This window comes from Rhodococcus sp. T7 (assembly GCF_009872365.1).
GTDB lineage: Bacteria > Actinomycetota > Actinomycetes > Mycobacteriales > Mycobacteriaceae > Rhodococcus_F.
Genome location: NZ_WXYH01000347.1, coordinates 1 through 48,764, shown reverse-complemented (window position 1 = coordinate 48,764; position 48,764 = coordinate 1). Strand labels below are relative to the sequence as shown.

Here is a 48,764-nt window from a genome sequence, read left to right as displayed (position 1 = left end):
AGAACTCCAGCACGTGGGCAGCGATCGCCTCGCTGACCGCGTCCGGGGCCGTCAGCGGGCTGGCGCTGTCGGGCGCACTTGTCTCCACGACCGCGACCACCTTGCCCGGGTCCACCCGGTAGTGGGGCTGACCGATGCGGTCCTCGACGTCGGTGAGCTCGATCGGCCGGCGGTGCGGGGGCAGTGCGGTGCCGTAGTAGATGTCGTGGATACCGTCCATCGCGTCCGGGACCCACGAGTTGACTTCGAGAATGACTTTCTCCGCGACATCGAGCCAGGTCTTGTTGTTTCCGACCGACGCGGACGGAATCAGCTCGCCGGTCTCGGTGATGCCGGAAACCTCGACGACGGCGACGTTCACCACGCCGTAGTAGCCCTCCCACACCTGCTGGGCCACGTGTGAGAGGTGGATGTCGACGTAATCCATCCGTCCCTGGTTGATCTTCTGCCGGGCCGTGGATTCCGCCTGGTAGGGCATCCGCAGGGCGATTCCGTCGATCTCCGTGAGCATCCTCTCGGTCTCCGTCGACACGGACGCCCCGGTCAGCAGGTCGATGGTGAAATTCGCGCCGGCCGCGCGGGCGGCGTGAATCCGGTCAGCCAAGGCCGGGATGACCGCCTTGGGTGTCCCGGCGCTGGCGAAACCGCTGACAGCGACGGTGTAACCCGGACCGATGACCTTCACCGCTTCCTCCGGGTCTGCGGGTCGATGGCGGCGAGGTCGTCGCGGCCCTGCACAGCGACCAGCATCTGATCGGCGATCCGGTCGTAGGCGACGTTGCCGACGTCACCGCCCAGATCGACGGTCCCGCGGACCTGCGCGGTCGCGGCGTCGAGCACCGTTTCCGATCCGCCGGATTCGTTGGTGGTCCACACCGCATCGCGTGTCGGGTCGTAGGCGACCCCGTCCGGATAGTCGCCGGTCGGGCCGTGAGCGAGGAGCGTGCCGGTGTCCTCATCGAGGATCACCAGGCGGTTGTCACCGGTGGCGGTGGCGTAGACACGGCGCAGCTCCGGGACGACGAGAACACCGTGCACCTGGGCAATGTTCGGGATGGTCCGCACCACCTGCCTGGTGTGCAGGTCCACCTCGATGACCTCGCTGGCCCCGAGATGCGCAATGAACAGCAGCTCCCGTTCGGCGTCCAGGCTCTCGTAGTCGAACCGGGACCCGTTGCCGGGCAACGCGATCTCTCCTACCGGTTGCAGTGGCAGCGGTCCGGTGCCGGGCGGGGTGGGCTGCGCGCACCCGGCGGCCGGTGTGGCGACCAGAGCGACCGCGAGCAGCATTCGCCGCGCCGCCGGGTTCCGGGTGCGAGCCTGCGTCATCGTGTGGGCCTCCTGCCCGCCACCGCGGCGGCGTCTGCTCGGCGCGGGTACTCAGCTTCCCGGGGTGAGGTTCGTGCCGGTCGTGCCGGGCCGGCCATTCCACGGTAACCACGGTTTCAATTCGGCGTCCAGGGCGGGGCTCCTCCGGGGTGGACATTTTTGGTGAAACCGTGGTTACATCACCAACATGACGGCCGAGGCAACCCCCGACACCCCCCTCGACGAGTGGGTGATGCTGGCGTATCGGATCCCGCGCGAGCCCTCGACCCCGCGGATCGCGGTGTGGCGCAAGCTCCGCCGCTACGGCGTGTTCCAGCTCGCCGACGGGGTGGTAGTGCTGCCGGCCGCACCGCGGACCCGGGAGCAGTTCGACTGGCTCGCCGAGGAGGTCATCGAGGCGGGCGGACAGGCCGAGGTGTGGACCGCCGCCCCCACCACCCGCGCCCAGCAGCAGCGGATGCGCGAGAAGATGACCGCCGACCGCGCCGCCGAGTACGACGAGGTCACCGCCGCCGCCGAGACCCTCCACTCCCTTCCTGACACCGCCGCCCGGGACAAGAAACTCACCCAGCTGCGGCGGCGGGTACGGGAAATCGACAAGCGCACCTTCTTCCCCACCCCGGCGCGGGACGGAGCGGAGACGATCCTGCGGGAGTTAGCCACCGCCGTGCCCGCCACACAAGCACAGGTGCAGCGATGAGGTGGGCCACCCGCGCCGGCATCCACATCGACCGCGCCGCGTGCGCCTGGTTGATCCGCCGCAACATCGACCCGGACGCCCAGTTCCTGTGGGTCAGCGATCCGGCCGACGTCCCACCGGATGCCACCGCGTTCGACATGCGCGGGGTCGAACTCTCCCATCACCACGGGGACTGTAGTTTCGAGACGATCCTGCGCCGCTACGAGCTCACCGACCCGGTGCTGTGGGTGCTCGCCGAGATCGTGCACGAGGCCGACATCGACGACGGCCGCTACGACGCCCCCGAGGCCCCCGGCCTCGACACCGTGCTGCGCGGACTGTCGCTCACCGGAACCGACGACGAGACCCTCGCCGTGGCCACCCGCATCTTCGACGGGTTGTACGAGTTTCACCGCCAGCGGGTGCTGTCCGGCCGTGAACCCTCCTGACAACCCCCGTCCCGACACTCTTTCGGTCTTGGAGCTGATGTGAGCCCCCACGAATCTTCCACCGGTACAACGCGTACCCACGCTCGTCGCCGCGACCTGATCCCGCTGAGGGAGGCGACGTGGGCGTGGTTCCTGATCTCGCTGCAGACCTTCGGCGGGCCGGCCGGGCAGATTGCGGTCATGCAACGCACCCTGGTCGACGAGAAACGCTGGATCGGTCAGAAGCGGTTCCTGCACGCGTTGAACTACTGCATGCTGCTGCCCGGCCCGGAGGCCCAGCAGCTCGCTATCTACACCGGCTGGCTGCTCAACGGCACGATCGGCGGGCTGATCGCCGGCGTGCTGTTCGTGCTGCCCGGCATGCTCGCGATGCTGGGGCTGGCGGTGATCTACGTGGCGTTCGGCACCGCCACCATCGTGTTGGCGATCTTTGCCGGTATCGCCCCGGCGGTCCTCGCGGTGGTCACCCAGGCCGTCACCCGGGTCGCCAAGAGGGCGCTGACCCGGCCCGCGCACATCGCGATCGCCGTGGTCGCATTTCTGGCGCTGGCCCTGTTCGCGGTGCCGTTTCCGATCGTCATCGCGGTGGCCGGATTCGCGGGCTGGCTGATCGGCCGCCGCGGCGACACCCCCAGCAACGGCACAACCGACGACGCCGAGGAAACGCCGCCGCTGATCGCCGACGACGCCCTGCACGCCGACGCCCCCAGCCTGCGCCGCGCGGTGCTGGTTCTGACCGTAGGTGCGATCGCCTGGGCGATCCCGATGGTCGCCGTGATCGCGCTGACCGGGCGGGGCAGTGTGTTCACCGAGCAGGGCCTGTTCTTCTCCGGCACCGCGCTGGTCACCTTCGGCGGCGCCTACGCCGTCCTCGCCTACGTGGCGCAGAAGGCGGTGGAAACCTACGGCTGGCTCGCCCCCGGCGAGATGGTCCGCGGTCTCGGTCTGGCCGAGACCACACCCGGTCCGCTGATCATGGTGGTGCAGTTCGTGGCGTTCCTCGGCGCCTACCGCAACTCGGGCGATCTCGACCCCTGGGTCGCCGCCACCCTCGGTGCGCTACTGACGACGTGGGTGACGTTCGTGCCGTGCTTCGTGTTCATCTTCCTCGGCGCCCCCTACGTCGAACGGCTGCGCCACAACCACCACCTGACGGCGGCGCTGTCCGGCATCACCGCGGCCGTGGTCGGGGTGATCGCCAACCTGGCGTTCTACTTCGCCGTCCATACCCTCTTCGCCGAAACCTCCCTGTGGCACTGGGGTCCGATCCACCTGCTGGTCCCCGACCTCGGCACCTTCCGCCCGCTCGCCCTGGTCATCGGCGTGCTGGCCGGGGTGATGATCTACCGGCTGCACTGGTCGGTGCTCCGCACCCTCGGGGTGTGTGCGCTGCTCGGACTGGCCGCCGGCCTGGTCGGGTTGCCGGTCACTTGAGCCCAGCCAGCACACACTGCTCCCCTCCTGTTCCGCTCTCTTGGAAAGGTCGCAATCCGATGACATCATTTCTCGCCGACGCCATGGTGCCCGCCGTCGCCGTGATCCCGGAGGAGGGCCAGCTCCCGGTCTGGCTCACGCTGGCGATCATTGCCGGGGTTCTGATCGGCGGGCTCGCGGCTGCCCAACGCACCACCACCGACCCCGGGGCCGGACACCCAGACAACTATGACCGGTCCGACCTGTTCGACCAGCGACGACGATTCCGGCAATGACGATGTAGCGGCCGCCCCGGCGATACGGACGCGCCGCCGCGCGGTGGCCTGTGCGGCGACGCAAGACGGCGCACCGGATCCGAGAGCTCCGGCGGTCAACCGGTGTCCGTCGAACTCCCTTCGCCACCGCATGACCATGTCCGCCAGGGACTCCGTCGCGACACGCCGACGAAGAATTCACAACCAAGACCGGACCACCCGAACGGCTTCGTCGGCAACACTAGTCACCACGCATCCGCGCAGGTCAGCGATGCGGATGTGGGGTGAGCTGAAGATAAGCAGGGAGCCTCGGTGTCCACGATTGTGAGCATTGACGGCGACGAAGCTCTGATCGGATCGGTTCTCGGCGCCCCAGGGACTTTCCCGTTCCACTGCAAGCTCGAACGCGCGGTCCCGGTGGGGGCCTGGCCTGCGTGGGCCACCACTCCAGGACGGGTTGTGCCATGCTGGGGGCACAGTGTCGAAGTCGCGGGGGTGACATGACTGTTCATACGTTGGTGCGTTCCACGGGCAGGCGTGGATGGACGGTGCAGAGCGATTTGTGTGAGCACACCTTCGCCGCTGCCGTCGCCAGTCAAGCTCAGGCGGTGGCCTTCGCCGAGACGAACGGGTGGATCGTCGGTGAGCGCACGTGGTGCCCGATGTGCGCGGCGGCCCACACCTCCCGCCGCACAGCCTGACCCGCCCATCCGCAGCCCTCACCCGGGACCGCGGGGCGATTGCCGGGCTGTGAGGATGGATTCGAACATTGTCGTGTGCACCGAAGGGAACAGGGCCTGATGGGGGAGCTGGCCGCGGTGAGCAAGGCGGCTGTGAAGTGTCGTACTGGTGGAGCCGCGGCGACGTTGTTCAGGGTTTGAGCTGAATCTTCACCGCACCGTCCTGTTTCTTCTGGAAGATTTCGTACGCGTGGGGTGCCTGTTCGAGGGGGAGTTCGTGGGTGGCGAAGGTGTCGACGCCGAGTGGGTCGTCGTCGCCGAGGAGCGGCATGATGTCGTCGACCCACTTCTTGATGTTGGCTTGGCCCATGCGCAGCTGAATCTGCTTGTCGAACAGGGTGAGCATGGGAATCGGGTCGGCCATGCCGCCGTAGACGCCGATGATGGAAATGGTTCCCCCGCGGCGAACGATGTCGATCGCCGAATACAGGGCGCCGAGTCGGTCGACACCGGCCTTCTGCATGAGCGGCGCCGCCACCGCGTCGGGCAGGTACCCGACGATCTGCTGGGCGAGTTTGCCGATCGGTGAACCGTGCGCCTCCATGCCGACCGCGTCGATCACCGAGTCGGTGCCGCGACCGTCGGTCGCATCGCGGATGACGTCGGCGAGATCGCCGCCGTGCTCGTCCAGGTTCAGGGTTTCGATGCCCCGGGCCTTGGCGCGGGCAAGACGTTCGGGGACGTTGTCGACCGCGATGACCCGTGCACCCTTGTGGTGGGCGATGCGCGCCGCCATGTCTCCGATCGGGCCGAGGCCGAGCACGGTGACCGACCCGCCCTCGGGGATGGCGGCGTACTCGACCGACTGCCACGCCGTCGGCAGCACATCGGACAGGTAGACGAATCGGGAATCCGGCGGGCCCTCGGGGACTTTGATGTGGGTGAACTGGGCTTGGGGGACGCGCAGGTACTCGGCTTGTCCTCCCGGTACCTCGCCGTAGAGCTTGGAGAATCCGAACAACGCCGCTCCCATGCCCTGCTCGCGGACCTGCGTCGTCTCGCACTGCGTGTACAGCTGCAGGTTGCACATGAAGCAGTCGCCGCACGAGATCTGGAACGGGATCACGACGCGGTCGCCGACCTTCAGGTCGCCGGCCGCCGTGCCGACTTCTTCGACGATCCCCATCGGTTCGTGGCCGAGGATGTTCCCTTCTCCCATGAACGGGCCGAGAGTTTCGTACAGGTGCAGATCGGAACCGCAGATGTTCGTCGTCGTGACCTTGATGATGGCGTCGGTCGGGTGTTCGATCTTCGGATCGGGGACGGTGTCGACGCTGACCTTTCGTTTGCCTTGCCACGTGACTGCTCGCACTGGGAACCACACCTCTCGTCGGTCGATGTCCGTGCTCGGGTGCCCGACGGGTGATCAAGATAAACCGCGCTCGGCATGGTCTTCCTCCGCTATGCCGTGAGGGAGTGAGTCCGGAGGCCAGCATGAAGATCCCACCGATTCCCGCTCTTGTCGACGATGCCTCCGCGGACCAGGCGGACGTGTCTACCGGACGGACAGCGGGCGCCACAATCGACTCACACCCACTGCCTGGGAGTTTGGGGGCAGACCGGGCGGGTAAGCGAAGGTGGTGAAGGCGAACGAGCAACTCCAAGGGCAATCCGGTGCCGCGGGTGAGCGGGTCTCGGTGCTGTTGATCGCGGATCCGGGCGAACCGGCGGCACTCGCGCAATCCGTCGCGGAGCGCCTGCCGGAACGCCTGGGTAGCCCCGACGGGCTGGAGCGCCGGTGGACGACGTGCGTGCGCCGGAAGCCCTATCTCCCCGACGAGCAAGCGGATTTCGCCGATGTCATCGACACGGTTGATCCGTCAGCCGAAGAGGAAGACATCGTCGTGTACCTCACCGATCTGCCACGCCGCGAGGACACCCTGCCGGTGGTGGCCGAAGTCAGCGCAGACCACAAATTCGCGCTCATCTCCGTCGCCGGGGTGGGTGGCGTCCACATCGAGCGCCGCGTCCGCAGCGTCGCCGAACTCGCGATCGCCCGCATTCTCGGTGAACCGGAATTGACGCCCCCCGGCGCGGCGCGACGGTTCCCGTCTGCGCAGATTGGGGACGGTATCCGGTATTTCGCGCCCCCGGGACTGCGGCGACTGCGACTGCTGTCGGGGATGGTGCGTGCCAACCGGCCGTGGCGGCTGGTCAGTGGACTGTCGAAGGTTCTCGTCGGCGCCTTCGCCACCGGTGCGATCGCGCTGGCCACCAGCACGATCTGGTTGTTCGCCGACACGATGGGTCCGTGGCGGATGAGTGCGGCGACGGTCCTGTCGATCGTGGCGATGATTCTCTGGCTGATCCTCGACCACGAACTCTGGGAGCGGCCGAAGTCGCCGGAGGAACGCGACCGTTCGGTGCTGTACAACACCGCGACCGTGGTCACCCTGGTCATCGGCGTGGTCGTCCTCCATGTGGCCCTGTTCTGTCTGCTGCTGTTCACCGCGGCGCTCACCCTTCCCCCGGAATTGCTGTCCCGCATTCTCGGGCACGGGGTGAGCTTCACCGACTACCTGACGCTCACATGGCTGCTGGCGTCCATCGCGACCATCGGTGGGGCACTCGGGTCGGGTCTCGAGGACGATGCCGCGGTCAGGGAGGCGGCGTACGGGGTCCGGCAACGGCAGCGCATCGAGGAGACGCGTCAGTCGAACGAGACAGGATGATCGCCGCCTGCCAGGAGTGGGACCCACTCGGGAGCCTCGACGAGGTGCGATCCGAACCGGGTGCGCTGCCCGAACCATCCCGTCTCGGTGCGCGCGCCGCACAGCGGGCCGACGACGTCGTGCACACCGGAGGCTTATTGGGTGAACACCCTATGGAGCCGATGACGGGAATCGAACCCGCGTATTCAGCTTGGGAAGCTGATGTTCTGCCATTGAACTACATCGGCGCGCACGATATTGGGCGCCCGTAGGCAGGCCCAACACCTTGCGGCGGCAACATTATCAGATGGTGATCCGGACTACGCGCGCACACGCGTGGAGTGTCATACGAGGGGTTTGCCGGTCCGCATTCTGCGTCGGAGATCGCGCATGAGCAAGATGTAGGGGAGTTCGCGGATGGTGACGGGGACGCGCCGGCTGACGGCGCCGATGGTGCTCATGGTCCGGTCGAAGCGCCGCTGATCCTTGGCGGTCCAGGTGAGGCGCATCTGGTCGCGGAAGAGTGGCGGGAGGAAGCCGGTGGTGAAGAACAGGTTGAGTCGGCCGAAGAGTCGTGACACGACGGCGGGCATGAATTCGACCTTGGCGACGGACACCAGGTATTCGCGGATGGTGTCGTCGATCGACACGTTGGCGAGCGCTTTCTCCCAGTATTCGTCGAACGCGGCCCGGTTGTCGGGCCACATCTCCTTCGGCACCTGGAGGGTGGTGCCGAAGGTGGCGCCCTGCTGGTAGAAGTATTCGCTCTCGGTGGCGGTGAGTTCGCCGTGCATGGAGCGGTGGACGTCCTCGAATCCTCGGTAGATGCAGGCGGCAACCCACAGCTGCAGTTCGGGGTCGAACGCGTTGTACTGCACGGGGCTGTCGGGCCCCGACCGCACCTTGGCGTGGGCGCGGTTGACGCCCTTGCGGAACTGGGCCTTCTCTTCCTCGGTGCCGCGCGCGGCGACGACGAGGTAGGTGAGGGTGGTCCGGGTGCGTTTGATCGGGTGCCGGAAGATCTGTCCGCTTTCGACGCGGCTTTCCACGACGCCGTATCCGACGGCGGGGTGGGAGAGCTGCATGATCACGTTCGCTGCGCCGGCGAGTAGGCCGGCTCCGTCCATGACCAGTTCGAGTCGGTCCGGCACCTCGAGGGATGTCGACATGTGCACTCCTGTCGCAAGCGGTGAATTCCCTATCTGAATACGACCGTACTCACATATATGTGGCGAGTCCAGAGGCAAGTGCGAAGATGTTTCCATGGCAATCGCGTCGGACAGGGTGTACGGCGGCCAAGAGGGTGACCAGCGTCGATCGGAACGACGCGGCCAGCTCATCGAGGCCGGACTCGACCTGCTCGGCAGCGCGGACGGCGACCACGCCCTGACCGTGCGCGGAGTCTGCAAGCAGGCCGGACTCGCCACCCGCTACTTCTATGAGAGTTTCCCCGACCGCGAGGCGCTGACCGTCGCCGTCTACGACCACGTCGTGGAGCGCATCGCGACCAGCACCCTGGACGCCGTGACGAACGCCGGGCCGGGGGAGCGCGAGATCGTCCGCGCCGGGGTCCGCAACATCGTGCGGGAGGTCGCCGAGGATCCGCGGCACGGCCGGCTGATGTTCTCGGTGGCGCAGTCGAGCGCGGTGCTGGCGCAGCGCCGCCTCGACAGCTCGCGACTGTTCGCGGGCCTGGTCACGAAGCAGACGGTCGGGTACTACGAGGTGGCCGAGAGCCCGCGCCTCGACCTCGCCGCGCACTTCATGGTCGGTGGCCTCGCCCAGACCCTGACGGCGTGGCTGAACGGGACCGTGACGCTGCCTGAGGAGGAGCTGGTGGATACCTGCACCGAACTGCTGCTCTCGATGGCCATCCACACCCGTTAACCTCTACCTGTGCTCCTCTCCGATCGCGATCTCCGTGCCGCAATTTCCACTGGACGTCTGGGCATCGACCCGTTCGACGATTCGATGGTCCAGCCCTCGAGCGTGGATGTGCGCCTCGACAGCCTGTTCCGGGTGTTCAACAACACCCGCTACACGCACATCGACCCAGCTCAGCGGCAGGACGAGCTGACCACGCTGGTCGAGCCGGCGGAGGGGGAGCCGTTCGTTCTGCACCCCGGCGAGTTCGTCCTCGGGTCCACGCTGGAGGTGTGCTCGCTGCCCGACGACCTGGCGGGACGCCTCGAGGGCAAGTCCTCGCTCGGCCGCCTCGGACTGCTCACGCACTCCACAGCAGGGTTCATCGACCCCGGTTTCAACGGGCACATCACGCTGGAACTCTCCAACGTCGCGAACCTGCCCATCACCCTCTGGCCGGGGATGAAGATCGGCCAGCTGTGCCTGCTGCGGCTGTCGAGTGCGGCGGAGCACCCGTACGGCAGCTCGGCCGTCGGCTCCAAGTACCAGGGCCAGCGCGGCCCGACACCGTCGAAGGCCTACCTGAACTTCGCGCAGCGCTGAGCGTCGGCGGCCCGCCGAAATATTGCAAACCGAGTGGTCCGCTACTCGTGTGTATTGCGGCGAGTAAGAGAAGACTGGGATTCGAAGCCGCCCTCTTATGGGCGTTCGATCCCGGAGGCCGTGATGAAAGACGTCGTCGTGTTGTTGCCCGGCATCGGTGGATCGGTCCTCGCGCGTGACGGCAAGGACGTGTGGGCACCGACACCGGGAGTCGCGCTGGCGAGCGTGCTGTCGCTGGGCAGGAACATCAAACGCCTGACACTCGACGGCGACGACCCGGACGTCGACGACCTCGGCGACGGCGTCGTGGCCACCCGGCTGGTGCCGGACTTCCATTTCGTTCCCGGTCTGGACTGGAAGATCGACGGCTACACGAAGTTCCGCGACGACCTGGTCCGCCGATTCGGGGCCGTTCCCGGCGACAACTATTTCGAACTGCCCTACGACTGGCGGCGCGACAACCGGGTGGCGGCCCGCGCGCTGGCCCGGCGGTCCCACGACTGGCTGGCGCGGTGGCGCGAGAAGTCGGGCAACACCGATGCCAAGCTCGTGCTGGTGTGCCACTCCATGGGCGGAATCGTCGCCCGACTGTTCCTCGAACTGCTGGACGGCTGGCGCGATACCCGCACCCTCGTCACGTTCGGCACCCCGTACTCGGGTTCGGTCAATGCGCTCGACTTCCTCGTCAACGGATTCCGCAAGGGGTGGGGTCCGTTCACCGTCGACCTCGGTGCGCTGATCGGGTCATTCACGTCCGCCTACCAGTTGCTGCCGTCGTATCGGTGCATGGCGGGTGACGACGGGTCGTGGCGCGCACTCGACGACGACACGCTCGACTGGTCGGGGACGGGTCTCGACGCCGGCCGGATGGGGGCGGCGGTGCGCCTGCACCGGGACCTGCGCGACACCGTCGATGCGCGGCTGAAGGCGGGACCCGAGGGCTACGACATCCGTCCGGTGATCGGCGACTTCCAGCCCACCAAGTGGGCCGCCCGGCTCGCCGGGACGAAGGTCGAGACGCTGACCGTCCGCGGGCCCGGCGAGAGCGGCGGGGACGGCACCGTGCCGAAGCTGTCGGCCACCCCGCACGAGCTCATGACGGGATGGAAGAACGCGGCGTTCTTCAGCCAGCGGCACGGATCCCTGCAGAACGACGACCCGGTGCTCGACCACGTGGGCGGGATCCTGACCACCGCAGTTCTCGCGCCCCCGAACGTGTTTCCTGCGGTGAACGAATCGGTCGCGCTGGAGGTCGACGACGTTACCACCGCCGAGCCGCTGGTGATCCGCGCGCGCACCGATGCCGGGGGCGCTCGGCTGGTCGCGTCGGTCGAGCCCGTCGCGGGCGGACCGGGCAGGCAGCACCCGTTGTCGCCGGCCGTCGACGGCTGGCAGCAGGCCGTCCTCGACGGGCTGCCCGCCCAGGACTACCGGATCACCGTGCGCGCGCCCGGGGTGCACCCGGTCACCGACGTCGCGAGTGTGGTCGACCTCGACGAGATCGCCCGGTCCGTGGACGCCTAGGAGCGCGGAAACATGAAGCCCGCAAGCGGTTTCGAGGAACTGGAGATCAGCGTCCTCCGGGCGGGCGATCACGTCTGGCTGTCGGCGCAGTCCTGGATGGGCTCGGTGTTCGCGGTGCGGCGAGAGATCCCGGAATGGAAACTGCCGAACGACGTCACGGGAAAGACGATCGACGCGCCGTCCGGATGGCTGACCGACACTGTCCGGCATGCGCGCACCGATGCCGCGGTCCACGCGCTCGACGTCGGGAAAGTGCTGACGGACCTGGTGTTCGGGATCCCCGAGATCGAAACACTGCTGCAGCAGAGCCGGGGGATCGCCGGGCGGTCGGGAAGTCAGCTCCTCGTGCGGATCCTCGCCGCGCCGCAGGAAGTGTGCGCCTGGCCGTGGGAGTTGTTGCTGGATCCGCAACGCCCCGACCAGTTCCTCGCCATGGCCCACGACGTCCACGTGGTGCGGTCCGGGCGTTCGCGTACCTACCCGATCCGGCAGACGCCGATCGCGCCGCCGCTCAATCTCCTGCTGGTGATGTCGAGTCCGCTGCGGGAGGGGCCGGAGGATTCCGAGGCCCCGTTCGACCTGTATGCCGAGAAACGCAGCCTGCTGGCGGAACTGCGACCGCTCGTCGATCGTGGTCTGCTCCGGGTGGTGGTCGAGGACCGGCCGTCCGTCGAACGTCTCCGCAGTCGAATGGGTATGCAGAGACGAGGGTTTCACCTCTTCCACTATCTCGGTCACGCCAATCCGGACGGGCTGAAGGTGGAGCGGCGCAACGGGCGCGGGATGTTGCTGCCGAGCCAGGAGTTCGCGTTGCTGTTGCAGCAGCTGCCGAACCTCCGGCTGGCGGTGTTCGCGGGCTGCGAGACGGCCCGGGCGCCGGAGGGGGCCACCGACGACGACCCGTGGCCGGGGCCGCTGTCGTCGGCCGACATCTGCGTGCGTGATGCGTGCCCCATGGTGATCGGCATGCAGGCGGTGCTGCCGTTCCGGACGGAGCGACTGCTGACGCGCTTCTTCTACGAGGCACTGACCGCCGGACAGCCCGTCGCGGAGGCGTTGCGGCTGGCGCGGCTCGCCATCAACGGCGACGAGAACAGCGGCGACCCCCTGCTCGACTGGGCGGTGCCCTGCCTGTTCGTCGGGGGGAGCGAGCCCGGCGCGATCATCGACCCCGACGCGAAGGCGCGGCCGGAACCGTCGCCGCGGCGGATCTCGCGGCGAATCGGGATCCGGCAGGGCGAACTCCGCTTCATCTCCCGCCTCGCGGAACTGCGGGAGGGGGTGGACGTGCTGTCCGGGCGGACGTCCGCCCGGTTGCTGCACGTGGTCGGGATGCCCTCCACCGGAAAGACCGCCCTCCTGGACCGCGTGCTCGAAGAGCTCGAACCGCAGATCGCGAACCTGTTCGTCAGCACGAAACGGCTGCTCGCGAAACCCGACCCGCTCCACGAACTGTGCCGCCTCGTCGCCGAGCTGATGGACGACGCCGGGGTGCGCCCCGCGCGGCAGGGCAGGCTCAGCGCCGGTGACTGGTGGGAGCGGCTACTCGACGACCTCACCGAAGTCCCCACCGCGATCGTCGTCGACGACGGCGACCTGCTTGTCGGCGACACTCCCGGCGCCTCGGACCTCCTCGCCGCCCTGGTCCTGCTGACACAGCGGCGGGGCGACGCGCGGCTCGCCGTGGCGACCACCGGGGAACTCGCTGGACTCACCGAGCCGCTCCGCGCCGCCGAAGTGCGCACGATCCGCCTCGACGCCCTGTCCTGGCCCGAAGTGTGGCAATGGATCCGGCGCAACCTGCCCACGCTGACGCGCTACCCGGAGCAGGATCTCTCCCGGCTCTACACCGACGTGCGGCACCTGGAACTGTGGGAGCAGCTGGCCGATCTCGCCGCCCAGAACGGCACCTTCGAACCGCGGGACCTGCCGCAGCTCGTCCGGCAACTCGGCGTCGGCGCCGCGCAGCAGGCACCGCCGGTGTCGAATGGGTCCGACTTCTTCGGCGCCGACTCCGGGGCGCCAGACGCCGAGGCGGCCGCCGCGGCGCCGGTGCGGCGCGCACTGCGGTTGGCGGTGGCGGGACCGTTCACCGCCGGTCGCCGTGAGGAGATCGCGGTGGCGGTCACGCAGTGCGCCATCCGGCACGACGTTCCGGGCCGGGTGGTGGCCGGCGAGACGGGGCAGGGCGAATCGGCGTTGGCCGAACTCCTGCCTCAGGAGCTGGCGTTCGCGCACGGCGTCCCGTCCGAGCGCGACGTCTGCCGGTGGCTGGAGGACGCGGCCCTCGCCGACGCGGACATCCTGGTGTTCGACTACGGCAACGCGGTCCCGTCCGACGCGCAGAACGCGGTCATCGCGCGCCTGGTCGGGGACGGTCGACTCGTGATCGTGTCGGGTGACCACTCCGACGAGCCGGCGTATCCCGCGTGGAGTGCGGACGCGTTCGCCGTCGGTGCCGTCGAGGACGACGGCACCCTCACCCACGAAACCCCGTACTTCCCCGACGCGGGCAAACCCGACGTCTACGCGCCGCGGACGATCACCGGGACGACGTGCGAGCGGCTCGTCGACCGGCCGGAGATGGAGGGCACGACCTTCGCCGCGCTGTACGTGGCCGTCGCGGCGATGCTGGTGTGGGCGACCGACCGCGACCTGGCCGCGCGGGACGTCCGGACGCTGCTGGTCGAGACGGCGACACCGATAGCGACGGCGCAGGGTGACACCGCGAAGCAACTCGACGTCGAGGCCGCACTGGACAGCGCGCGGCGGAAGGTCATCGTCGGCGCCCTCGGATCGGACGCACTCGAACTCGGGCAGCTGCTCGCGGAAATCCCGATCCGCCCGGAACTGGCGGTTCCGCTGCTCGACGCCCTGGTGGCCGACGGCGCCCGCATCCGGCGGGTCGTCCGCAACGGCGTCGAACAGTACGAACGCGCCGGCGCCGCGGCCGGACCGAGAAACGAGTAGCCGGCTACGCATGACCGGTCCGCCCGCGGCGCGAAGGCTGGCAACCACAGCACCGAGCCGCCCGCCTACGTGAGGACCGAGCCATGACCACCATCGATACGCCCGCGGGAACATTCGAGGCGGAACGGCAGCGACAACACGATGCGGCAGAACTGCGTGCGCGGGAACGGGCACCCCAGCGCGGCGAGCACGTGGACGCACTCAACGGTCCCGGTGGGGTCGCCGTGGCGGATACGCCCGAACGGATCGCGAAGCGAGTGGACCGGCTGGGTCGCTACTACGGCGAGAGTGACTGGGAAGCGGACACCCTTCCGGACCGCGTGCTCGAGAAGATCCTGGGCACAGCCGATTTCGTCGGCGCCCGCTACCTCGATGCCGGCGTCGCCGCCGCCCGGTCCATCGGACGGGTGAACATCCGCGACGCACGGGGAACCCTGCAGGGCTACGGCACCGGTTTCCTCGTCTCACCTGCCCTGCTGCTCACCAACCACCACGTGCTGCCGGACGCCGACACCGCCCGCAGCAGCGTGGTCGAATTCGACTACCAGGACGGCGTCGACGGCAAACCGCGGCCCGTGCAGATGTTTCCGCTCGATCCGGGACGGTTCTACCTCGCCGACCGGGAACGCGACTTCGCGCTGGTCGCGGTCGGGGCCGAGCCCGGGTCGCTCGCACAGTTCGGTTTCAGCCCGCTGATCCAGGCGGAGGGCAAGGCCGTCATCGGTGAGTTCGTGACCATCGTGCAGCATCCCCGCGGCGAGAAGAAGCAGATCGCGCTGCGGGAGAACCGCATCGTCGACATTCCCGAACGGTTCCTGCACTACTCCGCCGACACCGAACCCGGATCCTCGGGTTCACCGGTGTTCAACGACCAGTGGGAGGTGGTCGCCCTGCACCACGCGAGTGTGCGGGCGCCGCAGCACACCGAGTTCGGTGGAGTCCTCAACGAGGGGGTGCGGATCAGCCGCATACTCGAATACGTGCGTGCGCAGAACCTGACCCCGCAGTCGCGGGACCTCGTCGACGAGGTCGTCGGCGCCGAGCGAACGGCACAGGTGGTGCGCCCGGTGCTCGACCACGAACGGGAAGTGACCGTCCGGGTTCCCCTCGAGATCACGGTGCGTCTCGGATCCGTCGACTCACCGGCGGCCGCGCCCGAAGCGATCTCGATCGATCCGAACTACGCCACCCGGGGTGGGTACAACGAGAACTTCCTGCGGGTGCCGCTACCGCTTCCGCGGCCCGAGGTGACGGCGGTGGCGTCACCGGAGTTGAAGTATCACCACTTCAGCGTCGTGATGCACCGCGAGCGGGCGCTGGCACTGTTCACCGCCGTGAACATCGACGGGCGACAGTCGCAGAGCCTCCGGCGCGACAGCGACAGATGGATTCTCGACCCCCGGCTTCCCGCCGATCAGCAGACGGGGGAGGACGTGTACCGCGACAATCCGCTCGACCGGGGGCACCTCGTGCGGCGTCTCGACCCGGCCTGGGGCCCGCTGGCGAAGGCGGCGAACGACGACACGTTCCACTTCACCAATTGCACTCCGCAACACCACAGTTTCAACGCGGGGCAGACGCTGTGGCTGGGACTCGAGGATTACGTCCTGAAGAACGCGGACAACGCCGATCTCGCCGTCACCGTCGTGACCGGACCCGTCCTCGCTCCGGACGACCCGAAGTATCGCGGTGTGGCGCTCCCGCGTCAGTTCTGGAAGACGGTCGCCATGGTGAAGCAGGACGGCAGCCTCTCGGTCACCGGATACCTGCTCAGCCAGGCCGCCCTGCTCGACGAGTTCGCCGAGGGGGAGGAGGCGTTCTCCTACGGCGCGTACCGCACGTTCCAGGTGCCCGTCCGGCGGATCGCTCAGTTGACCGGTCTGGGCCTGGACCCCTACATCGCGGCCGACCCGCTCGAACGGATCGAGGTCAGCAGCCTGCCCCGCGAACTGATCCGCCCCCAGGACCTGATCCTCTGAAACCGGAAGGGAACCCGACGTCATGAGCACCAACGAATCAGCGGTCGATCCGCCGACCCGCCGCACGTGCGGGGCGATGGACGTGCACCGCCGGCTGTTGACCGAGTCGGAGGCGTACCGCATCGCCCGATCGGAGATCGAGAACCAGAGCATCGAACTGGAGCCGTTGCAGTCGATCGCCGCCCGCGGGCCCGTACGGATTCCGGTGGTCGTGCACGTGGTGTCGAAGACCGCGGCGCAGAACATTTCCGACGCGCAGATCGAGAGCCAGATCACGGTGCTCAACAAGGACTTCCGGGCCACCAACGACGACATCGACACCGTTCCGCCCGTGTTCGAGCAGTTGATCGGCGACGCCGGAATCGAGTTCTTCCTCGCCGACACCGACCCGGACGGACGGCCGTCGAACGGAATAACCCGCACCACAACCGAAGTCGACTCGTTCGACCAGAACGACGGCGTGAAATCCGCGGAGACCGGCGGCGCCGACCCGTGGCCGACGCACAGATACCTCAACATCTGGGTCTGTGCGCTCGGCGGTGGTTTGCTCGGCTACGCGCAGTTCCCCGGCGGCCCCGTCGCCACCGACGGCGTCGTGATCACCCACACCGCGTTCGGCACGACGGGCACCGCGCGGGCCCCGTTCAACCTCGGGCGCACCGCGACCCACGAGATCGGGCACTACCTCAACCTCTTCCACATCTGGGGCGACGACGGCACCGGGTGCCGAGGCTCCGACGAGGTCGCCGACACCCCCAACCAAGGCGGGCAGAATGTCGGGATGCCGCGATTCCCGCACATCAGTTGCGGGAACGGCCCCCACGGCGACCTGTTCATGGATTACATGGACTACACGGACGACGCGGGGATGGTGATGTTCACCAAGGGGCAGGGCGCCCGGATGGGGGCGTGCCTGGACGGCGTCCGGAAGGCGCTGTGGACCGGTCGGACAGCGAGTCCGGCCGTCTCCGCGCTGGTCGTCCCGGGCGCCGCGGGACGCTGGCGGCATTCCTTCGAAGAGGACCACGACGGCGTCCGGGTGTACCGGCCCGCCGGATTCGACTTCCCGCGGGCGCGGGGGCGTGGCGGTATCGAATTCCGGCCGGACGGATCGTTCGTCGACTGGGCGATCGGCCGGGGCGACGCCGACGAACCACGGGAAGGAACGTGGGTGGCCGCGGACGACGACGGGCGGCTCGAGGTGACCACGACTGCAGGCGGCACGCGCACCGTTCGGGTGGTCCGGTTCGACGAGGACCGCCTCGAATTGGACGTCGGGGACGCCTCCTGACCCTGGGGCATGTCTCCCAATTCCTTTGTCGGCGCTCCTGGCGCCCAATCGCCGCCCTGCTGCGTTGTCGTCGGCGCCGATACAACAGCGGTATCGGCTTCTCCTCCGCCTTGCCGGACGACGATCGTTTCGCCAGGTGCATCCGAGAGGAATTGAGAGACACGCCCTAGCGGCCGGAGGTACCTGCGGAGATATAATTCTCGGACCTGGTATTCACACTCAGTGACGCGGTTCCGCCGTACTCGGGGAGACGGATTGGCGCGCCCCGAAAGGAATTCCGATGTCTACTCGAAAAGTGCTGGGTCGGCTGGGAGCGGTGATCGCCGTCGCGGGCGCACTGTCGTTCGCAGTGCCCGGCGCCGCATCCGCCGCGCCGTTCGTCCCCGGCTCGATGTCGACGTGCGCCCCCGGCGCGTGGCTCACGTTCAACGCGGAACGGGTCGGACCCGACCGGATCCGGTACACCACCGCCGCGCCGTTCGCGCAGTGGAACGGCGCCGTCGTGCAGTTCACGAACCTCACCACCGGGTTCCGGGGTGTCGCGTTCGTCAACGACCCGGTACCGGCCGCCGTCGGATTCGGACCGGTGCTGAGTGAGATCGCCGGGCTGCTGCCGTGCTTCGTCACCTCGGGCGTCACCATGTCGTAGCCCGCCTCAGCTGGGGTCGGAGCCCCGGACCGCCGCCAACCACACGGCGACGGCCGCGGCCACGCACGTTGCGCCGGCGAATGCGGGAAGCCTGCCGCCCGCGACGTACACCCACAGTGCCCCGGCGAACGGTGCCGCTACCGCGAACTGAGCGTCGAGGACGAGCCTGCGGGCGGGCCGGACCGCGACCCGGGCGCGCACCGGACCGTCCGGATCAGGACGCGACGGGTTGTCGGTCAACCGGCCGGGTGGCTCCGAACGACGCGCTCGCCCGGACGGGAGCAGGCGACGGCCCTCCCACACCACCACGATGCGCCGGCCGGCGTCGTGCACCGTCGCCGCGGTCGGGGTCGGCAGGGTGAGCAGGGCGGGATCGAAGAACACCGGAATCCACCGTGAACCCGGTTTTTCGCGGACCTCGATCCAGGACCTGCTGGTCAGCCGGTGCTGCTGGCGAACTCGGTGCACCGTGGCCTGCCGTCCCGGCCCCGATGCCGCGCGGGTGGCCGCGAACCAGGTGTAGCCGGTGACCCCGAGCACCGCCGCCGCCACGACGACGAGCGCGCTGAGTTGATCGGCGTCGGCGACCACGGCGAACCCGCCGCACACCAGCAGTGCGCCCACGGCGACGGTCACCGGGTAGCGCACGGCCGCGAACCCGCTAATTCAGGAAGCCGATCTTGGTGTAGTCGTAGGACGCGAGACCGGCGGCGCCGAAGTTCGCCAGGTTGTCGCGCACCGCGACATTGCCCGGCGCCTGCATCAGCGGCAGCGAGAACCCCTCCTCGAACACTTCGGTGTCGACCTCGTTGGCCAGTTCGATAGCCTTCTGCGGGTCGAGTTCCGAGATCGTCCGCTCGATCAGCGCATTCAGTTCGGGCGAACCGATCCGGCCGTAATTGCCCTGCAGGTCCTCGGGGTTGTACGCGTAGATCTGCGGGAGGCCGCTGAGCGGGAACGGATCACCCACCCAGGAGAATTGGGCGAGGTCGAAGTCGCCGGGCTGGATGACGTCGGTGAAGAACCCGGTGCCGCCGCGGGTGTCGATGTTAAGCTTGGCGCCGATCTGCGCGAGGTTCTGCTGAACGATCTGCGCGATCTGGACCCAGGTGGTCGACTGGTACATCACGTCGCGGATCTCGAGCCGGCGCCCGTCCTTCTCCCGGAACTCGCCGTTGAGTTTCCAGCCGAGTTCGTCGAGTCGCCGCGCCGCCTCCTCCGGGTCGTACGCGACGGCCGCGCTGTTGTCCTGGTAGCCCTGCTGACCGCTGAGGTAGACGTGGTTGTTCAGCGGCTTCGGGTCGTCGACCAGACCGTTCTGGATCGCGGTCGCGATGCCCTGCCGGTCGATGCCCTTGGACAGCGCCACCCGCAGTTCCGGATCGGCGAGGATCGATCCGTCCGCGCCGTTGAACGTGATGTGCGAGAACTGGGTTCCCGGCGCCCGGCGGATCGCGATGCCGTCCGAACCCTCCGCGGTCTTGACCTCGTCGATCGTGCCCAGTCCGGACGCGTCGATCTCGTTGTTCTGCAGGGCGGGAATGCGCGCCGAGTCGTCGAGCACGCTGTACGTGATGGTGTCCAGTTTCGGGGTGTTGCCCCACCAGGCGGGGTTGCGGCCCAACGTGATCCGGTTCTGCGCCTTGTCGATCGACGCGATCTTGAACGGTCCCGACGTCACCGTGATCCCGTCGCGCAGACTCGTGTTGAACGCCTCGGGGGTCGCGGTGGCCGACTTCGGGTACAGCATCGAATTGCCCGCGAACTGGCCCCGCCATTCGGCGTACGGTTCGGCGAACGTGATCACCGCCTGACGGTCGTCGACGCCGCGCTCGACCCGGTCCACCCGCTCGAACCCGGACGTGTTCGCGATCAGGAATTCCTTGTTCTTCCCGCTGAGCGCCGCGGCCTGGGACTGGATGTCCTCCCACGTGATCGGGGTGCCGTCGGACCACACCGCCTTCGGGTCGATCGTGTACGTGACCTGCTGGGGGTCGGTGCCGGTGAGCGCGACGTCGACGAAGTAGTCGTGGTTCACCGACAGCGCCCCCGAGGCGTCGGTGCCGAACGCGCGGGGCATCATCGGCTTCAGCATGCCGCCGATCTCGGAGTCGTTGCCGTCGTTGGACAGCGTGTTGAAGTTCGGGGGGAAACCCGACAGCGCCAACCGCAGGTTTCCGCCGTCGCGCAGTTCGCTGGGGTCGTGCGGGTTGATGTCGTTGGTGGTGCCGAGTGACCCGGATCCGGTCCCGGCGCCGGTGTCCGAACCCCCGCAGCCGGCGAGAACGAGGCCGACGGCCAGGAACGATGCCGCGAGGCGGGTGCGCGCCGAACGAATCCTCATGGATGTGCCCTTCCTCGAAGTTCGCTGACCCTAGTGTGCCAAATCGGTCGGATCCGGAACGGGGATTGCCGCGAGCAGCGCCCGGGTGTACTCGTGCTGCGGATCCTCGAAAATCGTCTGCGCGGCCCCCGACTCGACGATCCTGCCCCGGTACATCACCGCGACGTCGTGCGCGATGTTGCGGACCACCGACAGGTCGTGGGAAACGAACAGGTACGACATGCCCCGCTGCTCCTGCAGGTCGCGCAGCAGGTTGAGCACCCCGGCCTGGATGGAGACGTCGAGCGAAGACACCGGTTCGTCCAGGAACAGCAGTTCCGGATCGAGGGCGAGTGCCCGGGCGATGCTGATCCGCTGCTTCTGGCCGCCCGAGAAATCGGCCGGATACCGGTCGGCGTGCTCGCGTCGCAACCCGACCAGGTCGAGCAGTTCCGGTACCCGGCGGCCGATCTCCTCGCGCCCCCGGCCGTCCAGCCGCAGCGGCTCGGCGAGCACGTCGAACACCGGCAGCCGGGGGTCCAGGGACGCCGTCGGATCCTGGAAGACGACGGCCATCTTCCGCCGGAGAGCACGCCTGCGATGGGCGCTCAGCGCCGCGACGTCGGCGCCCAGCACCTCGATCGACCCGGATTCCGGCGCGGACAGGTCCAGGACCTGCGTCAACGTCGTCGACTTGCCCGAGCCGGATTCGCCCACCAACGCCAGCGTGCGACCGGCACGGATGTCGAACGTGATGCCGTCGACCGCCCGGATCTCGCCGCGCTTGCGGCGGAACACCAGACCGCTGGTGATCGGATACGTCTTCACCAGGTCGGTCACCTGCAGCACCACCCGGTGCTCGGGCGCCGTCCTCGCGGTGAGGGCGGGCGCCGGCTGATCCCGCCGGTACGCCGTGAACAGGTCGCGGGCGCCCGTCTCGTCGACGCGGATGCACGCCGCCCGATGGGCCGGCCCGGTCGCGACGAGTTCCGGTTCGGCGAGCAGGCAGGCGTCCACGGCGAGCGGGCAGCGCGGCGCGAACGTGCAACCCGGTGGCAGCGCATGCGGGGCCGGCGGGGCGCCGGCGATCGAGACCAGGCGGCTCCGGATCGGCGCGTCCATCCGCGGCACGGACACGAGTAGTCCTGCGGTGTAGGGCATCCGGGGTTCGGCGAACAGCTCCCGCACCGGCGCGGATTCCACCACCCGGCCCGCGTACATCACCACCACGCGGTCCGCGAGGGTCGCCGCAATGCCCATGTCGTGGGTGATCATCACGACGCCGGCGCCGGTGAGATCACGGGCCTTGCGCAGCAGGTTCAGGATCTGCGCCTGCACGGTCACGTCGAGGGCGGTGGTCGGTTCGTCGCAGATGATCAGCGCGGGATCGTTCGCGATAGCGATGGCGATCACGACCCGCTGGCGCATGCCGCCGGAGAACTCGTGGGGAAAGGCCTTGGCGCGCACCGCAGGATCGGGGATCCCGACCAGATCGAGCAGGTCGACGGCGCGCTGCTCGGCGTCCTTCCTGTTGCTCGCCCGGCCGTGGACGAGCAGCGCCTCGGCGATCTGGTCACCGACCCGGTATACCGGTGTCAACGCGGACAGCGGGTCCTGGAACACTATGCTGACCGTCTTCCCGCGCAGCGCCGACAGTTCCTTGTCACCCATGCCCAGCAACTCGCGGCCCTGCAAGCGGATGGAGCCGGTGACGCGCGCGTGCTCGGGCAGCAGGCCCATCACCGCGAGGGACGCCACCGACTTGCCCGAGCCCGACTCACCCACGATGGCCAGCACCTCGCCGTCGGAGACGGTGTAGCTGATGTCGCGGACCGCCTCGATCCGGCCCTCCTCACTGGGAAAGCTGACCCGCAGGTTCTCGATGTCGAGCAGCGGCTCCCCGGTCACTGCTTGGCCTTCTTCCTGCTCTTGCGTGACCGGGCGCGCTTGGAGGTGGGGTCGACGGCGTCGCGGAGACCGTCGCCCACCAGGTTCGCCGACAGCACGGTGATCACCAGCAGCCCGCCGGCGAACATGAACAGCCACGGGTAGGTGAGGGCGGATTCGGTGCCGTCGGCGATCAGCGACCCGAGGGAGATGTCCGGTTTCTGCACGCCGAACCCGAGGAAGCTGAGCCCGGTCTCGGCGAGGATCGCGGCGCCGACGTTCAGGGTGGCGTCGATGATCAGGATCGACGCGATGTTCGGGACGATGTGGCTGGTGATGATCTTGTGCGTCGGCGCCCCCATGTACCGGGCGGCCTGCACGAATTCCCGCTCGCGCAAGCTCAGCGTCATCCCGCGGACCATCCGGGCGGTGATCATCCAGCCGAACACCGCCAGCAGCAGGATCAGCAGGACGATCGAACTCGACGACTTCAGCCGGGGAGTGAACACGGCGATGATGATGAAACTGGGAACGACGAGCAGCAGATCGACCAGCCACATGATCACCCGATCCGGCCAGCCGCCCACATACCCGGCCAGCGCACCGACGAGCGCGGCGATGGCGGTGGAGAACAGCGCGACGCAGATGCCGATGATCAGCGACTTCTGCAGCCCCCGCAACGTCTGCGCGAGCACGTCCTGCCCGATCTGGTTGGTGCCGAACGGATGTTCGGCGCTGGGCGGCTGCAGCAGCGCGGTGTAGTCGAGTTGCTGATAGTCGTAGGGGAGCAGGTACGGTCCGACGAAACTGGCCACGAACAGCAACAGCAGGATGCACACCCCGGCGATGGCGGGCTTGTTCCGGAGAAACCGCCGGAACAGCAGGGTCCGGCGACCGACGGCCGACACCGCCGCATCGGTGGACGCGATCTGGATCTCGGTCACCCGACACGCACCCTCGGGTCCAGCGCCGCGTACACGACGTCCGAAAGCAGACCCGACAACAGCACGATCAGGCCGGTGAACGACGTGATCGCGACGACGATGTTGGTGTCCTGATTGTCGATGCCGATCACGATCCACTCGCCGATGCCGTGCCAGCCGAAGATCTTCTCGGTGAACGTGGCCCCGACGACCAGCGCCCCGAACCCGTACGCGAACAGGGTCGCCATCGGGATCAGCGCCGTCCGGAGTCCGTGCTTGAGCAGTGCCTCCCGCCGGGTCAGCCCCTTCGCCCGCGCGGTCCGGATGAAGTCGCTCCCCAGAACGTCGAGCATCGCGTTGCGCTGATACCGGCTGTAGCCGGCGATGCTGCCCAGCGCCAGCGCGATCGTCGGCAGCGCGAGGTGCTGCACCCGGTCGACGAACTGCGGCCAGAACCCGGTGATCGCGCTGGCCGAGGATTCCCCGGTGTACAGGAAGATCTGGCTGCCGGTGGCCGAGTTGATCTGGAGAGCACCGTATTTCAGCAGGGTCGCCACGAGGAACACGGGCGCACTGAGAATCAGCAGTGACACGACGGTGCTGAAGTAGTCGCTGAACTTGTACTGCCGGATCGCACCCGCCGCGCCGATCAGCACCCCCAGCACCGCGCCGATGACGGAACCGAGGATCAACAATCGCATGCTCACCAAGATCCGGCGGCCCAACTCGTCCGACACCGGCTGACCCGTGATGGTGGTGCCGAAGTCGCCGTGCACCACGCCGCCCAGCCAGTTCGCGTACCGCACCGGGATCGGGTCGTCCAGGTGCAGTTCGGCGGCCTTCGCGTCGATCACCGATTGCGGCGGCCGCGGATTGCGCTGCTCCAGGCTGTCGAGCGGGCGGAAGGTGAGCGAGGTGAGGCTGAACGTCAGGAACGACGCCAGCAGCAACAGCACCACGTAGTTGAGCGCACGTCGTAGCAGGAATCCAGTCATCGATCCCCCTCGCAACTAGGGCTCAACGCTACGAAGTATAGGAGCGCGTCGCCGGCGGTCAGCCCGACTCGGTGAAACCGGTGCCGGGTTCGGGATCGCCACCCGGCACGTCGCGTCGTCGCTTGTTAGCGTTGGAGGTGTGACAATTCGTGCCGGCGCCGTCGAACCGGTGACGCGGCGCACGGCCCACCACACCAGGTACGACGAGCACGCGGTGACGGTCCCGCGGTCCGGTGATCGTGCGCTGGTCGCGGTGCCGCGCGGGGTGACGCCGTCGGCGGTCGCGTACTACCTGCACGGGCGGACGGGGGACGAGCGGTCGGTCGACGACCGCGCCGGACTGCGGGACGGACTACTCGACGCCGGATACGTGGTCGCGAGCCCGTACCTGCACGGCGACCGGTGGGGGAACCGGTCGGCGCAGGACGCCGTGGACGCGCTGGACGCGTGGGTGTCCCAGCGGTGGCCGGTGGCGCGGCGGTTCCTGATCGGCGAGTCGATGGGTGGCAACGCCGCCGCGAACGCCGTGCGCCTGCGTGAGGTGCCGTGGGACGGTGCGGTGTTCATCGCCCCGTCGCTGTCGCTGCGCGCGGTGTGGGAACGAGGTGAGCACGGACGCGACACCGTGCGGGACGCATTCGGCCTGTCCGCGGACGGGCACGACCTCGAACCGAGGACCGAGCACTGGGACGCCGTCCGGCACCGGCCGGGAGATTATGTGGGAGTACCTATTCGGGTGTACGCGTCGCGGGAGGACGAGGTCGCGAACATCGCCGGGGTCACGGGGCCGTGGGTCGAGATGATCCGCCGCGGCTCGGACTCCGTCGAATTCGTCGAGGTGAGCGGCCCGCACGTGTCGGAAGACCACTTCCGGGCCGCGGAGATCGTGGAGTTCTTCGGGACGATCCGGTGAACGCGGGGAGGCCTTCGCGGCGAAGGCCTCCCCGGCCGTTCACGCCTGGGTGCGGTGCGTGGTGTCGAGACGGAAGATGTTGGTGAAGAAGTCCTTGACGGCCTGGATTTTCTCGTTGGTCAGGTCGAGGGCGTGACGACGCGATTCTTCGAGCGCGGTGGGCATGGCGGCTTCCTTTCGTCGAGGGGGCACAGCATGGCGATCGACAGTCTGCCCCACCATGCTGACGCCCGCATGACGAACAGGTGTCGCGCATGCAACTCGAACAGCAAGCGGGGGAGCGTGTTCGGTTAACCTGGCACGATGACGACGAGCAACGCAGACGGCCGGGTCGCGATCACCTACTGCACCCAGTGCCAATGGTTGTTGCGTGCAGCGTGGATGGCGCAGGAACTACTCGGCACGTTCGGGCAGGAACTCGGCGAGGTCGCACTCGTCCCCGGCACCGGCGGGATCTTCCGCATCACCGTCGACGACGACCTGATCTGGGACCGCAAAGAACAGGGCGGCTTCCCCGACATCACCGTCCTCAAGCAATTGGTCCGTGACCGGGTCGCGCCCGACCGCGATCTCGGGCACAGCGACCGGAAGACCCCCTGACGTCAGATCCCGACGGCACGCTCCAGTGCGCGCAGTTCGTGTCCGAGCCGGGCCGGGATCGACTTCAGGTCTGGCACGGCGCTGCGGCAGCCGGTGACACCGAACGAGATGATGTCGTCGTTGCTGGTGCACGTGATGTTCAGGCCCTGGCCGTCGACGGGCACCGACAGCGGGTAGATGGCGTCGAGTCGCGCACCGTTCCAATACAGCGGTGAGCTGGGGCCGGGAACGTTGGAGATGATCAGGTTGAACGGCGGGCGTACCCGCGAGTTGTGCCCGAACAGCATGCTCGCGCCGACCGGTGCCGCCCCGAGCGCGCTCATCGCGAGGATCTGCGTGGCGGTCATCGAGCCGTACGCTTCCTTGCCCTCGCGCATGGAGGTCCGGATGGTCTCGAGCCGATCCGCCGGTTCGCGGAGGTGGGTGCCGAGGTTGCACATGAGCACCCCGATGTTGTTGCCGGTCGCCGCCTCGCGCTGACTCTTCAGCGACACCGGCACCATCGCGATCAGCGGCTCGGCGGGCAGGGCGTTCTGATCCTCGAGGTAGCTGCGGAGCGCTCCCGAGGACATCGCGAGCACGACGTCGTTGATGGTGCTGTCGGACAGCTTGGCGACGAGGCGGAGACGTTCGAGCGGCCACGACTGCGCCGCGAACTGGCGGGCACCGGTGATCGGAACGTTGAACGGGGTTTTCGGTGCGGACAGGGCGAGCGGGCCGCCCTGGTCGCGGAAGGCGCGGGACACGGTGCCGGCGAGCGCGGGCACGAGGCCGGCGACCTCACCGACCGTCTCGCGGGCGGTGCGGATGGTGGAACCGGCGAGGCCCGACAGGCTGAAGCCCTTCGACGGCGTCCGCTGCGGGCGCGGGCCGCGCGGCTGCCACGGCGCGGGCACATCCCGATCGTCCGAGTTCTCGCTGAGCGCGTTGCGCAGCATCTTCATGGCGGTGACGCCGTCGGCGACCGCGTGGTGGATCTTGGTGTAGACGGCGAAGCGTCCGTCGCTCAGTCCCTCGATCAGGTGCATCTCCCACAGCGGGCGGCTGCGGTCGAGCAGCGATCCGTGCAGCCGGGAGCACAGGGCCATCAGCTCGGCCTCGCCGCCGGGGGCGGGCAGTGCGTCGTGCCGGATGTGGTGACCGAGGTCGATGTCGTCGACGGTCTCCCAGCTCCACTGGCCGAGCGAGGAGAAAGACCGGCGGGCCCGCTTGGCGAGCCGGGGCGTGACGATTCCGTCGCCCTCGGCGAGCGCGCGGTCGAGCATCGCGCGCATGTCGTAGGTGTCGGCGCCTTCCGGGAGCTGGAAGATCTCCACGCCGCCGACATGCATCGGGTGCTCTCGGGACTCGCCGAGAAGGAACATCGAGTCGAGGGGGGACATGGGGAGCGGCATCTATTGCCCTTTCCATCCCGTAGACGACTTCCCGGATCGCGGGAGGGCTCGTCTGTGGTCTGAGGTAACGAGAAATGGTGACGTTCCGTTTGTCGGGGACCACCACCGGGTAACTAATTGATATGGGACCGGTCACGAAAGCGTGACGTCGTATTTCTACAGGTTTCCCGTGAGCCATGCCACTAGACAAGCGTCCAGTTCGACTGTTGTCATTCGCCCGATGTACAACCAAAGTGAACTCCGTGTGAACTGCCCAATTTTGTGCACTCAGTGCGGAATTCGCGTTTCCGAAACTGCCTAGGGCCGAAAGTCCCTACTCGGTAAGAATTGTGGCATGAACAAGCCCTGGGCAGTTGTAAAGCACGTGTCGTTCGAAGGACCGGCTCTCGTCGGTACTGTGCTGGCGGAGCAGGGATTTCGCTATACCAAGTACCTTATCTGCCGAGCGTTTGAACGGTCGGCTGCTCACGGCATCGGTGGCCTGGTGGTGATGTGCGGTCCGATGGGCGCGCCCTGACGACGTTACCCACCCGCAACTTCCACGAGAGCGAAACTTCATCAAGAAATTGCGGACGCTGGTCGTCCGATGCTCGGGATCTGCCTCGGCGCGCAACTTCTCGCGGCCTCGTTCGGCAGTCCCATCCGCCGCGGCCGGACGGAACATGATCGGTTCGTTCCTCGACCTGGCCGAGAGCTGACAGAATCGGGCGCGCGGTCGCCGATGAGTTTCGCGCACCGCCGTGGTCTGTATCGATGACTTCCGCACTGGGCGGAACCCGAGAAGGAGAATCACATGTCCCGGATGCTCTTCGTGAACCTGCCGATCAAGAACCTCGACGCGACCAAGCAGTTCTTCGGCGGACTCGGCTTCGAGTTCAACGCCACGTTCAGCGACGATTCCTGCACCGCCATGGTGATCAACGAGTCCACGTCCGTGATGCTCCTCGTCGAGTCCCGGTTCAAGGACTTCATCGAAGGCGGCATCTGCGACACCTCGAAGGCCGTCGAGGCGCTGCTGTGTATCTCGGCCGACAGCCGCGAGGAGGTCGACAGCCTCGTCGACAAGGCCCTCGCCGCCGGCGGGACGGCGTGGGGCAAGCTCCAGGACGAAGGCTTCATGTACGGCCGCGCGTTCCGTGACCTCGACGGCCACGTCTGGGAGGTCATGTGGATGGATCCGGCCGCCGTGCCGGCGTAGCGATCAGGCGGGCGGGGTCTCCGGCAGTCCGAACTTCTCGAACAGATCGATGTCGAAGAAGCAGACGACATGGGAGACCCCGTCGGCCGTCACGTCCAGGACGTGCAGCTGAAACGGCCGATGGACCCCGTCCTCCCCGCGCATGTACAGGCCGAGCGCCGGCTGTCCGTTCGACACCGTCGGCACCAGTTTCATGTCGCCCCGCGCCTTGGCCGGGCACTTTTCGCTGACCAGGGTGCCGATCGCGGTCCCGCCGCGGTACCAGCCCTCGAACGGCGGCATCTCCCAGACGGCGTCCTTGGTGAACAGTTCGACGATCCCGTCGATGTCGTAGTTCTCGAACGCGGCCACGTAGCGGTCGAGCAGTTCGCGTTCCTCGGGGGACTCCGGTTCGACGAGCGTGTCCGCCGACGGAGTGGCCAGTTCGAGTTGCGTCCGGGCACGCTGCAGCAGGCTGTTGACCGCCGTCGTGGTGGTGCCGAGGGCCGCCGCGACCTCCGACGCCTTCCATTGCAACACGTCGCGGAGGACGAGAACAGCGCGCTGACGTGCAGGAAGATGCTGAAGGGCCGCGATGAACGCCAACCGCACCGACTCGCGCGACGCCACGACGGTGGCGGGATCACTCGCGTCGTCGTCGATGAGACGGTTGGGGAGCGGTCCGAGCCACGGCACCTCGTGCCGTTCGACGAGTTCGGCGGTCGGGTCGGAGTCGGGAGCGCCCAGACCGCTCGGCAGCGGACGCTTCGATTTGTTCTGCAACGCCGTCAGGCAGGTGTTGGTGGCGATCTTGTACAGCCACGTCCGCAGCGAGGCCTGTTGCTGGTAGTTGTCGTATCCGCGCCAGGCCCGGATGAACGTCTCCTGCATCTGGTCTTCGGCATCGTGAAGTGAGCCCATCATGCGATAACAATGGGCGAGCAACTCGCGCCGGTAGGGGTCGGCGAGTGCGAGGAATTCCTCGTCGAGCGACTGCGCAGCCGTCATGGTTGGAGCTTACTGCGGCCATCCGACAGATGTCGGGCCCTCGCGCCCGCCGACCCGGCGTTCAGCCCCAGTTCACCATCGGCTGACCCGTCTCGAGCAGTGTCTTCATCCCGCTCAGCACCTCGTTCCAGCCACCGCCGGCGCCCTCGGGCTCGTGCCTGCCCGCGACCATCTCGGCCAGACCCGGTGCGTTGGTGAGGTCGTGTGTGACAGTCAGTTTCGCGACTCCGGGCCTGCTCGACTGCACGATCTCGTAGGTCAGCGTGGTGAAACCCTCCACGTTGTCGGCGTCCATCAGCATCCGCCACGTCTGGACCAGTTTCTTCGGCGGATCGGATTCGATCACCTCGCCGTCGACGATCACGTCCGGAACGCCCGGATATTCCTTCATCGCGTCGTCCGCACGCGTGCGGAACGACCCGCCCGCGCGCAGGTCGTAGTCGACGAGGCCGCCGTACCCGTACTGCTGCGACCACTCGGGTTTCGTGAGGGCCTCCCAGATGGCCTCCGGGGTCGCCTTGATGTAGACGGCGTAGATCTGGATTGCGTCGGCGGTAGTCATTTCTCTTCCTCCAGTTGGGATTTCAGCTGAGCGAGCGCCGAGGTGTGACGCTCGGTGTACTTGTCGATCCACCGATTGTGGATCAGCTGTATCGGCACAGGATTGAGGTAGTGAAGTTTCTCCCGGCCGGAGCGGCGCGTGACGACGAGTCCCGCGTCTTCGAGCACACGCAGATGCTTCATGACCCCGAATCGCGTCATCTCGACCTGCGACTCGAGTTCGGTGAGCGTCTGACCATCCTGGGCGAACAATCGGTCGAGTATCAGGCGGCGGGTCGGATCGGCCAGCGCCTTGAAGACGTGATCGTCGTCCATGAACCCGACAATAGGTGACCATTTGGTCACGTGTCAACGTTCGTGCGGCTTCGCCGCCCGTGAGTACTTGTTAACCGCCGGCGGTTAACAAGTACTCACGGGTGAGAGTTCGCATCCGGTTCGTCACCTTGGAGGTTTCACACAGTGTCCACTGCACCACTCAACCGCCGCGGATTCCTCGGTCGCACCGCGCTCACCGGCCTCGGTGTGGCGCTCGCCGGAAGCGTCGACGCCCTCGTCCGCCCGGCGTTCGCGTCCGCGGCACCGGGACAGGCGATCGGCTACGGACCGCTCGTGCCGGACCCGAACCGCATTCTGTCACTGCCCGTGGGCTTTTCGTACACGGTCGTCTCACGCTCGGGTGAGACGCAGTTGGACGGTGGCGTACCGGTGCCGAGCGATCCCGACGCGATCGGGGTGTTCGCGCGGCCCGGCGGTTCCACGCTCGTCACCAACCACGAGATCGGCAGCGACGAACCGTTCGGTGTGCCCGTGCTCGACGGACTGACGTACGACACGGGCGCGCGCGGCGGTACCACCACGACTGCGGTCGGTGCCGGCGGCGCACGGCAGGGCCAGTACGTCAGCGTCGCGGGCACCGTGAACAACTGCGCCGGCGGCATCACGCCCTGGGGAACCTGGTTGACCTGCGAGGAGACGGAGGCCCGCGCGGGGGAGAACGGGTTCCTGCTCGACCACGGCTACGTCTTCGAGGTGGACCCGGCGAGCCAGGACGCGAACAGGGGCAAAAGTCCTGTGCCACTGAAGTTCCTGGGGCGGTACGCCCACGAGGCGGTGACGGTGGATCCGGCGTCGAGCACCATCTACCTCACGGAGGATGCGTCCGGGCCGAACGGACTGTACTACCGGTGGACGCCGCCGCAGGGCTTCCGGGGCGGACCGAACGTGTTGCGCGAACTCGCCCAGTCTCCGGGCGGCGACACCGCGGGCGCACTCCAGGCGATGGCCTGCTTCCAGGGCGGAACCCACGTCCCCGACCTGTCGCAGGCCACCGAGCCGGGCACCGTGTACTCCGTGCAGTGGGTCGGGGTGCCGGACCGTGACGCAACGAGCACGTCGGTGCGCAAGCAGTTCGGGAACGACGCCGTCACCCGGAGTCGCAAGCTGGAGGGGCAGTGGTGGGGCGAAGGTGGCGCCTACTTCGTCGCGAGCTACGCGCGGACCAGTGACGGCAGCGTCGCCGAGCACGACGGCCAGGTGTGGTTCTTCGACCCGGCGAAACAGACGATCACCTTGAAGACCCTGTTCGGTGTCAACCCCGATCCCGCCGTGGACACCGGCAACTACGACGGGCCCGACAACATCACCGTCTCGCCGTACGGCGGCGTGATTCTCGCGGAGGACGGCGAAGGTATCAGCCACCTCGTCGGCGTCACGGCGGAGGGTGAGCCGTTCGCGATGGCCCGGAACGAGTTGAACGACAGCGAATTCTGCGGTCCGGCATTCAGCGCCGACGGCAGGATCCTGTTCGCGAACATCCAGTCGCCGGGGCTGACACTGGCGATCACCGGTCCGTGGCACCGACCCACGACCTCGATCTTCGGGTCCTGACCCCCCAGCCGTGAGTACTTGTTAACCGCCCGTGGTTAACAAGTACTCACAGGCCGGAGGCAAAAACCCAGCCGCGGAGGGCGAGGAACCGCAGCCCGCCGACGACGGCGCTGACGGCGACGACGAGCGCGACCTGCACGAGGCCGTCGGCGCCGGGGAAGAGCGTGTGCAGGAGTGCGAGCGCGAGGGAACTGACACCCAGCCCGATCAGGGCGAGGGTTCCGCCTTCCCACTGCGCGACGAACCAGCGGACGCGGTCCGCGGCGCGGAAGGTGAGCCGCCGGTGGAGTTCGTTGGCCAACATCGAACTGGTCACCACGCCGACCAGGTTGGCGACGAACGACCCGTACACGTCGAGGGTGAAGAACGCGAGAGCGTAGAGCACATTGCTCGCCGTGCCCACCAGGGTGAATCGGGTCAGTTGTGCGAACACGCCGCCGGCCCGCCCACGTAGAGGGGGATACGTGGGCGAGCCGACGGCGTCGTGGAACTGAACGATCATCTCATTCAGCGGATGAGGGCACCGTTGCCGGTGTCCGTCACGTGGCCGCCACCGAGGACGCCGGCCACTTGCTCTTCACTCAGTCCCAGCTCGCGCAGGCGATCCCAGACCTCGTCGAATTCGACGAGCTTGGCGTTGAGATCGTTACGCAGGCGGTTGACCTCGTCGCGGATCTTCTCCGCTTCGTCGATCGCTTCCAGCGTGCGCTCGGGCTGGGGCAGGAGCATGGACAGGAGACGGTCCCGGGCGTCGGAGCTCAACCCGGCGAAGGGCTGGTGCTGATCGGCGGGTGCCTCGTGCCTGCCGCTGCGGACGTCGGACGACGGGATCGGCGCCGTGTCGGATTCGAGTGCGTAGTCCGGAACGGGCGCGTACTCGGGTTCCTGGACGGGCTCCTGCTCGCTCGACAGGTCGATGGTGCGACGCAGCGGGCGGTTGGGGATCAGGATGACGGCGATCAGGGTGATGACGGCGACGACGGCGGCGATCAGGAAGATCCGTCCCGTTGCGTCACCGTACGCGGCGCGGATGACTTCCCGGACGGGTGCGGGCATGGACTTCAGGTCCAGGCTTCCGCCGCCGCTGCTCGATCCGGTCGGGATGCCGAGCTTCGCGAAACCGTCGGCCGACAGGTCGGCGACGCGGGTGGCCAGCACCGAACCGAGAACCGAGACGCCGATCGCGCCACCGAAGGTCCGGAAGAAGGCGACCGAGCTGGATGCGGCGCCGATGTTCTGGACGCTGACGGTGTTCTGCACCGCGAGGACCAGGTTCTGCATCAGCATGCCCATGCCGAGACCGATGATCGCGATGTACGTGCCGACCAGGGTCAGGTTGGTTTCGTGATCGAGGGTGCCGAGCAGTCCGAAGCCGGTGATCATCAGGACGGCGCCGCCGACGACGAACGGCTTCCACTTGCCGAAGCGGGTGATGAGCTGTCCGGATCCGACCGTGCCGATGAGCATGCCGGCGACCATCGGGATGGTGAGCACTCCGGCCATGGTGGGGGTGTAGCCACGCGAGGTCTGGAAGTACTGGCCGAGGAACGTGGTGGAGCCGAACATTCCGACACCGACCGCGACGGACGCGATGATGGCGAGTCCGGTGGTCTTCTCCGTGACGATCTTCAGCGGGATGATCGGTGACTTGGCCCTGGCTTCGACGAGGATCGTCGCGACCAGCAGGAGCACACCGGCTCCGACGTACAGGGCCGTCTCACGGGAGAACCACTCGTAGTAGCCCGCCTTGCCGGCGAACGAGACCCAGATCAGCAGGATGGACACACCGGCGGTCAGCAGGAGGGCGCCGAGCCAGTCGATGGAGACGTCGTCCTTCTTCTCGGTCGCGAGGTGCAGCGTGCGCTGCAGCAGGAACAGCGCGATGACGGCGAGCGGGACGCACACGAAGAAGCACCAGCGCCAGCCGAGGGGGCTGTCGACGATGACGCCGCCGAGGATCGGACCACCCGACATCGACACGGCCATGACTGCACCCATGTAACCGGAGTAGCGGCCGCGTTCACGGGGCGAGACGATGGTGCCGATGATGGCGACGACGAGCGCTGTCAGGCCACCCATACCGATGCCCTGGATGACGCGGGCGGTCAGCAGGATCGGCACGTTGTGCGCGAATCCTGCGATCACCGAACCGATGACGAAGATGACGATCGCGCTCTGGACGAGGACCTTCTTGTTGAACAGGTCGGCGAGCTTGCCCCAGATGGGCGTCGAGGCGGCATTGGCGAGCAGTGCACTGGTGATGACCCAGGCGTACGCGGTCTGGGTGCCCTTCAGGTCGCCGATGATCGTCGGGAGTGCGGTGGATACGATCGTGCTGCTGAGCAGGGCGGTGAACAGCGCTGCGAGCAGACCCGTGAGGGCTTCGAGGATTTGGCGGTGCGTCATGGCCGTCGTTTCTTCAACGGGCGGCCGAGTCTGTGTCTCGGTCATACGCTTTGTGTTCCAATCGGGTTCGAGCTCGTGGCGATCCGGTGTTCTGGGTCGACGAGTGTTTCCTTCAGGTGCCTGATCGAGTCGAGGGCAGTTGCTGCCTCGGTCTCGTTCCACCCCGTCAGCAATTTCTGCATTCGTGCGGCGCGCTGGGTTCTGAATTGTTTGACGTACGTCATTCCGTCTTCAGAGACGCGTATTCGAAATGCGCGCCCGTCGGCGGGATCGGGATGGCGCGTGACGTAGCCGAACTCCACCAGATCGTTGATCTGGCGACTGAGTGACGACTGGCCGACGCACATCTCGGTGGCGAGTTCGTTCTGCCGGCATTCCCCGCGAGCTGCGAGGACGAGGAGGACCCCCGTCAGCGCGCGTGGCATGTGGCCGTCGGCTTCCGACATCAGGGCCTCCTTGAGCACTCGGCCGAAGAGGAAGACCTCGTCGATGAGCGCTTCGGTGGTGCCCAGCGATACGGAAGGCACTGACGTGATGGACATGGCAACCCCTGGAGGACGACTTACTTGATGCAAGCAACTATATACATCGTTAGTGCAAGCAAGTAAGCCATTTCGGTGTCTGGTGCATCACAACACGAACTGACCTATTATCTGCGTATGAATGCAGATAAGCGCGTTTGCCGGCGCAGGCTCGACGAAGACCAGGTAGGGCTGGTTGTCGAGGTCTTCCGCATGCTGGCCGATTCCACCCGGGTCCAGGTGCTGTGGCAGCTGGTGGGCGGCGAACTGTCGGTGAACGAGCTGGCCGAACGGGTCGGGAAGCCGGCGCCGTCCGTCTCGCAGCACCTCGCGAAGCTCCGGATGGCCCGTCTCGTGCACACCCGGCGGGAGGGCACGTCCATCTACTACAGCGTCGCCAACGAGCACGTGCAGCAGCTGGTCACCGACGCCGTGTTCAACGCCGAGCACGCAGGCCCCGGCATCCCCGGTCACCATCGCGCGACGGGGGACCTGCAGGTCCTCCACGAGGATGCGGATCTCGCCGCGGAGGAAGGTGCCTCGTGAACGACCACGGCCACGGCCACGGACACGGGCATGGCCACGGCCACGGCCATTCGGGCGGCGTCCGCGGGGCGATCCGCGAGATCTTCGCCCCGCACAGCCACGACTCCGCGGACAGCGTCGACGACGCGCTCGAGGCCAGCGAGATCGGCATCCGGGCGGTGAAGATCAGCCTGGTGGTGCTGGGTGTCACCGCGCTGGCCCAGGTGATCGTGGTGGTGGTGTCCGGTTCGGTCGCGCTCGCCGCCGACACTATCCACAACTTCTCGGACGCGCTGACGGCGGTCCCGCTGTGGATCGCGTTCGCCCTCGGACGGCGGGCCGCCACCCGGCGGTTCACCTATGGATACGGCCGGGCCGAAGACCTCGCCGGGTTGTTCGTCGTGGTGATGATCGCGTTGTCCGCGGTCGTCGCGGGTGTGGAGGCGGTCCGGCGCCTGCTCGATCCCGTGCCCATCCAGCATCTCGGGTGGGTGGCGCTCGCGGGGATCATCGGCTTCGCCGGCAACGAGTGGGTGGCGCTGTACCGCATCCGGATCGGCCGGCGGATCGGCTCCGCGGCACTCGTGGCGGACGGACTGCACGCGCGGACCGACGGATTCACCTCTCTCGCCGTGGTGTTGGGCGCGGTCGGCGTCGCAGTCGGTATTCCCCTCGCCGATCCCGTGGTGGGCCTGGCGATCACGGCCGCGATCCTGCTCGTGTTGCGGACCGCGGCCCGCGACGTGTTCCGGCGACTGATGGACGGTGTCGACCCCGGACTGGTCGACGCCGCCGAACAGGCCCTCGCCGCCGAACCGGGAGTGGTCGGGGTGCGGAGCGTGAAGATGCGCTGGATCGGGCACCGCCTGCACGCGGACGCCGAACTCGACGTCGACCCGTCGACCAGCCTCAGCGACGCACACCGCGTCGCGCACACCGCCGAACACACGCTCACCCACGCGGTCCCGAAGCTGAGCACCGCCCTCATCCACGCCTACCCGGCCCACGACGTGGAGGCGGCAGGCCGGGCGGGGTGACCCGCCGCTACCGCGGGTCGGGGCCGGTGGCGACCGGACGTGCGGGATCGGACGACCACTGCGACCAGGACCCCGGGTACAGGGCGGCGTCGATGCCGGCGAGGGCGAGCGCCGCAACCTGATGGGCCGCCGTCACACCCGATCCGCAGTAGACGCCGACCGGACGTCCGGGCTCGGCGCCGACCGCGGCGAACCGTGCGCGCAGCGCCCCGACCGCAGCGAACCGCCCGTCGGGTCCGAGGTTCTCGGACGTCGGGGCGCTGTGGGCGCCGGGAATGTGCCCGGCGCGGGGGTCGACGGGCTCGGTCGCTCCCGAATATCGTTCGGCGGCACGGGCATCGAGAAGGTGACCGCGGTCGGCGAATTCGGCGGCCTCGTCCGCGGTCAGCGTCGGAAGGTGGCCCGCGGTGAGCACGACGTCGCCGGGGACCCGCGCCTGCTCGTCGCCGGATCGGACGGGGCGGCCCGCCGACGTCCACGCGCCGAGGCCGCCGTCGAGCATGCTGACGTCGGTAACACCGGCCCAGCGCAGCAGCCACCATGCCCGCGCGGCGGCGAGGTTCCCCGTCGCGTCGTAGACCACGACGGTGCTGCCCGCCCGGATTCCCCACCGGCGCGCGGCGTCCTGGAGGTCGGCCACGTCCGGTAGCGGGTGCCTGCCGAGTTCCGGGCGTCCCGGGGCGGCGAGTTCGGTGTCGAGGTCGACGAACACGGCTCCGGGAATGTGCGCGTCGAGGTAATGCTGCCTGCCCTCGGTGTCGCCGAGGGCCCACCGCACGTCCAGCAGGACCGGGGGAGCGTCGCTGCGCAACAGCGCCGCCAACTCGTCGATCGTCACCACAGGGCTCATCGCACACGTGTCCTTCCCGCGCCGGATTCGGAACCCGACCACTCTCGCACACGGGGGATTCGGTGTGCCGCGGAGACGAGAACCTGGCACCCTGGCACGCATGACGGGACGTCGCACGACGGCGCTGCTGCTTGCGGCCGCGCTGTTCGGGGGAGCTGGGTGGCGAACGTCGGCGCGGTCGGGAACATCGTGATCGTCGCGTACATCGCGATGCTGCCGAGTGCCACCGAACAGGCGAAACCGACGGCGGCGCGGCGGTTGCTCGGGCTGATGGCGATGGCGGTGGCGCCGGATGCGAGGATCGCGGTATCGGCCAGCTGCCGGCGGTACCGGGAAGGCACGCGAGCGGACTCACCATCACGGCGCGGACACCGTCCCCGGTCGCCCTTCGGCTCTGCGGCGATGCCTGGGATCAGCTCGAGACGGCGAATCTCGTGCGGCGTGTCCCGATCCGAGCGATCGCCGAGACGCACCGATCGAAATCACCGACACGGGAAGGGAACTCGCCCTCGGTCCACCGAGTGCCTCAACGCCCAGGTGTTCTCGCAGCCCGGCGTGTCCGGCGACAAGCTTGAGCTCGTCACGATCCTCGCCGAGCTACGCCGCGATCAGGCGATTTCGACACCGGAGATGCACCCACGAAGTGGTGAGTGTTTAGTGTCGTGAGGGTCACTACCGAACCGGCGTGAATCCGGCGCCGTAACTACCCTTGGCATCGATGTCCGCCAAGATCGGGGTGATCTTCCCGAAGAGGAAGGGTGACTCGGGGGAGGCATCCATTCCGATGCTGATCCCGACGAGCTTGTCACCAACGACGAGCGGTCCACCGGAATCACCGGGACGCATAAGTGCCCAGTTCTGCAGGTGAATCCCGTCGAGCCTGCCGATGACTCCGCAGGTCTTTCCGCTGGCAGGGCCGAGCTTGCAGGCGACGTCCCACTGGGCGGCGTCGCCGACGGCATTGACCACGATATCGCTGTCCGAACCGTACTTACTCGCGTCGACGACCGTGGGGTCCAACAGGATCACAGCGTAGTCCAAGGCATCGAAGGTGCCCTCGGGGTTGGCCGACCAGATGTCGGTCTCCCACCCGATCGGGCCCTTGTCGGCCTCTCCGACCTTGTAGATCGGCGTTCCTGCTTTCTGATGGCAGTGGCCGACGGTTAGTGCGACGAGTCGCCCGGCGGCATCGTTGCCCACTGCCGCGAGGGTGCAGAAGCCGTCGACCTCCGGGTAGGTAGTGTACGCGGTGCCAGGTCCCACGGAAATTCCCGAGGCTGCGTGTGCAGGAGGTGCCAGGACAGTCGACACGACTATGCCCGCGAGGAGAAGGAACAGCTTCTTCATGCTCTGACCTATCCGATCGCTCGACGACTTGCCCCTTGATTAGGTGAGGCAACCAACGTGTGCAGTCTAGGGGCTTTCGGCGGTATCCGCTTGCTCTCGGTGTGCGCTCGAAACCGCTGGCGTGGGCGGGCCGGTGGACTTCACCGCGCTGCTCCCGCGATCAGCGGTGCTTGAACACGGGCGAGCACTTCTCGACGAACGCCGCCACTTCTTTTCGGATCTTCAGTGCAGAACGTCGAATGGAACACTCGACGTTCGAACCGGAGGCCGTCGGTGAGCGTGGTCTCGAACGAGCGCCACGCTGCTTTCTTCGCCACCATCGCGACCGGGAGCGAGGTTTCGGCGGTCGTGGTTGCCGTCTTCAGAGCCTCGTCCAGCAGGTCGGCGGCGGGCATCGCTCCGTGGCACCAGCCCGGCGCTTCGGCCTCCTCGGCTTCCGTGTTCTGCGGCCGGTCAGGACAGTCCCATGGCCTTGGCGCCATGTCCACCGCGCGCGTCAGCCGCTGCGATCCACCGATGCCGGGGATGACACCGAGCTTGATCTCGGGCTGTCCGAACTTCGCGGTGTCGGCGGCGATCAGGATGTCGCAGAGCATCGCGAGCTCGCATCCGCCGCCGAGTGCGTAACCGGCGACCGCAGCCACATCCGCCAACTCGAAGACTTGGCTACACCGTCAAACGTCATCCCTGGTTCGGCAAGGACAACCGTGGCGACGAGCTGCCCAAGGCACTGCAGGGCCGCGAGACCAGGCTCGCGGCGATCCGTGCGGCGAGGGCCGAACTCGCCAATCTGCATCACCGGAAAGTATCAGAGAATAACAGATAGTATTAGATATATAGCAACAGCTGGAAGCCTCTCAATCACCGGCAAGCCCACACGATCAGCGTGGTCAAATGGGTGGCCGGGCTGCGGCGTTCGCGAACGATCCGGCGCGTACTGGCGAGCGAAACCAGCTCGTCCGCGATTGCGGATCGATCGTCCGGGCATCGCCCCTACAGTGTGTACGTACGGATTCGATCACCGGTCAGTCCGCCCCATGGGACGCATGGCTCAGGATTTCGCCGCAGTGTTCGATCTCGGCTATTCGGATCGGCGTATCCACTCAGTCGATATGAACGGTGCGCATGGCGAGCATTCAGACTCTTAACAGCCGCGTGGCCGAACTGGGGAAGGATGCAAGAAAGTGAACGCCTGGTGAGGGACCGTGGGGCACCCACCTGGCAATCACATACCCCCGCGACGCACGGGTGCCCGGCCGTACGGTTGCCGTACGGCCGTTGTGTTCGGCGGATCCGGGATCGGGCGCGTCACCGGGAACGAGTTGAGAGTGAACCGGTTGCCGTGATGGGCGAGCTGAACCGGTTCGCCGGACAGCAGGCGGTAGGTGGCGGTGGTGGCGCGAATGTCCACGTGGATCTGGCTGCCCCGCACCGTCATCCGGAACGAGAGATTAACGAGTTGTGGAGGTATTCGGGGTGCGAAGGAGACGTCGCCGCCGTGGTCGCGCATCCCGCCGAATCCCGCGACACACGCCATCCACGTCCCGGCGAGTGAGGCGATGTGCAGTCCGTTCTCCACGTTGGCGTGGAGGTCGTGCAGATCGGTCAGAGCGGCCTCGGCGAGGTAGTCGTAGGCGAGTTGGAGTTGACCGACCTCTGCGGCCATCACGGACTGCACACACGCCGACAGGGACGAGTCCCGAACCGTCAGGGCCTCGTAATAGGCGAAATTCGCGATCTTCTGTTCGTCGGTGAAGGCGTCGCCGCGAAGATACATCGCGAGCACCAGGTCGGCCTGCTGCACTACCTGCTTGCGGTAGAGGTCGAAGTACGGGTAGTGGAGCAGCAGCGGATAGTGCTCGGGTGGGGTGCCTTCGAAGTCCCATTCGGCGTGGTGGGTGAAGGCGTCGGATTGCTGGTGCACGCCGAGAGCGTCATCGAACGGAATTCGCATGTGCTCGGCGGCATCTCGCCAGAGAGCTGCCTCCTCGTCGTCCACACCGAGTTCACGCGCCAGCCCGGGGCGTCTCTCGCAGGCGGCCGCCGCGTCGTGCAGGTTCTTCTGCGCCATCAGATTGGTGAACACGTTGTTGTCGGCGACGGCGGTGTACTCGTCCGGTCCGGTGACGCCGTCGATTCGGAACTCGCCCTGCGCATCGTGGTGGCCGAGAGAAGTCCACAGCCGGGCGGTCTCCACGAGCAGTTCGACGCCGCATTCGGCTTCGAAGTCCTCGTCCCCGGTGGCGGCCAGGTACCGGGACGTGGCGGCGGCGACGTCGGCTCCCACATGGAAGGCCGCGGTTCCCGCAGGCCAGTAGCCGGAGCATTCTTCGCCGTTGATCGAGCGCCACGGGAACACGGCGCCGGCCTGCCCCAGCTGTACCGAGCGGTTCTTCGCCTTGTCCAGCGTGGAATGCCGCCAGCGCAATGCGTCGCGGGCCGAATCCGGCACCGTGTACGTGAGCAGGGGGAGCACGAACGTCTCGGTGTCCCAGAACGCATGTCCGTCGTAACCGGGCCCGGTCAGGCCCTTCGCGGGGATCGCCCGTGACTCACCGCGAGCACCCGCCTGCAGCACGTGGAACAGCGCGAACCGCACCGCCTGCTGAAGTTCTGCGTCGCCGTCGATCTCGACGTCCGCCGTCTCCCAGAAGACGTCGAGGTACTCGCGCTGCCGTTTCAGCAGAGTTTCCCAGCCGGTTTCGAGTGCTCCGGCTAGTGCCCCCTCGACCTGGCCGCGCAGGGCCGGAGTCGATCGTTGCGCCGACCACCCATAGGCCAGGTACTTCGTCACCGTCAGGCGTTCACCTTGCGGAACGTCGACGGCCACGGTGAGCCGGGCCAGATCCTCCTCGGTCTCGATTCTGCACCGCCCGTTGGCGGGGTACTCGACCTCGTGGTCCATACCTGCGGCCATCCGTAGTCCCGACGCCCTCGTGTGGTGGGCGAGCACCGCGCGGAAGTCATGGGCGGCAGCGAAATCGGGCACGAGCGGACGGTCCAGGGCGGCCGCCACTCTCGGATCGTCCGTGCGGGTCGGGATCTGTTCGTTGGCCAGCAGATCCGATTGCAGGACGAGTTCGATGTCGCCGTCGAGTGGCTCGACCTCGTAGTGGATGGCGGCGACCGCGCGAGAGGTGAAGGACACGAGCCGCTCCGAATGAATACGGACCCGGCGTCCGGTCGGTGAGGTCCATTCTGTGGTGCGGCGCAGGGTGCCCGAGCGGAAGTCGAGGACCCGCTCGTGCGCAGGTGCGCTGCCGTACCGCATGTCCATGGGCTCGTCTTCCACGAGCAGGCGGATGATGCTGCCGTCGGTCACGTTGACGACGGTCTGCCCGTCCTCGGGGTAGCCGTAGCCGGCCTCCGCATACGGCAGGGGCCGTTGCTCGTAGAACCCGTTGAGGTAGGTGCCGGGGAGGCCGCGCGGTTCACCCTCCTCGAAGGTGCCACGAATCCCGATGTGCCCGTTGGACAGTGCGAAGGTGGATTCGGTGGCGTGCAGTGCCTCCAGATCCAGTCCGCGCCATTTCAGCTGCCACGGCGAGATCTCGTAGCCCTTGTCGTCCATGCTCACCTCTCCAGGAGTTCGGCCAGGTCGTTCACCACCACGTCGGCGCCGTGCTCACGAAGCGCGTCGGTCTGATCGTTTCGATTCACTCCGACGACGTAACCGAATTCACCTGCGCGCCCCGATTCCACCCCGGACAGGGCGTCCTCGAACACGGCCGCCTGGTCGGGGTGCACATTGAGTGCGCGGGCGGCCGCGAGATACGAATCCGGTGCCGGTTTTCCGCGGAGACCCTGTTCCCGGATCACCACTCCGTCGATGCGGACGTGGACGTAGCGGCTGAGGTCGGCGGCGTCGAGTACGGCCTTCCCGTTTGCGGAGGACGTGACCACGGCGATCTTCATACCGGCGTCGTAGGCCGCGCTGATGTAGCGGACCGAGCCGGGGTAGGGGCTGGGACCCTCCTCGTCGATGACCTTCAGCAGCAGCCGGTTCTTGGTGTTCCCGACGCCGTTCACGGTCTCGGCGCCGGGCGGATCGTCCGGCGAACCCTCCGGCAACGTGATGTTGCGGGAGGTGAGGAAGGTCCGGACCCCGTCGGCGCGGGGGCGTCCGTCGACGTAGTCGTAGTAGTCCTGGTCGGTGAAGGACTGGAAGTTCGCGCCCTCCCGGTGCTTCAGGAACTCGTCGAATGTGCGTTTCCACGCCTTCCGGTGCAGTACCGCCGTTGCCGTGAGCACACCGTCGAGATCGAACAAGCAGGCCGAGATCGCATCAGGCAGTCCCATCACCTCCCCGACGGTACCGCCGCCGACCGCCGTTGTGCTGAGGCGCGCGCAAATCTGCACCCGATCGACCGGCACGGGATCGTTGACTTCGAGGCGACGGCGGTCGAATACTGAGAGTTCCAACCGATTGTTGCGGAGTGCACCGTGAACATGGAGGAGCCGGTCCCGTCGGACCAAGTCAAATCCCTCGATGTTCGGTCGATCGAGATCATGGCGAACGGAAGCCGCGCCGATCTCGACGCCGTCGTCCACCCGGACGCATTCAACCGGGAGAGCGCGACCGAACCCCCGCGGACGCGAGGGCGCGGACCCGACGCCTTCTACCACCGCCGAATGGCTGCGCACCGCCTTCTCCGAACTGCGGTTCGAATCGAGGACGTCGTGGTCGAGGGCAACCTCGCCGTCGTCTACACGATCATGAAGGGCAGGCACTCCGGCCCCTTCGTCGTCTACGATGAGCGCGGATCGATCGACCAGGTGTTCGCGCCGACGGGGCGAGTGCTCGCGGTCAAGCAGTCGCACTGGTTGCGCGTCGCAGACGGCCGCGTCGTCGAGCACTGGGCGACCCGGGACGACCTCGGCCAGGCAGTCCAGCTGGGCTGGGTGCCGCCGACCCCGCTGTCGCTGGTGCGCAACGCGTGGGCCAAGCGGGCAGCGCGCAGGGCCGCGGGCATGTGAGTGCCGATGCGTGTCCGAGCACACTTTCCCACTCACATGGGGTGTCCTCCGATCGGGGGACACGAGATTCATCCGGTGCGCGGTCTGATAGGGGGACAGACGTGGGCGGCGGGTCGGGAGAGAGTTGTTCCATACCGGGATCAGCCGCCCACGTGGACAGGAACTTTCGTCATGTCACCCATCTCCAGCATCGAGGTCGCCCGAGCCCGCCGGTCTCGCCGCGTGTTGTTCGTCGGCAATCCGACCCGCTACAACGACGTGTCACAGTGGGCGATGGTCCGGCAATGGGTGGCGCTCCACGGCCTGGAACCGATCCGCGAACTCGACGGTGACGTGCTCTGCGTCATCGTCACCGAGGACATTCTCGACGGGCGCTGTTCCGCGAAGGAATCGGCTGTCGTCCAACACGCCCGCACACTGGGTGTGCCGTGCATCAGCGTCCATGACACCACCCGGATCTGGCAGGTCACGGCCCGTGTGCGGTCGCGGATTCGTGAGTCGGCGGCAGGGGCGCCTGCGGGAGTTCATCGGGGCGGGGCGTAGGGCTCCAGCGGGGCCGCGGACGAGGTGCCTCAGTACCGCCTGTTGAGGAGTCGCCGGCGACGCTTCGGGCTCGGCTTCCACGCGCCGACTTCGCGGAAGCCCCAGATCGCGACTCCGAGCGCCGCAACGGACAGCAGATCGGACACCGTCAGGCCGTGGGTGGCGTCGAATTCCCAGAGCACCTGGCCCTCGAGGGGACCGTTGCCGAATATCCACAGCACCGCGGCGACGACTGTGACGCCGGCGGTCAGGCGGGAGGGGCGTGCAAGGCACAGGGTGGTCGCCGCGAACAGGAAGTTCATGAACACGAGAGGATAGAAGGGCAGCGCCATCCCGCTATTCTTCCAAGCTGCGCCGGGTGTGTGCACGGCGCGGTCACGCAACCGTGCGGTCGGGCGGGTCGTGTTTGCTCGTCGCGTTCTCGGTGGCGGGCAGTTCATGCAGGTCTTTCTGCCGAATCGCTCGGCCGATGAGAATAGCGAAGGGCACCGACAGTGCTATCCACGCGAGCGCGATCCCGACAATCCACCACACACTTCGAGTATGCCCGTCCCTGGACGCCTGCCCAAGGTCGGCTGATCGTCGCAGTTCGTGGGGACTGGTCGGTAGTTGGGAATTCGGAAAAATTACCTGGTCATCGCTGGTTTGCCGAACGAAGTTCGGGGCACCCCCACGATAGGGAATGGTTCTCTTTTCTAGGAGGTGGGTGATGACGACACCAGGCATGTCGATCGAGAGACACCCTGATATCGCCGAGTTGCGGGCTCGCTACGACCGAGTCTCGGAACAGCCGATGACGCAGGTCACCGAGGGCCTGATGTTCATGGCGGGCCTCTACATGGCGGCATCGCCATGGATTGTCGGGTTCGCAAGCCAGTCTGGCCTGGCGACCTGCAACCTGCTGTCGGGTCTTGCGGTGGCACTGCTCGCGGTCGGTTTCACGTCGGCCTACTCACGCACGCACGGCATGGCGTTCGTCGCGCCGCTGCTCGGACTGTGGATGATCGTCAGCCCGTGGCTGGTCGTCGGAGTTACCACCACGGCGGGAATGATCTGGTCGAACGTGGTCTGCGGCATCATCGTGTGTCTGCTGGGTCTCGGTCTCACCGCCATGGGTATGGCGGACGGCGGCATGAGGATGAGGAGGAGGTAGGCACGCACGTGCCCGCATGGGGATGGGGCACGAGCCGAAGAAGCGCCCGCCGGACCGGTGGGCGCTTCGACTGCGTACAGCTGGTTCTGCGTTCGGCTAGTTCTGTTTGAGGAACGCGTCGTGCTCTCCGTGGGCGCGTTTGATGAGGTCCAGGAGTGCGGTTTCCTCGCGGACCATCTTCTTGAATTTCGGGTCGAGCTTCTTGAGTTGTTCTTCCTCGTTGATCAACCTGTTGTACATGCGTTCGCGTTCGGCAAGGTCGGCGGTGTAGTCGAGGTCGAGGTAGTTGATGGCGTGCCGCCGGGCGCCGGCGATGGTGGACTGCGCCCTGCCCTTCTTGCTGGCGAGGGACGCGATCACGGTGATCACGAGGATGCCGATGATGACACCCAGTGACACGAACGTGCTGATCTCGATGACGTCGACCGGTTCGCCGCTGTTGACGAACGGCAGGTTGTTCTCGTGCAGTGCGTGCAGGATCAGCTTGACCCCGATGAACGCGAGGATCGCGGCGAGCCCGTACGACAGGTAGATGAGGCGGTCGAGGAGACCGTCGAGCAGGAAGTACAGCTGCCGCAGGCCCATCAGTGAGAACACGGTGGCGGTGAAGACGACGAAGACGTTCTGGGTGAGGCCGAAGATCGCGGGGATGGAGTCGAGGGCGAACAGGAGGTCGGTGCCGCCGATGGCCACCATCACCAGCAGCATCGGCGTCATCATCCGCTTGCCGTTCTCGACGGTGAACAGCTTGTCGCCGTCGTACTGCTCGGTGGTGTGAATGAATTTCTTCGCGATGCGGATGATGAAGTTGTCGGCCGAGTGTGACTCCTCGGTTTCGGGCCGCAGCAGGTTACCTGCGGTGATCAGCAGGATGAGGCCGAAGAAGTAGAACACCCACGCGAACGAGTTGATGAGCGCGGCGCCCAGGAAGATGAACCCCGTCCGGGCGAAGATCGAGAACACGATGCCGAACAGCAGGACTTTCTGCTGGTCTTCGCGCGGCACCCGGAAGCTGGACATGATGATGAGGAAGACGAAGAGGTTGTCGACGGACAGTGCCTTCTCCGTGACGTAACCGGCGAAGTACTCCGTGCCCATGTCGACGCCGCCGAAGATCAGGACGGCAACACCGAAGAGCAGCGCGAGTCCGACGTAGATCGACGACCAGATCGCCGCTTCCTTCAGCGTCGGGATGTGCGCGTGGCGGACGTGGAAGAAGTAGTCGAACGCCAGCAGAGCGACGATCACCACGATCGTCAGAATCCAGGCGAAGGGAGTTACATGCACCATGTCTGCCTCTCCGTCGAAGCGGAACGCTCTGCTCGTCAGCGTAACCCCGCGCACGGCGCGACTTGGCAGAACCGGCGCGGTCGCCGGGACGGCCGCAGTTGCTGCCGCCCCGGCGATCGGGCTCAGTGTCGGTCGCCGAACACCGTCCGGTGCCAGTCCTTCCTGGCGGTTCCGGTGATGTCGGACATGACGTGCTTGACGTTGGTGTACTCGTCGAGCGAGTACGTCGACATGTCCTTGCCGTAACCGGACGCCTTGTACCCGCCGTGGGGCATTTCGCTGATGATGGGGATGTGGTCGTTGATCCACACGCAGCCCGCCGCGATGTCGCGGGAGGCGGTTTGCGCCCGGTACAGGTCCCGTGTCCACGCCGACGCCGCCAGCCCGAAGTCGGTGTCGTTGGCCAGCGCGATGCCGTCTGCGTCGTTTTCGAACGGCAGGACGACGAGCACGGGACCGAAGATCTCGCGCTGCACGATCTCACTCGACTGGTCGGCGCTCACGACGAGCGTCGGCTCGTAGTAGAAGCCGGACGCGAGGTCGCCGCCGGGGACGCCGCCGCCGCGGACGATCTTCGCCCCCGTGTCGCGGGCGCGGTCGACGAACCCGGCGACGTGCTGCTGCTGCCGCCGCGACACCAGCGGACCCATGTCGGTGCCGGGATCGGACGGGTCGCCGAGGCGGACGGTGTCCATGAGCGCGGCGACGCCGGCGACGAAGTCGTCGAACAGCGGACGCTGCACGTAGGCGCGGGTGGCCGCGGTGCAGTCCTGGCCCGAGTTGATGAGTGCGCCGGCGACGGCCCCGTTGATCGCCGCCTCCAGGTCGGCGTCGTCGAACACGACGAAGGGCGCCTTCCCGCCCAGTTCCAGGTGCAGTCGCTTGCCGGCAGCGGTGGCCGCGATCTGCCGGCCCACGGGAGTCGATCCGGTGAAGCTGACCATGCTCACGTCCCGGTGCGACACCAGCGCAGCACCGGTGGTCGCGCCGCGTCCGGTGATCACGTTGACGACGCCGTCCGGCAATCCGGCGCGGGTCGCCGCCTCGGCGAACAGCAGCGACGTCAAGGGAGTGATCTCCGCCGGCTTGAGCACGATGGTGTTGCCGGCCGCGACCGCGGGCAGGATCTTCCACGCCGCCATCTGCAGCGGATAGTTCCACGGCGAGATCGACCCGATCACCCCGACGGGTTCCCGGCGGATGCTGGACGTGTGGTCGGGCGAGTACTCACCCGACGCCTTTCCCTCCAGATTGCGGGCCGCGCCGGCGAAGAACGACACGTTGTCGATCGAGCCGGGGACGTCGAACTCGGTCGACAACTTGATCGGCTTGCCGGTCTGCCGGGTTTCGGTGGACGCGAGATCGTCGGACATCTCGGTGAGTTCGGCGGCCCACCGGGTGAGGACGGCGGAACGCTCGCCCGGACTCGTCGTCGACCATTGCGCGTAGGCGGCTTTCGCGACGGCGACCGCGTCGTCGACGTCGCCGACCGAGGCCTCGGTGCGCGACGAGACCACCTCACCGGTGGCCGGATCGAGCACCTCGTACCGTTCGGCCGCTGCGCCGTCCCGGTAGCGGCCGCCGACGTACAGCCCGGGAAGGTCCTGGTGGTTCACAGGAGGGTCCAGGCTTCGGTGAGGACGCTGCGGAGGATGGTTTCGATCTCGTCGAATTCGGTTTGCCCGCAGATCAGTGGGGGTGCGAGTTGGATGACCGGGTCGCCGCGGTCGTCGGCCCGGCAGTACAGGCCGGCGTCGAACAGGGCGGTGGAGAGGAATCCGTGCAGGATCCGCTCGGCCTCCTCATCGCTGAACGACTCCTTCGTGGTCTTGTCCTTGACCAGTTCGATGCCGTAGAAGTAGCCCTCCCCGCGCACGTCCCCGACCATCGGCAGATCCGTGAGTTTGTCGAGGGTGGCCCTAAACGCCGGCGCCTGCTCGGCGACGTGCGCGCCCAGGCCTTCGCGTTCGAAGATGTCCAGGTTCGCCAGCGCCACCGCCGCGGAGACGGGGTGCCCGCCGAAGGTGTAGCC

General features: G+C 67.4%; 47 protein-coding genes, 1 tRNA gene and 4 pseudogenes. 24 read left to right on the top strand and 28 right to left on the bottom strand.

Annotated elements, in window-relative coordinates:
* Window positions 1–685: pseudogene (locus MLGJGCBP_RS33880) on the bottom strand (propionyl-CoA--succinate CoA transferase); the annotation flags it as partial.
* An 11-nt stretch (window positions 686–696) separates the two neighbouring features.
* Window positions 697–1,290 (bottom strand): annotated as a pseudogene (locus MLGJGCBP_RS33875) (YncE family protein); the annotation flags it as partial.
* 226 nt (window positions 1,291–1,516) lie between these two features.
* Between MLGJGCBP_RS33875 and MLGJGCBP_RS33870 the strand changes: the two are divergent.
* The 5 genes from MLGJGCBP_RS33870 (at window position 1,517) to MLGJGCBP_RS33850 (ending at window position 4,846) form a co-directional block, all read left to right on the top strand.
* Window positions 1,517–2,029, top strand: a complete 513-nt coding sequence (locus tag MLGJGCBP_RS33870) for a Chromate resistance protein ChrB (RefSeq protein WP_160101208.1) — start codon at window positions 1,517–1,519, stop codon at window positions 2,027–2,029.
* A complete protein-coding gene (locus MLGJGCBP_RS33865) occupies window positions 2,026–2,457 on the top strand; it encodes a chromate resistance protein ChrB domain-containing protein (protein ID WP_160101206.1) in 432 nt (143 codons plus the stop codon). The genes MLGJGCBP_RS33870 and MLGJGCBP_RS33865 overlap by 4 nt, the downstream gene beginning before the upstream one ends.
* A 39-nt stretch (window positions 2,458–2,496) precedes the next feature.
* Complete coding sequence (gene chrA / locus MLGJGCBP_RS33860; RefSeq protein ID WP_160101204.1) at window positions 2,497–3,891, top strand: chromate efflux transporter; 1,395 nt, start codon at window positions 2,497–2,499, stop codon at window positions 3,889–3,891.
* A gap of 59 nt (window positions 3,892–3,950) precedes the next feature.
* Complete coding sequence (locus MLGJGCBP_RS33855; RefSeq protein WP_160101202.1) at window positions 3,951–4,166, top strand: hypothetical protein; 216 nt, start codon at window positions 3,951–3,953, stop codon at window positions 4,164–4,166.
* Between the two features lie 479 nt (window positions 4,167–4,645).
* On the top strand, window positions 4,646–4,846 hold the full coding sequence (locus MLGJGCBP_RS33850) for a hypothetical protein (RefSeq protein ID WP_160101200.1): 201 nt from the start codon (window positions 4,646–4,648) through the stop codon (window positions 4,844–4,846).
* Between the two features lie 169 nt (window positions 4,847–5,015).
* Here MLGJGCBP_RS33850 and MLGJGCBP_RS33845 read toward each other — a convergent pair whose 3' ends face one another.
* Complete coding sequence (locus MLGJGCBP_RS33845; RefSeq protein WP_160101198.1) at window positions 5,016–6,197, bottom strand: zinc-dependent alcohol dehydrogenase; 1,182 nt, start codon at window positions 6,195–6,197, stop codon at window positions 5,016–5,018.
* A 268-nt stretch (window positions 6,198–6,465) separates the two neighbouring features.
* On the opposite strand from MLGJGCBP_RS33845, the gene MLGJGCBP_RS33840 reads away from it, so the two are divergent.
* Entirely contained in the window at window positions 6,466–7,557 is a 1,092-nt protein-coding gene (locus MLGJGCBP_RS33840; protein WP_160101196.1) for a hypothetical protein, read from the top strand.
* A gap of 153 nt (window positions 7,558–7,710) precedes the next feature.
* Here the strand turns inward: MLGJGCBP_RS33840 and MLGJGCBP_RS33835 are convergent.
* Both MLGJGCBP_RS33835 and MLGJGCBP_RS33830 read right to left on the bottom strand, forming a co-directional pair.
* Window positions 7,711–7,784, bottom strand: a tRNA-Gly gene (locus tag MLGJGCBP_RS33835).
* 96 nt (window positions 7,785–7,880) lie between these two features.
* Window positions 7,881–8,705 carry an oxygenase MpaB family protein gene (locus MLGJGCBP_RS33830; protein WP_160101194.1) on the bottom strand — a complete coding sequence of 275 codons (825 nt, stop codon included), beginning with the start codon at window positions 8,703–8,705 and terminating at the stop codon, window positions 7,881–7,883.
* Between the two features lie 94 nt (window positions 8,706–8,799).
* On the opposite strand from MLGJGCBP_RS33830, the gene MLGJGCBP_RS33825 reads away from it, so the two are divergent.
* The 7 genes from MLGJGCBP_RS33825 to MLGJGCBP_RS33795 all read left to right on the top strand — a co-directional run bounded on the left by MLGJGCBP_RS33825 (window position 8,800) and on the right by MLGJGCBP_RS33795 (window position 18,415).
* The gene (locus MLGJGCBP_RS33825; RefSeq protein ID WP_160101192.1) at window positions 8,800–9,423 is read left to right on the top strand and encodes a TetR/AcrR family transcriptional regulator; all 624 of its coding nucleotides are present in this window, start codon (window positions 8,800–8,802) and stop codon (window positions 9,421–9,423) included.
* Between the two features lie 9 nt (window positions 9,424–9,432).
* Window positions 9,433–10,002, top strand: a complete 570-nt coding sequence (gene dcd / locus MLGJGCBP_RS33820; protein WP_087555169.1) for a dCTP deaminase — start codon at window positions 9,433–9,435, stop codon at window positions 10,000–10,002.
* Between the two features lie 123 nt (window positions 10,003–10,125).
* The gene (locus tag MLGJGCBP_RS33815; protein ID WP_160101190.1) at window positions 10,126–11,526 is read left to right on the top strand and encodes a lipase/acyltransferase domain-containing protein; all 1,401 of its coding nucleotides are present in this window, start codon (window positions 10,126–10,128) and stop codon (window positions 11,524–11,526) included.
* Window positions 11,527–11,538: 12 nt separating this feature from the next.
* A complete protein-coding gene (locus MLGJGCBP_RS33810; protein WP_160101188.1) occupies window positions 11,539–14,496 on the top strand; it encodes a CHAT domain-containing protein in 2,958 nt (985 codons plus the stop codon).
* Window positions 14,497–14,579: 83 nt separating this feature from the next.
* On the top strand, window positions 14,580–16,475 hold the full coding sequence (locus tag MLGJGCBP_RS33805; RefSeq protein ID WP_160101186.1) for a DNA/RNA non-specific endonuclease: 1,896 nt from the start codon (window positions 14,580–14,582) through the stop codon (window positions 16,473–16,475).
* A gap of 22 nt (window positions 16,476–16,497) precedes the next feature.
* Window positions 16,498–17,766 carry a zinc metalloprotease gene (locus MLGJGCBP_RS33800; RefSeq protein WP_160101184.1) on the top strand — a complete coding sequence of 423 codons (1,269 nt, stop codon included), beginning with the start codon at window positions 16,498–16,500 and terminating at the stop codon, window positions 17,764–17,766.
* A 280-nt stretch (window positions 17,767–18,046) separates the two neighbouring features.
* Complete coding sequence (locus MLGJGCBP_RS33795; protein WP_087559680.1) at window positions 18,047–18,415, top strand: hypothetical protein; 369 nt, start codon at window positions 18,047–18,049, stop codon at window positions 18,413–18,415.
* A 6-nt stretch (window positions 18,416–18,421) separates the two neighbouring features.
* On the opposite strand, the gene MLGJGCBP_RS33790 is transcribed toward MLGJGCBP_RS33795, so the two are convergent.
* From MLGJGCBP_RS33790 to MLGJGCBP_RS33770, 5 genes are read right to left on the bottom strand one after another with little or no spacing between them, the layout of a single operon-like run.
* The gene (locus MLGJGCBP_RS33790; protein ID WP_160101220.1) at window positions 18,422–19,027 is read right to left on the bottom strand and encodes a hypothetical protein; all 606 of its coding nucleotides are present in this window, start codon (window positions 19,025–19,027) and stop codon (window positions 18,422–18,424) included.
* A gap of 49 nt (window positions 19,028–19,076) precedes the next feature.
* Window positions 19,077–20,759, bottom strand: a complete 1,683-nt coding sequence (locus MLGJGCBP_RS33785) for an ABC transporter family substrate-binding protein (RefSeq protein ID WP_087559681.1) — start codon at window positions 20,757–20,759, stop codon at window positions 19,077–19,079.
* Between the two features lie 30 nt (window positions 20,760–20,789).
* Complete coding sequence (locus MLGJGCBP_RS33780; protein WP_160101182.1) at window positions 20,790–22,646, bottom strand: dipeptide ABC transporter ATP-binding protein; 1,857 nt, start codon at window positions 22,644–22,646, stop codon at window positions 20,790–20,792.
* Window positions 22,643–23,569 (bottom strand): ABC transporter permease, encoded by a 927-nt coding sequence (locus MLGJGCBP_RS33775; RefSeq protein WP_160101180.1) that lies wholly within the window; start codon window positions 23,567–23,569, stop codon window positions 22,643–22,645. The genes MLGJGCBP_RS33780 and MLGJGCBP_RS33775 overlap by 4 nt, the downstream gene beginning before the upstream one ends.
* Window positions 23,566–24,543 carry an ABC transporter permease gene (locus tag MLGJGCBP_RS33770; protein WP_087559684.1) on the bottom strand — a complete coding sequence of 326 codons (978 nt, stop codon included), beginning with the start codon at window positions 24,541–24,543 and terminating at the stop codon, window positions 23,566–23,568. The genes MLGJGCBP_RS33775 and MLGJGCBP_RS33770 overlap by 4 nt, the downstream gene beginning before the upstream one ends.
* Before the next feature lie 139 nt (window positions 24,544–24,682).
* On the opposite strand from MLGJGCBP_RS33770, the gene MLGJGCBP_RS33765 reads away from it, so the two are divergent.
* A complete protein-coding gene (locus tag MLGJGCBP_RS33765) occupies window positions 24,683–25,456 on the top strand; it encodes a serine aminopeptidase domain-containing protein (protein ID WP_160101178.1) in 774 nt (257 codons plus the stop codon).
* Window positions 25,457–25,495: 39 nt separating this feature from the next.
* On the opposite strand, the gene MLGJGCBP_RS53315 is transcribed toward MLGJGCBP_RS33765, so the two are convergent.
* The gene (locus MLGJGCBP_RS53315) at window positions 25,496–25,621 is read right to left on the bottom strand and encodes a hypothetical protein (RefSeq protein WP_268960794.1); all 126 of its coding nucleotides are present in this window, start codon (window positions 25,619–25,621) and stop codon (window positions 25,496–25,498) included.
* Window positions 25,622–25,759: 138 nt separating this feature from the next.
* Here MLGJGCBP_RS53315 and MLGJGCBP_RS33760 point away from each other — a divergent pair, with 138 nt between their 5' ends.
* Complete coding sequence (locus MLGJGCBP_RS33760) at window positions 25,760–26,056, top strand: SelT/SelW/SelH family protein (RefSeq protein ID WP_160101176.1); 297 nt, start codon at window positions 25,760–25,762, stop codon at window positions 26,054–26,056.
* A 2-nt stretch (window positions 26,057–26,058) separates the two neighbouring features.
* Here the strand turns inward: MLGJGCBP_RS33760 and MLGJGCBP_RS33755 are convergent, their stop codons facing one another.
* Window positions 26,059–27,450 (bottom strand): WS/DGAT/MGAT family O-acyltransferase, encoded by a 1,392-nt coding sequence (locus MLGJGCBP_RS33755; RefSeq protein ID WP_160101174.1) that lies wholly within the window; start codon window positions 27,448–27,450, stop codon window positions 26,059–26,061.
* Between the two features lie 334 nt (window positions 27,451–27,784).
* Between MLGJGCBP_RS33755 and MLGJGCBP_RS52225 the strand changes: the two genes are divergently transcribed.
* The 3 genes and pseudogenes from MLGJGCBP_RS52225 (at window position 27,785) to MLGJGCBP_RS33745 (ending at window position 28,648) form a co-directional block, all read left to right on the top strand.
* The gene (locus MLGJGCBP_RS52225; RefSeq protein ID WP_236581525.1) at window positions 27,785–27,967 is read left to right on the top strand and encodes a hypothetical protein; all 183 of its coding nucleotides are present in this window, start codon (window positions 27,785–27,787) and stop codon (window positions 27,965–27,967) included.
* A 36-nt stretch (window positions 27,968–28,003) separates the two neighbouring features.
* Window positions 28,004–28,207 (top strand): annotated as a pseudogene (locus MLGJGCBP_RS54420) (glutamine amidotransferase-related protein); the annotation flags it as partial.
* Window positions 28,208–28,243: 36 nt separating this feature from the next.
* The gene (locus MLGJGCBP_RS33745) at window positions 28,244–28,648 is read left to right on the top strand and encodes a VOC family protein (RefSeq protein WP_160101172.1); all 405 of its coding nucleotides are present in this window, start codon (window positions 28,244–28,246) and stop codon (window positions 28,646–28,648) included.
* 3 nt (window positions 28,649–28,651) lie between these two features.
* Here MLGJGCBP_RS33745 and MLGJGCBP_RS33740 read toward each other — a convergent pair whose 3' ends face one another.
* From MLGJGCBP_RS33740 to MLGJGCBP_RS33730, 3 genes are all read right to left on the bottom strand, one after another.
* Entirely contained in the window at window positions 28,652–29,635 is a 984-nt protein-coding gene (locus tag MLGJGCBP_RS33740; RefSeq protein ID WP_160101170.1) for a sigma-70 family RNA polymerase sigma factor, read from the bottom strand.
* 61 nt (window positions 29,636–29,696) lie between these two features.
* Window positions 29,697–30,197, bottom strand: coding sequence for an SRPBCC family protein (locus MLGJGCBP_RS33735; RefSeq protein WP_160101168.1), 501 nt, complete (start codon window positions 30,195–30,197; stop codon window positions 29,697–29,699).
* Window positions 30,194–30,541, bottom strand: a complete 348-nt coding sequence (locus MLGJGCBP_RS33730; protein ID WP_236581522.1) for an ArsR/SmtB family transcription factor — start codon at window positions 30,539–30,541, stop codon at window positions 30,194–30,196. Before MLGJGCBP_RS33730 ends, MLGJGCBP_RS33735 begins: the two co-directional genes overlap by 4 nt.
* Before the next feature lie 114 nt (window positions 30,542–30,655).
* Here MLGJGCBP_RS33730 and MLGJGCBP_RS33725 point away from each other — a divergent pair, with 114 nt between their 5' ends.
* Entirely contained in the window at window positions 30,656–32,083 is a 1,428-nt protein-coding gene (locus MLGJGCBP_RS33725; RefSeq protein WP_160101166.1) for an alkaline phosphatase PhoX, read from the top strand.
* A 46-nt stretch (window positions 32,084–32,129) separates the two neighbouring features.
* On the opposite strand, the gene MLGJGCBP_RS33720 is transcribed toward MLGJGCBP_RS33725, so the two are convergent.
* From MLGJGCBP_RS33720 to MLGJGCBP_RS33710, 3 genes are read right to left on the bottom strand one after another with little or no spacing between them, the layout of a single operon-like run.
* Window positions 32,130–32,585: a GtrA family protein gene (locus MLGJGCBP_RS33720; RefSeq protein ID WP_087559691.1), complete on the bottom strand. Its 456-nt coding sequence runs from the start codon at window positions 32,583–32,585 to the stop codon at window positions 32,130–32,132.
* 5 nt (window positions 32,586–32,590) lie between these two features.
* On the bottom strand, window positions 32,591–34,534 hold the full coding sequence (locus tag MLGJGCBP_RS33715) for an MFS transporter (protein ID WP_160101164.1): 1,944 nt from the start codon (window positions 34,532–34,534) through the stop codon (window positions 32,591–32,593).
* On the bottom strand, window positions 34,531–35,031 hold the full coding sequence (locus tag MLGJGCBP_RS33710; protein ID WP_160101216.1) for a MarR family winged helix-turn-helix transcriptional regulator: 501 nt from the start codon (window positions 35,029–35,031) through the stop codon (window positions 34,531–34,533). The genes MLGJGCBP_RS33715 and MLGJGCBP_RS33710 overlap by 4 nt, the downstream gene beginning before the upstream one ends.
* A gap of 117 nt (window positions 35,032–35,148) precedes the next feature.
* Here MLGJGCBP_RS33710 and MLGJGCBP_RS33705 point away from each other — a divergent pair, with 117 nt between their 5' ends.
* Both MLGJGCBP_RS33705 and MLGJGCBP_RS33700 read left to right on the top strand, forming a co-directional pair.
* Window positions 35,149–35,556 carry an ArsR/SmtB family transcription factor gene (locus tag MLGJGCBP_RS33705; RefSeq protein WP_087559694.1) on the top strand — a complete coding sequence of 136 codons (408 nt, stop codon included), beginning with the start codon at window positions 35,149–35,151 and terminating at the stop codon, window positions 35,554–35,556.
* Entirely contained in the window at window positions 35,553–36,572 is a 1,020-nt protein-coding gene (locus tag MLGJGCBP_RS33700) for a cation diffusion facilitator family transporter (RefSeq protein ID WP_160101162.1), read from the top strand. Before MLGJGCBP_RS33705 ends, MLGJGCBP_RS33700 begins: the two co-directional genes overlap by 4 nt.
* A gap of 7 nt (window positions 36,573–36,579) precedes the next feature.
* Here MLGJGCBP_RS33700 and MLGJGCBP_RS33695 read toward each other — a convergent pair whose 3' ends face one another.
* The 6 genes and pseudogenes from MLGJGCBP_RS33695 to MLGJGCBP_RS33665 form a co-directional block, all read right to left on the bottom strand.
* The gene (locus tag MLGJGCBP_RS33695) at window positions 36,580–37,413 is read right to left on the bottom strand and encodes a sulfurtransferase (protein ID WP_160101214.1); all 834 of its coding nucleotides are present in this window, start codon (window positions 37,411–37,413) and stop codon (window positions 36,580–36,582) included.
* Between the two features lie 5 nt (window positions 37,414–37,418).
* Window positions 37,419–37,763 carry a hypothetical protein gene (locus MLGJGCBP_RS33690; protein ID WP_160101160.1) on the bottom strand — a complete coding sequence of 115 codons (345 nt, stop codon included), beginning with the start codon at window positions 37,761–37,763 and terminating at the stop codon, window positions 37,419–37,421.
* Between the two features lie 331 nt (window positions 37,764–38,094).
* Window positions 38,095–38,769, bottom strand: coding sequence for a serine protease (locus MLGJGCBP_RS33680; protein ID WP_160101158.1), 675 nt, complete (start codon window positions 38,767–38,769; stop codon window positions 38,095–38,097).
* Window positions 38,770–38,929: 160 nt separating this feature from the next.
* Window positions 38,930–39,413 (bottom strand): annotated as a pseudogene (locus MLGJGCBP_RS33675) (enoyl-CoA hydratase-related protein); the annotation flags it as partial.
* A 581-nt stretch (window positions 39,414–39,994) separates the two neighbouring features.
* Window positions 39,995–42,340 carry a glycoside hydrolase family 65 protein gene (locus MLGJGCBP_RS33670; protein ID WP_160101156.1) on the bottom strand — a complete coding sequence of 782 codons (2,346 nt, stop codon included), beginning with the start codon at window positions 42,338–42,340 and terminating at the stop codon, window positions 39,995–39,997.
* A gap of 2 nt (window positions 42,341–42,342) precedes the next feature.
* On the bottom strand, window positions 42,343–43,068 hold the full coding sequence (locus MLGJGCBP_RS33665) for an HAD family hydrolase (protein ID WP_160101154.1): 726 nt from the start codon (window positions 43,066–43,068) through the stop codon (window positions 42,343–42,345).
* Window positions 43,069–43,218: 150 nt separating this feature from the next.
* On the opposite strand from MLGJGCBP_RS33665, the gene MLGJGCBP_RS33660 reads away from it, so the two are divergent.
* Both MLGJGCBP_RS33660 and MLGJGCBP_RS33655 read left to right on the top strand, forming a co-directional pair.
* Window positions 43,219–43,746, top strand: a complete 528-nt coding sequence (locus MLGJGCBP_RS33660) for an ester cyclase (RefSeq protein WP_160101212.1) — start codon at window positions 43,219–43,221, stop codon at window positions 43,744–43,746.
* Between the two features lie 171 nt (window positions 43,747–43,917).
* On the top strand, window positions 43,918–44,289 hold the full coding sequence (locus MLGJGCBP_RS33655; RefSeq protein ID WP_160101152.1) for a hypothetical protein: 372 nt from the start codon (window positions 43,918–43,920) through the stop codon (window positions 44,287–44,289).
* Between the two features lie 29 nt (window positions 44,290–44,318).
* Here the strand turns inward: MLGJGCBP_RS33655 and MLGJGCBP_RS33650 are convergent, their stop codons facing one another.
* On the bottom strand, window positions 44,319–44,621 hold the full coding sequence (locus MLGJGCBP_RS33650; protein WP_160101150.1) for a hypothetical protein: 303 nt from the start codon (window positions 44,619–44,621) through the stop codon (window positions 44,319–44,321).
* Window positions 44,622–44,998: 377 nt separating this feature from the next.
* Here MLGJGCBP_RS33650 and MLGJGCBP_RS33645 point away from each other — a divergent pair, with 377 nt between their 5' ends.
* Window positions 44,999–45,442 (top strand): SPW repeat protein, encoded by a 444-nt coding sequence (locus MLGJGCBP_RS33645; RefSeq protein ID WP_087559713.1) that lies wholly within the window; start codon window positions 44,999–45,001, stop codon window positions 45,440–45,442.
* A gap of 96 nt (window positions 45,443–45,538) precedes the next feature.
* Here MLGJGCBP_RS33645 and MLGJGCBP_RS33640 read toward each other — a convergent pair whose 3' ends face one another.
* The 3 genes from MLGJGCBP_RS33640 to MLGJGCBP_RS33630 form a co-directional block, all read right to left on the bottom strand.
* Window positions 45,539–46,729 (bottom strand): TerC family protein, encoded by a 1,191-nt coding sequence (locus tag MLGJGCBP_RS33640; RefSeq protein WP_160101210.1) that lies wholly within the window; start codon window positions 46,727–46,729, stop codon window positions 45,539–45,541.
* A gap of 125 nt (window positions 46,730–46,854) precedes the next feature.
* Window positions 46,855–48,348 (bottom strand): gamma-aminobutyraldehyde dehydrogenase, encoded by a 1,494-nt coding sequence (locus MLGJGCBP_RS33635; protein ID WP_160101148.1) that lies wholly within the window; start codon window positions 48,346–48,348, stop codon window positions 46,855–46,857.
* Window positions 48,345–48,764, bottom strand: a 420-nt coding sequence (locus tag MLGJGCBP_RS33630) for an aminotransferase class III-fold pyridoxal phosphate-dependent enzyme (protein WP_160101146.1), incomplete at its 5' end; no start/stop codon positions are given. The genes MLGJGCBP_RS33630 and MLGJGCBP_RS33635, both read right to left, overlap by 4 nt.

What these genes read in the sequence shown, in the direction of transcription:
- MLGJGCBP_RS33870 (WP_160101208.1), top strand. Translation starts at nt 1,517, where the DNA reads ATGACGGCCGAGGCAACCCCCGACACCCCCCTCGACGAGTGGGTGATG.
- MLGJGCBP_RS33865 (WP_160101206.1), top strand. Translation starts at nt 2,026, where the DNA reads ATGAGGTGGGCCACCCGCGCCGGCATCCACATCGACCGCGCCGCGTGC.
- MLGJGCBP_RS33855 (WP_160101202.1), top strand. Translation starts at nt 3,951, where the DNA reads ATGACATCATTTCTCGCCGACGCCATGGTGCCCGCCGTCGCCGTGATC.
- MLGJGCBP_RS33850 (WP_160101200.1), top strand. Translation starts at nt 4,646, where the DNA reads ATGACTGTTCATACGTTGGTGCGTTCCACGGGCAGGCGTGGATGGACG.
- MLGJGCBP_RS33830 (WP_160101194.1), bottom strand. Translation starts at nt 8,705, where the DNA reads ATGTCGACATCCCTCGAGGTGCCGGACCGACTCGAACTGGTCATGGAC.
- MLGJGCBP_RS33825 (WP_160101192.1), top strand. Translation starts at nt 8,800, where the DNA reads ATGGCAATCGCGTCGGACAGGGTGTACGGCGGCCAAGAGGGTGACCAG.
- MLGJGCBP_RS33815 (WP_160101190.1), top strand. Translation starts at nt 10,126, where the DNA reads ATGAAAGACGTCGTCGTGTTGTTGCCCGGCATCGGTGGATCGGTCCTC.
- MLGJGCBP_RS33810 (WP_160101188.1), top strand. Translation starts at nt 11,539, where the DNA reads ATGAAGCCCGCAAGCGGTTTCGAGGAACTGGAGATCAGCGTCCTCCGG.
- MLGJGCBP_RS33805 (WP_160101186.1), top strand. Translation starts at nt 14,580, where the DNA reads ATGACCACCATCGATACGCCCGCGGGAACATTCGAGGCGGAACGGCAG.
- MLGJGCBP_RS33800 (WP_160101184.1), top strand. Translation starts at nt 16,498, where the DNA reads ATGAGCACCAACGAATCAGCGGTCGATCCGCCGACCCGCCGCACGTGC.
- MLGJGCBP_RS33795 (WP_087559680.1), top strand. Translation starts at nt 18,047, where the DNA reads ATGTCTACTCGAAAAGTGCTGGGTCGGCTGGGAGCGGTGATCGCCGTC.
- MLGJGCBP_RS33785 (WP_087559681.1), bottom strand. Translation starts at nt 20,759, where the DNA reads ATGAGGATTCGTTCGGCGCGCACCCGCCTCGCGGCATCGTTCCTGGCC.
- MLGJGCBP_RS33770 (WP_087559684.1), bottom strand. Translation starts at nt 24,543, where the DNA reads ATGACTGGATTCCTGCTACGACGTGCGCTCAACTACGTGGTGCTGTTG.
- MLGJGCBP_RS53315 (WP_268960794.1), bottom strand. Translation starts at nt 25,621, where the DNA reads ATGCCCACCGCGCTCGAAGAATCGCGTCGTCACGCCCTCGACCTGACC.
- MLGJGCBP_RS33760 (WP_160101176.1), top strand. Translation starts at nt 25,760, where the DNA reads ATGACGACGAGCAACGCAGACGGCCGGGTCGCGATCACCTACTGCACC.
- MLGJGCBP_RS33755 (WP_160101174.1), bottom strand. Translation starts at nt 27,450, where the DNA reads ATGCCGCTCCCCATGTCCCCCCTCGACTCGATGTTCCTTCTCGGCGAG.
- MLGJGCBP_RS52225 (WP_236581525.1), top strand. Translation starts at nt 27,785, where the DNA reads ATGAACAAGCCCTGGGCAGTTGTAAAGCACGTGTCGTTCGAAGGACCG.
- MLGJGCBP_RS33745 (WP_160101172.1), top strand. Translation starts at nt 28,244, where the DNA reads ATGTCCCGGATGCTCTTCGTGAACCTGCCGATCAAGAACCTCGACGCG.
- MLGJGCBP_RS33740 (WP_160101170.1), bottom strand. Translation starts at nt 29,635, where the DNA reads ATGACGGCTGCGCAGTCGCTCGACGAGGAATTCCTCGCACTCGCCGAC.
- MLGJGCBP_RS33735 (WP_160101168.1), bottom strand. Translation starts at nt 30,197, where the DNA reads ATGACTACCGCCGACGCAATCCAGATCTACGCCGTCTACATCAAGGCG.
- MLGJGCBP_RS33720 (WP_087559691.1), bottom strand. Translation starts at nt 32,585, where the DNA reads ATGATCGTTCAGTTCCACGACGCCGTCGGCTCGCCCACGTATCCCCCT.
- MLGJGCBP_RS33715 (WP_160101164.1), bottom strand. Translation starts at nt 34,534, where the DNA reads ATGACCGAGACACAGACTCGGCCGCCCGTTGAAGAAACGACGGCCATG.
- MLGJGCBP_RS33710 (WP_160101216.1), bottom strand. Translation starts at nt 35,031, where the DNA reads ATGTCCATCACGTCAGTGCCTTCCGTATCGCTGGGCACCACCGAAGCG.
- MLGJGCBP_RS33705 (WP_087559694.1), top strand. Translation starts at nt 35,149, where the DNA reads ATGAATGCAGATAAGCGCGTTTGCCGGCGCAGGCTCGACGAAGACCAG.
- MLGJGCBP_RS33680 (WP_160101158.1), bottom strand. Translation starts at nt 38,769, where the DNA reads ATGAAGAAGCTGTTCCTTCTCCTCGCGGGCATAGTCGTGTCGACTGTC.
- MLGJGCBP_RS33670 (WP_160101156.1), bottom strand. Translation starts at nt 42,340, where the DNA reads ATGGACGACAAGGGCTACGAGATCTCGCCGTGGCAGCTGAAATGGCGC.
- MLGJGCBP_RS33665 (WP_160101154.1), bottom strand. Translation starts at nt 43,068, where the DNA reads ATGGGACTGCCTGATGCGATCTCGGCCTGCTTGTTCGATCTCGACGGT.
- MLGJGCBP_RS33660 (WP_160101212.1), top strand. Translation starts at nt 43,219, where the DNA reads ATGGAGGAGCCGGTCCCGTCGGACCAAGTCAAATCCCTCGATGTTCGG.
- MLGJGCBP_RS33655 (WP_160101152.1), top strand. Translation starts at nt 43,918, where the DNA reads ATGTCACCCATCTCCAGCATCGAGGTCGCCCGAGCCCGCCGGTCTCGC.
- MLGJGCBP_RS33650 (WP_160101150.1), bottom strand. Translation starts at nt 44,621, where the DNA reads ATGGCGCTGCCCTTCTATCCTCTCGTGTTCATGAACTTCCTGTTCGCG.
- MLGJGCBP_RS33645 (WP_087559713.1), top strand. Translation starts at nt 44,999, where the DNA reads ATGACGACACCAGGCATGTCGATCGAGAGACACCCTGATATCGCCGAG.